General features: G+C 45.4%; 53 protein-coding genes (2 of these 53 cut by a window edge). 41 read left to right on the top strand and 12 right to left on the bottom strand.

Annotated elements, in window-relative coordinates:
• A protein-coding gene (locus BMX69_RS00205; protein WP_025231547.1) for a hypothetical protein crosses the window boundary here: on the top strand, positions 1 to 264 show its 3' portion. The gene continues 240 nt to the left of window position 1, outside the view; the window shows 264 of its 504 coding nt (coding positions 241–504); its start codon lies off the left edge, out of view; the stop codon is at positions 262 to 264.
• A gap of 94 nt (positions 265 to 358) precedes the next feature.
• On the opposite strand, the gene BMX69_RS00210 is transcribed toward BMX69_RS00205, so the two are convergent.
• Together BMX69_RS00210 and BMX69_RS00220 are read right to left on the bottom strand one after the other, a co-directional pair.
• Positions 359 to 1,081 (bottom strand): 3D domain-containing protein, encoded by a 723-nt coding sequence (locus BMX69_RS00210; RefSeq protein ID WP_054790621.1) that lies wholly within the window; start codon positions 1,079 to 1,081, stop codon positions 359 to 361.
• Positions 1,082 to 1,276: 195 nt separating this feature from the next.
• The gene (locus BMX69_RS00220; protein ID WP_100041207.1) at positions 1,277 to 1,846 is read right to left on the bottom strand and encodes a 3D domain-containing protein; all 570 of its coding nucleotides are present in this window, start codon (positions 1,844 to 1,846) and stop codon (positions 1,277 to 1,279) included.
• Between the two features lie 351 nt (positions 1,847 to 2,197).
• Between BMX69_RS00220 and hrcA the strand changes: the two genes are divergently transcribed.
• The 10 genes from hrcA to thiI all read left to right on the top strand — a co-directional run bounded on the left by hrcA (position 2,198) and on the right by thiI (position 13,384).
• Positions 2,198 to 3,247, top strand: a complete 1,050-nt coding sequence (gene hrcA, locus BMX69_RS00225; protein ID WP_100041208.1) for a heat-inducible transcriptional repressor HrcA — start codon at positions 2,198 to 2,200, stop codon at positions 3,245 to 3,247.
• 17 nt (positions 3,248 to 3,264) lie between these two features.
• Entirely contained in the window at positions 3,265 to 3,909 is a 645-nt protein-coding gene (gene grpE / locus BMX69_RS00230) for a nucleotide exchange factor GrpE (RefSeq protein WP_100041209.1), read from the top strand.
• A gap of 110 nt (positions 3,910 to 4,019) precedes the next feature.
• Positions 4,020 to 5,876 (top strand): molecular chaperone DnaK, encoded by a 1,857-nt coding sequence (gene dnaK, locus BMX69_RS00235; protein WP_054790624.1) that lies wholly within the window; start codon positions 4,020 to 4,022, stop codon positions 5,874 to 5,876.
• Between the two features lie 203 nt (positions 5,877 to 6,079).
• Complete coding sequence (gene dnaJ / locus BMX69_RS00240; RefSeq protein WP_054790625.1) at positions 6,080 to 7,213, top strand: molecular chaperone DnaJ; 1,134 nt, start codon at positions 6,080 to 6,082, stop codon at positions 7,211 to 7,213.
• 40 nt (positions 7,214 to 7,253) lie between these two features.
• Positions 7,254 to 7,817 (top strand): glucan-binding protein, encoded by a 564-nt coding sequence (locus BMX69_RS00245; protein ID WP_100041210.1) that lies wholly within the window; start codon positions 7,254 to 7,256, stop codon positions 7,815 to 7,817.
• Positions 7,818 to 8,351: 534 nt separating this feature from the next.
• Positions 8,352 to 9,098 carry a sulfite exporter TauE/SafE family protein gene (locus BMX69_RS00250; protein WP_100041211.1) on the top strand — a complete coding sequence of 249 codons (747 nt, stop codon included), beginning with the start codon at positions 8,352 to 8,354 and terminating at the stop codon, positions 9,096 to 9,098.
• Between the two features lie 9 nt (positions 9,099 to 9,107).
• On the top strand, positions 9,108 to 10,064 hold the full coding sequence (prmA, locus tag BMX69_RS00255) for a 50S ribosomal protein L11 methyltransferase (RefSeq protein ID WP_100041212.1): 957 nt from the start codon (positions 9,108 to 9,110) through the stop codon (positions 10,062 to 10,064).
• Between the two features lie 20 nt (positions 10,065 to 10,084).
• Positions 10,085 to 10,822, top strand: a complete 738-nt coding sequence (locus BMX69_RS00260; protein WP_100043729.1) for a 16S rRNA (uracil(1498)-N(3))-methyltransferase — start codon at positions 10,085 to 10,087, stop codon at positions 10,820 to 10,822.
• Positions 10,823 to 10,975: 153 nt separating this feature from the next.
• Positions 10,976 to 12,130, top strand: a complete 1,155-nt coding sequence (locus BMX69_RS00265; RefSeq protein WP_100043730.1) for a cysteine desulfurase family protein — start codon at positions 10,976 to 10,978, stop codon at positions 12,128 to 12,130.
• Positions 12,131 to 12,205: 75 nt separating this feature from the next.
• Positions 12,206 to 13,384: a tRNA uracil 4-sulfurtransferase ThiI gene (thiI, locus tag BMX69_RS00270; protein WP_100041213.1), complete on the top strand. Its 1,179-nt coding sequence runs from the start codon at positions 12,206 to 12,208 to the stop codon at positions 13,382 to 13,384.
• A gap of 99 nt (positions 13,385 to 13,483) precedes the next feature.
• On the opposite strand, the gene BMX69_RS00275 is transcribed toward thiI, so the two are convergent.
• Positions 13,484 to 13,717 (bottom strand): HPr family phosphocarrier protein, encoded by a 234-nt coding sequence (locus BMX69_RS00275; protein WP_013271604.1) that lies wholly within the window; start codon positions 13,715 to 13,717, stop codon positions 13,484 to 13,486.
• Between the two features lie 160 nt (positions 13,718 to 13,877).
• Between BMX69_RS00275 and mtaB the strand changes: the two genes are divergently transcribed.
• The 9 genes from mtaB (at position 13,878) to BMX69_RS00320 (ending at position 21,151) form a co-directional block, all read left to right on the top strand.
• The gene (gene mtaB / locus BMX69_RS00280) at positions 13,878 to 15,236 is read left to right on the top strand and encodes a tRNA (N(6)-L-threonylcarbamoyladenosine(37)-C(2))-methylthiotransferase MtaB (RefSeq protein WP_054790627.1); all 1,359 of its coding nucleotides are present in this window, start codon (positions 13,878 to 13,880) and stop codon (positions 15,234 to 15,236) included.
• A gap of 80 nt (positions 15,237 to 15,316) precedes the next feature.
• Positions 15,317 to 15,577, top strand: coding sequence for an IreB family regulatory phosphoprotein (locus BMX69_RS00285; RefSeq protein ID WP_054790628.1), 261 nt, complete (start codon positions 15,317 to 15,319; stop codon positions 15,575 to 15,577).
• Positions 15,578 to 15,719: 142 nt separating this feature from the next.
• Positions 15,720 to 16,160 (top strand): Holliday junction resolvase RuvX, encoded by a 441-nt coding sequence (gene ruvX / locus BMX69_RS00290; RefSeq protein ID WP_242941332.1) that lies wholly within the window; start codon positions 15,720 to 15,722, stop codon positions 16,158 to 16,160.
• Positions 16,150 to 16,431, top strand: a complete 282-nt coding sequence (locus tag BMX69_RS00295) for a DUF1292 domain-containing protein (protein ID WP_054790629.1) — start codon at positions 16,150 to 16,152, stop codon at positions 16,429 to 16,431. Before ruvX ends, BMX69_RS00295 begins: the two co-directional genes overlap by 11 nt.
• A 52-nt stretch (positions 16,432 to 16,483) precedes the next feature.
• A complete protein-coding gene (locus BMX69_RS00300; protein WP_025231564.1) occupies positions 16,484 to 16,951 on the top strand; it encodes a Fur family transcriptional regulator in 468 nt (155 codons plus the stop codon).
• A 15-nt stretch (positions 16,952 to 16,966) separates the two neighbouring features.
• On the top strand, positions 16,967 to 18,634 hold the full coding sequence (locus BMX69_RS00305) for a ribonuclease J (protein ID WP_100041215.1): 1,668 nt from the start codon (positions 16,967 to 16,969) through the stop codon (positions 18,632 to 18,634).
• Between the two features lie 65 nt (positions 18,635 to 18,699).
• On the top strand, positions 18,700 to 19,137 hold the full coding sequence (locus tag BMX69_RS00310) for an endolytic transglycosylase MltG (RefSeq protein ID WP_242941333.1): 438 nt from the start codon (positions 18,700 to 18,702) through the stop codon (positions 19,135 to 19,137).
• Positions 19,134 to 19,775, top strand: a complete 642-nt coding sequence (locus BMX69_RS00315; protein WP_100041216.1) for an O-methyltransferase — start codon at positions 19,134 to 19,136, stop codon at positions 19,773 to 19,775. The genes BMX69_RS00310 and BMX69_RS00315 overlap by 4 nt, the downstream gene beginning before the upstream one ends.
• Positions 19,776 to 19,924: 149 nt before the next feature.
• Positions 19,925 to 21,151, top strand: coding sequence for a peptidase U32 family protein (locus BMX69_RS00320; protein WP_054790630.1), 1,227 nt, complete (start codon positions 19,925 to 19,927; stop codon positions 21,149 to 21,151).
• Here BMX69_RS00320 and BMX69_RS25175 read toward each other — a convergent pair whose 3' ends face one another.
• Entirely contained in the window at positions 21,152 to 21,412 is a 261-nt protein-coding gene (locus tag BMX69_RS25175; RefSeq protein WP_100041217.1) for a helix-turn-helix transcriptional regulator, read from the bottom strand. It lies immediately after the preceding gene.
• A gap of 5 nt (positions 21,413 to 21,417) precedes the next feature.
• On the bottom strand, positions 21,418 to 21,636 hold the full coding sequence (locus BMX69_RS00330; protein WP_100041218.1) for a hypothetical protein: 219 nt from the start codon (positions 21,634 to 21,636) through the stop codon (positions 21,418 to 21,420).
• Positions 21,637 to 22,079: 443 nt separating this feature from the next.
• On the opposite strand from BMX69_RS00330, the gene BMX69_RS00335 reads away from it, so the two are divergent.
• From BMX69_RS00335 to BMX69_RS00385, 11 genes are all read left to right on the top strand, one after another.
• On the top strand, positions 22,080 to 23,381 hold the full coding sequence (locus tag BMX69_RS00335) for a citrate transporter (RefSeq protein ID WP_054790631.1): 1,302 nt from the start codon (positions 22,080 to 22,082) through the stop codon (positions 23,379 to 23,381).
• 89 nt (positions 23,382 to 23,470) lie between these two features.
• Complete coding sequence (locus tag BMX69_RS00340; RefSeq protein ID WP_100041219.1) at positions 23,471 to 25,597, top strand: hydantoinase/oxoprolinase family protein; 2,127 nt, start codon at positions 23,471 to 23,473, stop codon at positions 25,595 to 25,597.
• 12 nt (positions 25,598 to 25,609) lie between these two features.
• The gene (locus BMX69_RS00345; protein WP_100041220.1) at positions 25,610 to 26,245 is read left to right on the top strand and encodes a hypothetical protein; all 636 of its coding nucleotides are present in this window, start codon (positions 25,610 to 25,612) and stop codon (positions 26,243 to 26,245) included.
• Positions 26,246 to 26,320: 75 nt separating this feature from the next.
• Complete coding sequence (locus BMX69_RS00350) at positions 26,321 to 27,115, top strand: GntR family transcriptional regulator (protein WP_160117901.1); 795 nt, start codon at positions 26,321 to 26,323, stop codon at positions 27,113 to 27,115.
• 510 nt (positions 27,116 to 27,625) lie between these two features.
• Positions 27,626 to 29,011, top strand: a complete 1,386-nt coding sequence (locus BMX69_RS00355; RefSeq protein WP_100043731.1) for a TrpB-like pyridoxal phosphate-dependent enzyme — start codon at positions 27,626 to 27,628, stop codon at positions 29,009 to 29,011.
• Between the two features lie 226 nt (positions 29,012 to 29,237).
• A complete protein-coding gene (locus BMX69_RS00360; protein ID WP_100041222.1) occupies positions 29,238 to 30,062 on the top strand; it encodes a YdcF family protein in 825 nt (274 codons plus the stop codon).
• A gap of 187 nt (positions 30,063 to 30,249) precedes the next feature.
• Positions 30,250 to 33,174: an insulinase family protein gene (locus BMX69_RS00365; protein WP_100041223.1), complete on the top strand. Its 2,925-nt coding sequence runs from the start codon at positions 30,250 to 30,252 to the stop codon at positions 33,172 to 33,174.
• A gap of 69 nt (positions 33,175 to 33,243) precedes the next feature.
• Complete coding sequence (era, locus tag BMX69_RS00370; protein ID WP_100041224.1) at positions 33,244 to 34,149, top strand: GTPase Era; 906 nt, start codon at positions 33,244 to 33,246, stop codon at positions 34,147 to 34,149.
• 15 nt (positions 34,150 to 34,164) lie between these two features.
• Positions 34,165 to 34,830, top strand: coding sequence for a DNA repair protein RecO (gene recO / locus BMX69_RS00375; protein WP_054790633.1), 666 nt, complete (start codon positions 34,165 to 34,167; stop codon positions 34,828 to 34,830).
• A 303-nt stretch (positions 34,831 to 35,133) separates the two neighbouring features.
• Positions 35,134 to 35,763, top strand: a complete 630-nt coding sequence (locus BMX69_RS00380; RefSeq protein WP_054790634.1) for a hypothetical protein — start codon at positions 35,134 to 35,136, stop codon at positions 35,761 to 35,763.
• 14 nt (positions 35,764 to 35,777) lie between these two features.
• On the top strand, positions 35,778 to 37,166 hold the full coding sequence (locus BMX69_RS00385; RefSeq protein ID WP_025231588.1) for a glycine--tRNA ligase: 1,389 nt from the start codon (positions 35,778 to 35,780) through the stop codon (positions 37,164 to 37,166).
• Between the two features lie 168 nt (positions 37,167 to 37,334).
• On the opposite strand, the gene BMX69_RS00390 is transcribed toward BMX69_RS00385, so the two are convergent.
• From BMX69_RS00390 to BMX69_RS00405, 5 genes are all read right to left on the bottom strand, one after another.
• Complete coding sequence (locus tag BMX69_RS00390) at positions 37,335 to 38,288, bottom strand: ABC transporter permease (RefSeq protein ID WP_100041225.1); 954 nt, start codon at positions 38,286 to 38,288, stop codon at positions 37,335 to 37,337.
• On the bottom strand, positions 38,285 to 39,394 hold the full coding sequence (locus tag BMX69_RS00395) for an ABC transporter permease (RefSeq protein WP_092240233.1): 1,110 nt from the start codon (positions 39,392 to 39,394) through the stop codon (positions 38,285 to 38,287). The genes BMX69_RS00390 and BMX69_RS00395 overlap by 4 nt, the downstream gene beginning before the upstream one ends.
• Positions 39,391 to 40,926, bottom strand: a complete 1,536-nt coding sequence (locus BMX69_RS00400; RefSeq protein WP_100041226.1) for an ABC transporter ATP-binding protein — start codon at positions 40,924 to 40,926, stop codon at positions 39,391 to 39,393. Before BMX69_RS00400 ends, BMX69_RS00395 begins: the two co-directional genes overlap by 4 nt.
• Before the next feature lie 26 nt (positions 40,927 to 40,952).
• On the bottom strand, positions 40,953 to 41,099 hold the full coding sequence (locus tag BMX69_RS24295; protein ID WP_166433158.1) for a hypothetical protein: 147 nt from the start codon (positions 41,097 to 41,099) through the stop codon (positions 40,953 to 40,955).
• A gap of 84 nt (positions 41,100 to 41,183) precedes the next feature.
• The gene (locus BMX69_RS00405; protein WP_054790635.1) at positions 41,184 to 42,347 is read right to left on the bottom strand and encodes a BMP family lipoprotein; all 1,164 of its coding nucleotides are present in this window, start codon (positions 42,345 to 42,347) and stop codon (positions 41,184 to 41,186) included.
• 235 nt (positions 42,348 to 42,582) lie between these two features.
• Between BMX69_RS00405 and BMX69_RS00410 the strand changes: the two genes are divergently transcribed.
• Positions 42,583 to 43,914, top strand: coding sequence for an MATE family efflux transporter (locus tag BMX69_RS00410; RefSeq protein ID WP_100041227.1), 1,332 nt, complete (start codon positions 42,583 to 42,585; stop codon positions 43,912 to 43,914).
• Between the two features lie 267 nt (positions 43,915 to 44,181).
• The gene (gene ppdK, locus BMX69_RS00415) at positions 44,182 to 46,806 is read left to right on the top strand and encodes a pyruvate, phosphate dikinase (protein ID WP_054790636.1); all 2,625 of its coding nucleotides are present in this window, start codon (positions 44,182 to 44,184) and stop codon (positions 46,804 to 46,806) included.
• A gap of 181 nt (positions 46,807 to 46,987) precedes the next feature.
• Here the strand turns inward: ppdK and BMX69_RS00420 are convergent, their stop codons facing one another.
• A complete protein-coding gene (locus tag BMX69_RS00420; RefSeq protein ID WP_054790637.1) occupies positions 46,988 to 47,470 on the bottom strand; it encodes a MarR family winged helix-turn-helix transcriptional regulator in 483 nt (160 codons plus the stop codon).
• Between the two features lie 277 nt (positions 47,471 to 47,747).
• Here BMX69_RS00420 and BMX69_RS00425 point away from each other — a divergent pair, with 277 nt between their 5' ends.
• The 5 genes from BMX69_RS00425 (at position 47,748) to cooS (ending at position 54,925) form a co-directional block, all read left to right on the top strand.
• Entirely contained in the window at positions 47,748 to 48,941 is a 1,194-nt protein-coding gene (locus BMX69_RS00425; protein ID WP_100041228.1) for a MalY/PatB family protein, read from the top strand.
• Complete coding sequence (locus tag BMX69_RS00430; protein WP_100041229.1) at positions 48,942 to 50,330, top strand: cation:dicarboxylate symporter family transporter; 1,389 nt, start codon at positions 48,942 to 48,944, stop codon at positions 50,328 to 50,330. It begins immediately after the preceding gene.
• Positions 50,331 to 50,357: 27 nt separating this feature from the next.
• A complete protein-coding gene (locus tag BMX69_RS00435; RefSeq protein ID WP_100041230.1) occupies positions 50,358 to 52,055 on the top strand; it encodes an FAD-dependent oxidoreductase in 1,698 nt (565 codons plus the stop codon).
• Between the two features lie 235 nt (positions 52,056 to 52,290).
• Positions 52,291 to 52,914, top strand: a complete 624-nt coding sequence (locus BMX69_RS00440) for an undecaprenyl diphosphate synthase family protein (RefSeq protein ID WP_025231599.1) — start codon at positions 52,291 to 52,293, stop codon at positions 52,912 to 52,914.
• 97 nt (positions 52,915 to 53,011) lie between these two features.
• Positions 53,012 to 54,925, top strand: coding sequence for an anaerobic carbon-monoxide dehydrogenase catalytic subunit (cooS, locus tag BMX69_RS00445; RefSeq protein ID WP_100041231.1), 1,914 nt, complete (start codon positions 53,012 to 53,014; stop codon positions 54,923 to 54,925).
• Here cooS and BMX69_RS24010 read toward each other — a convergent pair.
• Complete coding sequence (locus tag BMX69_RS24010; protein ID WP_147297044.1) at positions 54,891 to 55,139, bottom strand: hypothetical protein; 249 nt, start codon at positions 55,137 to 55,139, stop codon at positions 54,891 to 54,893. The genes cooS and BMX69_RS24010 overlap by 35 nt on opposite strands.
• 71 nt (positions 55,140 to 55,210) lie before the next feature.
• Between BMX69_RS24010 and BMX69_RS00450 the strand changes: the two genes are divergently transcribed.
• The 3 genes in view from BMX69_RS00450 to BMX69_RS00460 are tightly spaced (at most 51 nt apart) and all read left to right on the top strand, a layout consistent with a single transcriptional unit that may run on beyond the window.
• Positions 55,211 to 55,897: a Crp/Fnr family transcriptional regulator gene (locus tag BMX69_RS00450; RefSeq protein ID WP_054790638.1), complete on the top strand. Its 687-nt coding sequence runs from the start codon at positions 55,211 to 55,213 to the stop codon at positions 55,895 to 55,897.
• 51 nt (positions 55,898 to 55,948) lie between these two features.
• Positions 55,949 to 56,710, top strand: a complete 762-nt coding sequence (locus tag BMX69_RS00455) for a nucleotide-binding protein (RefSeq protein ID WP_054790639.1) — start codon at positions 55,949 to 55,951, stop codon at positions 56,708 to 56,710.
• On the top strand, positions 56,700 to 57,671 hold the 5' portion of the coding sequence (locus BMX69_RS00460; RefSeq protein ID WP_100041232.1) for a nitrogenase component 1. It continues 288 nt past the right edge of the window; 972 of the gene's 1,260 nt are visible here — the first part of the coding sequence; its start codon is at positions 56,700 to 56,702; its stop codon lies off the right edge, out of view. Before BMX69_RS00455 ends, BMX69_RS00460 begins: the two co-directional genes overlap by 11 nt.

The raw sequence follows: 57,671 nt of genomic DNA on the forward strand, positions 1-57,671 counted from the left end.
AAAAAAATGTCAGAAGAATATGCACACAGAACTAAGGGAAAAAACAAAATACCAGTAAAGGCAAAAATTCAGCTGCAGGATAGTTTGACCCTAAGTACCCGTGCGGTTCATGCAAAAGAAACATTGATTGTCAAAATAGAACATCGCCAGAACGCGAGTTTGCAGGGAATAGTGGCCGGCAGACTGACATCCAGAAATTATGTAGCGTTCCGAAGCGCTTTAGAACTGATGCGCATGATAAAAGAGATTGCCGTAAGAACGTAAAATACGGAAATGGACCATTGGCCCTATAAAATAAATATGATAAAAAGCCCGGAGAAAAGAAAATCTTCACCGGGCTTTCCTGCTGGGATTTGTATTACTGAACGAGATAGATTTCTGCACTCCTGGTGCCATAAGCACGGGTTTCACCATGAGTATTGAAGAATATATCAATGTGGTTCCCTTTGACTCCGCCTCCGCAATCCTCCGCTGTATAGACAACTCCGTTTATCATGATGCGGCTGCCGTAAGGAATGACCCTTGGATCAACAGATATGGTATGGTTTGCGGCCGCAATGGTTCCAGTGCTGGTACGTCCTCCCCAGCCTCCGGAACATTTGCGGCAAGGGCAGTAGGCCGTAGTTTTAAAAGCTCCCAGGGAACGAAGATTGGAGGTGCTGTTTTGAAGACTTGCTGCAGCGGCAGCACCTACTCCATGTACTCTGGTGCCGGAAAGCTTCTGACCTCCTGTATAGGCCTCTATCAAATAGGTGCCGTCTCCGTAGGAACTCCAGGGAACCGGCATTTCAAAACCGTAATTACCGGTTCCGTTTGATACAAGATCCTCCCGGTACTTGGAGGCGGTGGTGGTTAGTTCTGCTACGACCTGTCCGTTAGACTGATTGGTAATGACAATCTTTACTTCTGCCGCAGAGTTTGGATCAGAACAGTTTAGGGCCCAGCCCCTGACGTTGTTCTCATCAGCATTGTCAATAATACCTGCCGTTTGGGCCGCTAAAACGTTCCATGCACTTATCAAGATAAATGTCATCATTAGTAAGGTTCCGAGGAACCAGTGAATTCGGTTTGTTTTACTCATATTACAAATACTTCCTTTCTTTTTTACAATCTGTAACAAGTTTTAATATATTTATAATTATATGTAACAGATTTGTAATAAATGAGGTACAAGTAAACATTTTACACATTTTTCCAATTTTGTCAAGGTTAAGACGAAAAAAACCGCAGAAGCAGTGAAGTAATTCACTGTTCTGCGGCGTCATATGGGCATTTCCTACTGTTCAATGACTGCAAATAATTCTTTTGTCTGTCTTCCAAAATCCAGCGCTTCTCTGCGGCTTCCAAAGAAAATATCGATTTTATTTCCCTTTACGCCGCTTCCGATATCTTCAACGGTATAAACGATGTCGTCGATCATGACCTTTGTTCCAAGCGGAAGAAGTGTGATATCTGCGGATATGGTATGCTGCGGCTGCGGTATCGTACCGGAATAGGTACGGCTCTGTTTGCAGGTGCTTTCGCCGGGACAATATGCAGTGGCGGAGAAGAGTCCCAGGGATTCTCCCTTTTGATAAACCGGTTTTGCCGGTTCTTCCGGCTTTACAGGTTCGGTTTCTTTTTTCTTAATGCCAGGTCCGATTTCCTCAGTACTGGCTGATGCCGTCTGATTTTCCGTGCTGGTTTGTATGGTTTGGTGATCCGTTCCAGAGTTTTCAGACTGTACTTGATTCACGGTTTGGCCATTTCCTGTAGTCTCGGCTGCCAGTGCAGTTGTAGACAACAGCAGGATACAAAGAAGTGTCAGGAATCCGGTGATCCTCTTTTTCCCTGAAAAACTATTCATAATTTACCTCCAAATGGATCAATCGGATATGCAGGCATATCCAGTTGATTCACAAGCTCAAGGTTGTAAGACATCTTTCCTTCAACCTTACCTCGCAATTGTGTTGTTGTGGTGTCATAATTACCATTATATTACAAAAGTGTTAAAAGTCAAGAAGATAATGTCAACAGCTTTGTAATATTTCATTTAGAATTGAGGAAAAATGTACAAACAGGACATAAAAACTTCATCAAAAAGTTTTTAGGAATGTATTGACAAAAGTAGAAAAAAAGAATATATTATGAAAAGAAGATGTTAGCACTCCCAAACGTTGAGTGCTAACAAAAAGACTCAGAAAGGAAGTGGGGCAGTTTGAGTGACAGAGATCAGCTAGATGAGCGGAAAGTAACTATATTAAAAGCCATCATCAAAACTTATCTGGAAACCGGAGAACCGGTAGGTTCCCGTACCATATCAAAGTATACGGATTTGAACTTAAGTTCTGCTACCATCCGGAATGAGATGTCTGATCTGGAGGAGCTGGGATATATCATGCAGCCTCACACCTCCGCCGGAAGGATTCCTTCAGACAGAGGATACCGCTTTTATGTGGACCAGATCATGCAGGAAAAAGAAGAGGAAGTCACTGAGATCAAGGATATGATGTTAAAGCGGGTGGACCGGGTAGAACTTTTGCTAAAACAGATGGCAAAGCTTCTTGCCCAGAACACCAATTACGCTGCAATGATCAGCGCGCCCCAATACCATCGGAACAAACTGAAGTTTATCCAGCTCTCTAAGGTTGATGAAGAAAAGCTTCTTGTAGTTATCGTGGTGGAGGGAAATATCATTAAGAATACCATGATTCCCATTCATACGGAATTAGATGACGAAGGACTTCTGAATCTTAACATTCTTCTTAACAATGCCCTTAACGGGCTGACCATAGAGGAGATCAATCTTGAAGTGATCAGCAGGATGAAGGTTCAGGCGGGCCCCCACTGTGATGTGGTGGACCGGGTTCTAAGCGAGGTGGCTGCCGCTATCCGGGGTGATGATGAAGACCTTCAGATTTATACCAGCGGGGCCACGAACATTTTCAAGTATCCGGAGTTAAGTGACGGAGAAAGGGCCAGTAAGCTTATCGGTACGCTGGAACAGAAGGATCTTTTGCAGGGGCTGATTGATGATATGAACAGCTCGGAGAGCGGATCCGGAATCCAGGTATACATCGGCGATGAGGCACCTGTTAAGGCAATGAAGGATTGCAGCATTGTAACCGCCAACTATGAACTGGGCGAAGGCTTAAGAGGTACCATTGGAATCATTGGTCCGAAACGGATGGATTATGAAAAGGTTCTCAGCACATTGCGTAATCTCATGACGCAGCTGGATACCATTTTGAAAAAAGATGAAAGGTAAAGGGTAGAGCATTGAGCATGGAAGATGTGAAAACAGATGAGAATCTGGCAGACGAGACTGTTCATACAGAGGATGCAGTTTTCGCTGAAAAAGAAATAGAAGGTGCAGAAGCCTGCGGGGACGATGGAACCCAGGAACATGTTCCGGAAGAAGAAATGGCTGAAGAGGGTTCCAAAGAAGAATCCGGAAAAAAGGGCCTTTTCGGAAAAAAGAAAGAGAAGAAAGACCCAAGGGATGAAAAAATAGAGGATCTGACAGACCGCCTTCAGAGGTCCATGGCTGAATTTGATAATTACCGCAAGAGAACAGAAAAAGAAAAGTCAGCCATGTTTGAAATCGGAGCAAAGGATATCGTTGAACGGATCCTTCCGGTAGTTGATAATTTTGAAAGAGGCCTTGCAGCCATATCTGAGGAGGAAAGAAACGCTCCTTTTGCAGATGGAATGGAAAAGATATATAAACAGCTTATGAAAACGCTGGAAGAAGCCGGCGTAAAACCCATTGAAGCGGTTGGAATGCCTTTTGATCCCAATTTCCATAATGCAGTAATGCATATTGAAGATGAGTCATTGGGTGAAAATGTAATTTCCCAGGAGCTTCAGAAGGGTTACACTTACCGTGACAGCGTGGTAAGGCATTCCATGGTGCAGGTGGCTAATTAGTAATATAGCATCAGGAAGCAGATAATACATTCCAGGTATACCTTAAGCCTGCTATGGGCAGGAAAAAGGTAATCATTTATATTTTGTTTATTAAATAGGAGGAAAAAACTATGGGCAAGATCATTGGTATTGACTTAGGTACAACAAATAGCTGCGTGGCCGTTATGGAAGGCGGTAAACCAGTTGTTATTCCAAACAGCGAAGGCGTAAGAACCACACCATCCGTTGTAGCATTTACAAAGAACGGAGAGAGGCTTGTAGGCGAGCCTGCTAAGCGTCAGGCAGTAACTAACTCTGACCGTACCATCTCTTCCATCAAAAGACATATTGGTACAGACTATAAGGTAGCGATTGACGGAAAAAATTACAGTCCTCAGGAAATTTCTGCTATGATCCTTCAGAAATTAAAAGCAGATGCAGAGGCTTATTTAGGAGAAAAAGTAACCGAAGCGGTTATTACCGTACCGGCATATTTTAACGATGCACAGCGTCAGGCAACCAAGGATGCCGGTAAGATTGCAGGTCTTGATGTAAAGCGTATCATCAACGAGCCGACAGCTGCAGCTCTGGCTTATGGACTTGACAATGAAAAAGAGCAGAAGATCATGGTATATGACTTAGGCGGCGGTACCTTCGACGTTTCCATCATTGAAATCGGCGACGGTGTCATCGAAGTTCTTTCCACCAACGGCGATACCCGTCTGGGCGGTGATGATTTTGATAACCGCGTCACCCAGTGGATGGTAGATGAATTTAAGAAGGCAGAGGGCGTTGACTTATCCGGCGATAAGATGGCTATGCAGAGATTAAGAGAAGCTGCTGAGAAGGCAAAGAAGGAATTATCCTCTGCAACGACTACCAACATCAACCTTCCGTTTATCACTGCTACTTCAGAAGGACCAAAGCATCTGGATATGAACCTGACCAGAGCAAAATTTGATGAGCTGACATTAGATCTCATCGAGCGCACTGCGGTTCCGGTACAGAATGCATTAAGAGATGCGGGCATTACTGCATCAGAATTAGGAAAAGTATTGTTAGTAGGCGGATCTACCCGTATGCTGTCTGCACAGGAGAAAGTAAAACAGCTGACAGGCAAGGAGCCTTCCAAGTCCTTAAACCCGGATGAATGTGTTGCCATCGGCGCCAGCATCCAGGGCGGTAAGCTTGCAGGTGATGCAGGTGCAGGCGATATCCTGCTTCTGGACGTAACTCCCCTTTCCTTATCCATAGAGACCATGGGCGGTGTTGCTACCAGGCTGATTGAAAGAAATACGACGATCCCCACAAAGAAGAGCCAGATCTTCTCCACAGCGGCAGACAACCAGACAGCGGTTGATATCCACGTGGTACAGGGTGAGAGACAGTTTGCAAGAGACAATAAGACATTAGGCCAGTTCCGTCTGGATGGAATTCCACCTGCAAGAAGAGGCGTTCCTCAGATCGAAGTCACCTTTGATATTGATGCCAACGGTATCGTAAATGTTTCCGCTAAGGACTTAGGAACAGGCAAGGAACAGCATATTACCATTACTTCCGGCTCCAACATGTCTGATTCTGATATTGATAAGGCAGTTAAGGAAGCAGCTGAATATGAGGCTCAGGATAAGAAGCGTAAGGAAGGCATTGACGCAAGAAACGATGCAGACTCCATGGTATTCCAGACAGAGAAGGCTCTGCAGGAAGTAGGAGACAAGATCGATGCAAACGATAAGGCAACTGTGGAAGCGGACTTAAATGCATTAAAAGAAGCAGTTAACAGAGCTCCAATCGATGATATGACGGATGCTCAGATTGAAGATATCAAGGCAGGCAGAGAAAGACTGATGAACAGTGCACAGGCTTTATTTGCAAAGGTTTATGAGCAGGCTCAGGGCGGAGCCCAGGGCGCGGGCCCTGACATGGGAGCAGATAATGCAACCTATCAGGAAAGCGATGTAGTTGACGGCGATTACAAAGAGGTGTAAACTAGTCTGGTCAGCAGACAGGACTTTTGGAAAAGTGTTGTAGCGATACAGCACTTTTTCCGAATTTCTTCAGGCAAGAGTTCCTCAGCAAAGACGAGAGAAAACAAAGGCTTTCAGTTACCCTGATGGGTATTTGGGAACTTAGCCGTTCGGTGAGCCGAAGGTGAATCGAATTTTCTTAATCTATGAAAGGTAGACCTAAGATGGCAGAGAGTAAGAAAGATTATTATGAGACCCTGGGCATTCCAAAAGATGCGGATGATGCAGCGATTAAGAAGGCTTACAGGGCATTAGCTAAGAAATACCATCCTGACACAAATCCCGGAGATGCTGCGGCTGCTGAGAAGTTCAAGCAGGCTTCCGAGGCCTACAGTGTCCTTAGCGATCCTGATAAGAGACGTCAGTACGACCAGTTCGGTTCTGCTGCCTTTGACGGAAGCGGGGGAGCAGGCGGCTTTGGCGGCTTTGATTTTAGCGGAGCGGACATGGGAGATATATTCGGAGATATATTCGGAGATATCTTTGGCGGAGGACGTAGCAGCGCCCGTTACAATGGGCCATCTAGGGGAGCCAATGTCAGAACCAGCATCCGCATCACCTTTGAGGATGCGATTTTTGGCTGCGAGAAGGAGATTGAGATCAATTTCAAGGAAGAGTGTTCCTCTTGCCACGGAAGCGGCGCAAAAGCGGGAACCTCACCTGTTACATGTCCTAAATGTAATGGAAAAGGAAAGATCATGTATACCCAGCAATCCTTCTTCGGACAGATACAGAATGTTCAGACGTGTCCGGACTGCGGAGGCAGCGGGAAAATCGTTAAGGATAAATGCCCGGATTGCTATGGCGGCGGATACATTACAAAAAGAAAGAAATTTAAAGTCACCATTCCGGCAGGAATTGACAACGGACAGTCCGTGCGTCTTGCAGGTGCAGGTGAACCCGGAACCAATGGCGGTGAGAGAGGTGATCTGCTGGTAGAGGCAGTGGTATCCAACCATCCGATTTTCAAACGCCAGGATACCAGCATTTTCTCAACGGTACCGGTTTCCTTTGCAAATGCTGCCTTAGGCGGAAACATCCGGATCAAGACCGTGGATGGAGAAGTGGAATACGAAGTGAAGCCAGGTACCCAGACGGACACCAAGGTACGCTTAAAAGGAAAAGGTGTTCCTTCCCTGCGCAACCGGGCCATTCGGGGCGACCATTTTGTCACTTTGGTGGTTTCAGTGCCGGAGCGTATGACAGAAGTTCAAAAAGAGGCGCTTCGTAAGTTTGACGAAGCCATGAACGGCACAGTAGAAGGTGACAAACATAAAAAGAAGGGAATCTTTAAATAAGGATTCCGGAAGGTACATGGTTTTAAATGGAGGGGAAGGTATGGGAAGGTTTGCAAAAAAACTGGCCCTGACAGCCGTTGTGATATGGATAGCAGCTTTATTTCCCGCGGCAGTCATGGCCGCAGACGGGCAGTCTGTCCGGGATTTTCCAGGATGGAACGGCACGGGTACAAAAAACAAAGGGCCGATTGAAGGAAGTGCATCCTTTGACTGCTGGGATGACGACGATGACGATGATGATGATGGTCCGGGGGTCTACAGCTATCAGAGAGGCTGGCGTTACAGTCCTTCCGGCTGGTGGTTTCAGTACAGTGACGGAAGCTGGCCCTCTAACTGCTGGAAGTATATCGATGGCAGATGGTACCAGTTTAACCGGGAAGGCCATATGCTGACCGGCTGGTATACAGATGAGGGAGGCCTCCGGTATTACTTGAATCCGGTGGATGACGGTACTTTGGGTACGATGAGGATAGGCTGGCAGATTGTAGATGGAAAGGCTTATTACTTTAATACCATGTCCGATGGTTATAAGGGAAGGTTGCTTATCAATACGACCACTCCTGACGGATATAAGGTGGGTGCTGACGGTGCCTGGATTCAGTAAACTTGATTGAATGGTTTTTAAGAGGTATGGCGGAGATTTACTGCTGTACCTTTTTCTCATTATGGAGAACTGAGAAAGCTTTTCACATAAAAAACAAAGGACGCACCACACGGCTGAAATGCATCGGCCATAAGGTGCGTCCCCTGTTTTCATTACAAAAATTTTTGCTTTGTAATTTGTGAAAATAGTTCCTGTTCCAATTCCAATCGCTCAGGCGGGTGTGATGGGGTGTAATGCATCAAGGAATTTCGTTTACTTGATATTTTTTTGCCCTTGCGATCGGAACGAAACAAAAGTTATTTTCATCCGTTCAATTAGTTAATGCAACAGCATCAGTTTTTATTGCATCTTTTTTTAAAAAAATATTTTTTTTTATAAATTACGAAATAACCCTTCAAATTTCGTACATGTTAGACGCTTGCAAGCGATTTCATTGTATGTTATGATATCTTGTGATTTAAAACTGAGAGCAAAACGTTCATATACTATAATGAGAAAGTCCGGTTCCCGGATGCCAAGGAAAGGAAACAGCCTATGTACCAATACTTGATCGTGTGCCCTCTTGTTTTTCTTGCGGGTTTTGTGGATTCTATTGCAGGGGGCGGAGGACTTATATCCCTTCCGGCATATCTGGCAGCAGGGGTACCTCCTCATTTTGCCATTGGTACCAATAAACTGGGTTCCACCATGGGAACTGTGATTTCTACGGCCAGATACGCAAAGGGCGGCTATATTAAAGTAAAGCTGTCTCTGCTTGCCGCACTTTTTGCTGTGGTTGGTTCTGTGATCGGAGCGCACTTATCCATGCTTGCCAGTGAGCGGCTATTAAAGGGCATGATGCTGGCGGTGCTTCCGGTTGTTGCCTTTTATGTTCTTAAGAATAAAAACCTGGGAGATCAGGAGGAGATCAGCAGCCTGCCTGAAAAAAAGATGCTTTTGATCAGCATATGTGCAGCACTGGTCATCGGATGCTATGACGGCTTTTACGGACCAGGTACGGGAACCTTTTTACTGCTGATTTTAACCGGATTTGCCAAAATGGATGTCAGGAGCGCATCAGGCACTACGAAAGTGATTAACCTGTCCTCCAATATTGCAGCATTGGCGACTTTTTTAATAAATGGAAAGGTTTTGATCCCCTTAGGACTGGCATCAGGACTTTTCTGCATAGCAGGCCATTATATCGGATCGGGCCTTGTAGTAAAAAATGGATTAAAGATTGTGCGCCCGGTGGTTTTAGTGGTGCTTTTGTGTCTGTTTATCAAAATTATAAAAGGATAGGGAATTGCTATGAAATGGAAAAAATTTACACTGACCACCACGACAGAAGCCGTGGATTTAGTCAGCAGCATGTTTGATGAAATCGGAATAGAAGGTATTGAAATAGAAGATAACATCCCTCTTACGGAGGCGGAGACAAAAGGAATGTTTATCGATATTCTGCCGGAGCTTCCGCCCGATGAGGGTGTTGCAAAGGTCAGCTTCTATCTGGAGCCGGATTCTGACATCGACGGCATGTTAAAACGTGTGGAAGAAGGGCTTTTGGAACTTTCCATGTTCACGGATTTAGGGGAATGCACCATTGCGTCCGGTGAGACCGAGGATAAGGATTGGATCAATAACTGGAAACAGTATTTTAAGCCGTTTACCGTGGATGATATCCTGATCAAACCTACCTGGGAGGAAATCCCGGAGGAGCACAAGGACAAGCTTTTGATCGAGATCGATCCGGGAACTGCTTTTGGAACCGGACAGCATGAGACGACCCAGCTTTGTATCCGTCAGCTGCAAAAATATATTACTCCGGAGACAACCCTCCTTGACGTGGGAACCGGAAGCGGCATTCTGGGAATCACTGCCTTAAAACTGGGTGCCAAAGAAGTATTTGGAACAGACCTTGATGAAAATGCCATCATTGCTGTTAAGGAAAATATGGAAGCCAATGATATCCCTATGGACAAGTTTTTAGTATTACAGGGCAATATTATTGATGACAGGGCGGTACAGGAGAAAGCAGGCTTTGAAAAATACGATGTAGTGGTAGCTAATATTCTGGCAGACATCATCATCCTTCTTCAGAAGGAAATTTCAGTCCACATGAAAAAAGACGCTATTTTCATAACTTCCGGTATCATTAACATGAAGGAAGAGGCTGTGAAGAAAGCATTTGAGGAAAATGAAGCCTTTGAGCTTGTGGAAACCACCTATCAGGGCGAATGGGTTTCTATAACAGTCAGGAAGAAATAGGAAGAGGAACGGGGAAAAGGATGTATCACTTTTTTGTTAATCCGGATCAAATCGGAGCAGAGATAATCCGAATCACGGGGCCGGATGTGAATCATATTAAGAATGTCCTGCGGATGGGCGCCGGAGAACAGGTTTTAATCAGCAATGGCATAGACAAAGATTATCTGTGTGAGATTCTGGAAGTGGCTTCTCTGGAAGTTACGGCCAAAATCCTGTCTGTAGATGAGGGAGGCGCTGAGCTTCCTGCCAGGCTCTACCTGTTTCAGGGACTGCCAAAGGGTGATAAAATGGAGTTAATTATCCAAAAGGCTGTAGAACTTGGCGTATACCAGATCATTCCGGTGCAGACCAAACGGGCCGTGGTACGGTTGGATAAAAAGAAGGAAGAATCAAAGCTTCGCCGCTGGATGGCGGTATCAGAAAGCGCAGCCAAGCAGTCCAAGCGGCTTATCATACCGGAAATCACCGGTGTCATGACCTTTCAGGAGGCTCTTACCTTTGCAAAGGATCTTGATATAACGGTCATCCCGTTTGAACACGCAAAGGATATGGCGGAGACGAAGGATATCCTGTCATCCATTAAGCCGGGAATGAGCGCGGGGATATTTATCGGACCGGAGGGAGGCTTTGAGGATTCTGAAATGGAGCTTGCTAAGAATTTCGGAGCAAAACTGATTACCCTTGGAAAACGGATCCTGAGGACCGAAACCGCCGGCCTTGCCATTGTATCCGTGCTGGCCTTCCAGCTGGAAGACTGACAGGGGCTGGAGAAACAACTTACGGATATCCCTTTTGCCCGGAAATACGGGCAGCAAGAGGAACGCCTTTCAGGCATACCTTTACACCCGATAAAGCGGGGTGGGCACTGTCCAAAAAGCATGGACAGGGAAGAAGAAAGGAACGAGCCATATATGGAAGCTTATTTTGATAATTCGGCGACAACCAGAGTGTTGGAACCGGTAAGAGATATTGTTGTAAAAATCATGACGGAGGACTACGGGAATCCTTCCGCCAAGCATAAAAAGGGAATGGAAGCGGAACAGTATATTAAGGAAGCAGCGGAGATCATAGCCGGGACCTTAAAAGTTGCCCCAAAGGAGATTGTTTTCACCTCCGGCGGTTCAGAATCTAACAATATGGCCCTGATTGAGACTGCTATGGCCAATAAAAGGGCGGGTAACCACATCATCAGCACCGGCATAGAACATGCCTCAGTGTATAATCCTCTGGCATTTTTAGAGGAACAGGGCTTTACGGTGACTTACCTTCCTGTAGATGCCCATGGACATATCCGCCTGGAAGAGCTGGAGGCGGCAATCCGTCCGGAAACCATTCTGGTTTCCATCATGTATGTAAATAATGAAATCGGTGCGGTGGAACCCATCGAAGCCATTTCAAAGATCATAAAAAAGAAGAATCCGTCCATCCTGTTTCATGTGGATGCCATTCAGGCTTACGGAAAGTTTGTCATCCGTCCAAAGCGCCAGGGGATTGATCTTTTATCCGTCAGCGCCCATAAGATACATGGTCCAAAAGGCGTTGGATTTTTATACATTGACCAGAGGGTGAAAATAAGGCCTTTGATTTATGGAGGCGGCCAGCAGAGAGGTATGCGTTCCGGTACGGAAAATGTTCCTGGAATTGCAGGCATGGGAGTGGCGGCTAACATGATGTACACGGATCATGGAGAGAAGATGCAGTCCATGATCGCTCTTAAAGATTATATGATAGGCAGGCTTTCGGAGATCGACGGCGTTACGGTAAACACCCTGCCCGGCGATTTGTCAGCGCCTCAGATCGTCAGCGCAAGCTTTTTAGGAGTCCGAAGCGAAGTGCTTTTGCATGCTCTGGAAGATAAGGACATTTACGTGTCCTCCGGGTCTGCCTGCTCTTCCAACCATCCGGCTGTCAGCGGAACATTAAAGGGAATCGGTGTTAAACCTGAGCTTTTGGATTCCACGCTGCGGTTCAGCTTCGGGGTTTATAATAACAAAGAGGAAGTGGATTACTGCATTGATGTACTTAAGGAGCTTTTGCCTGTTTTAAGACGGTATCAGAGAGGCTGAGATTACAGAAAGAAATACCCTTCGGGTATACCTTTATGCCCCAAAATCACGGGCAGGAAAGAGGAAGGATAACAGATGCAATATCAATCATTTTTAATTAAATATGCAGAAATCGGGGTTAAAGGAAAGAACCGTTATCTGTTCGAGGATGCCCTGGTGACTCAGATCCGCCACTCCTTAAAGAGGGTGGAAGGCGATTTTATAGTTTCCAAGGAATCAGGACGTATTTATGTAAATGCAGAGTCAGAATATGATTTTGATGAGGTCATAGAAGCGTTTAAATGTATCTTCGGCATTGCCGCTATCTGCCCTATGGTTCAGGTGGATGACAATGGATACGAGGATTTAAAGAAGCAGGTGCAGTCTTATGTAGATGAATTCTACGAGGATAAGAATTTCACCTTTAAGGTCAATGCCCGCAGAGGAAATAAGAAATATCCGGTGAATTCTGAACAGATCAACCGGGATTTGGGAGAATTGATTCTTAACGCGTTTCCCGGGACAAAGGTAGATGTCCATAAGCCGGATGTGATGCTTCATGTGGAAGTCCGCAATAAGATCAATATCTATTCCCATGTCATTCCAGGTCCTGGCGGCATGCCGGTGGGAACCAATGGAAAAGCCATGCTTCTTTTATCCGGCGGTATTGACAGCCCGGTGGCCGGGTATATGATCGCAAAGCGCGGGGTTAAGATCGACGCTGTCTACTTCCATGCTCCGCCATATACCAGTGAGCGTGCCAAACAGAAGGTAATCGATTTAGCTAAGCTGGTTTCTAAATATTCCGGGCCGATTCGCCTTCATATTGTGAATTTTACGGACATCCAGCTGTACATTTATGACAAATGCCCTCATGAGGAGCTTACCATCATCATGAGACGTTATATGATGAAAATTGCGGAGCGGCTGGCAGAGGAGAGTGGATCCATGGCTCTCATAACAGGAGAGAGCATCGGACAGGTGGCTTCCCAGACCATGCAGTCTCTGGCTGCTACGGATGCAGCCACCACTATGCCGGTATTCCGCCCTGTCATCGGTTTTGACAAGCAGGAAATTGTGGATGTATCGGAAAAGATCGGTACCTATGAGACTTCCGTGCTTCCTTTTGAGGATTGCTGTACCATTTTTGTGGCAAAGCATCCGGTGACAAAACCGAGTTTGAAGATGATCGAACGGTCAGAGGAAAAGTTAGAGGAAAAGATCGGCGAACTGGTTGAAACGGCCATAAGCACGGTGGAAAAGGTTTGGTGTTAAAAAAATAAAATCGGGGTCCGGCTCCTTTTGGAAAAGGCCGGGCCCCGAAAGTCATGAAAGAAGTTCGATTCACCTGACGGCTGATCGAACGGCTGATTCTTAATCTACAATGTATGGAGATAAAACGTTTAAGATTTCATCAGCATTATTTTCAGAGTGGATATTTAAATCAATGGGTTTGGAAAGATCCAGGCTGAAGATGCCCATAATAGACTTTGCGTCAATTACGTATCTGCCGGAAACAAGATCAAAATCAGTATCAAACTTTGTTAAATCATTTACAAAAGATTTTACTTTATCGATGGAATTTAAAGATATACGAACTGTTTTCATGTGAAAAACCTCCTTGAGTGAGCTCTTTTATTTAATGAGGGACCGCTCTGGAACCGACCCTTAATCACTTCAATACTACTGATATATTGTACAAAAGTCAATGGTAATTTTACATGAAAATACTGAAAATAAAAGGATTATTTAGATAGGAGAAAACAAGATGAAAAAGGCAGCCCTGCATAATCTAGGATGCAAGGTTAATTCCTATGAAACAGAAGCCATGCAGCAGCTTCTTGAAAACGCCGGATATGAGATCGTTCCTTTTGCGGAAGGGGCAGATGTTTATATCATTAATACATGCTCCGTAACGAATATCGCGGACCGTAAATCCAGGCAGATGCTTCACAGGGCAAAGAAGATGAATCCGGAGGCAGTGGTCGTGGCAGCAGGATGCTACGTCCAGGCAGCGGGAGAAGAACTTAAAAAGGATGAAGCGGTGGATCTGGTCGTTGGCAACAATAAAAAAACCGAGCTGGTTTCTATTCTGGAAGACTACTTTGCCCAAAAGAAGAAGCCGGAAGAAATAGCCTTCGGTCAGACTGCTGCGCCTGATGAAGCGGTGGAAACGGTTATTGATATCAATGACACGATGGAGTACGAGAATCTGTCCATTGATAAGATCTCTGACCATACCAGAGCATTTATCAAGGTCCAGGATGGCTGCAACCAGTTTTGCAGCTACTGCATCATACCATATACCAGGGGACGAGTGAGAAGCCGGAAGCCCGATGAGGTGGTGGAAGAAGTAAAACGTCTGACCACTTCCGGTTATCAGGAAATCGTGCTAACAGGAATTCACTTAAGCTCCTATGGAAAGGATTTCCCTGAGGAAGAACGGCTTACTCTTCTGGATCTGATTAAAAGCATTCACGATGTGGAAGGCTTAAAGCGGATCCGTCTAGGTTCCTTAGAGCCCAGGATCGTGACTGAGGAGTTTGCGTCAGAACTTGCAGGACTTCATAAAATATGCCCTCATTTCCACTTATCCCTGCAAAGCGGATGTGATAATACCTTAAAGCGGATGAACCGCCATTACACTACTGAGGACTATTTAAACCGCTGTCAGATTTTGCGGAAGGCATTTAAAAATCCTGCCATTACCACAGATGTGATCGTAGGATTCCCGGGAGAACGCTCCGAAGATTTCCAGGTGACAAAAGAATATTTGAAAAATGTTCAGTTCTATGAGATGCATGTTTTTAAATATTCCAAAAGAAACGGCACCAGGGCGGCAGTGATGCCGGACCAGGTACCGGAATCCATAAAGGCGGAGCGCAGCAATGACCTCCTTTGCCTGGAAAAGGAAATGTCCTTGGAGTATCGGAAGTCATGGTTAGGGTCCAGGGTCGAGGTGCTCATGGAAGAGGAATACTGGTGGAATGACGTTCATTACATGATCGGCCACACCAGAGAATATGTGAAGGCCGCAGTACCCTTTGAAGAAGGCTTAAAGGGCGTAGTGATAGAGGGAACTCTGATGGAACTTATGAACGATGAGGTGGCATTTTTAAAGTATTGAGAGACAAAATTTATTTTTGGCTTGCCGAATCCAAACTTTTGGTTTAGAATATAGTAGAACAGTTAAAGGACGTGAGAAACATGGGCGATATTCATAATACGCAATTTTTCAAGGCAGTGCAGGAAAATAAACTGAATGTAAGCCAGGTGCTGGAACAGGTTTATATTGCCCTTAATGAAAAGGGCTATAATCCTGTTAACCAGATCGTGGGCTATATTATGTCAGGAGATCCTACTTATATTACCAGCCATAAGAACGCAAGAAGTCTTATCATGAAAGTTGAGCGGGATGAGATTCTGGAAGAACTTATGGGAGTATATATTGATACGAAGTTGAAATAAGGCTGTGGATAATCATAAGTCTAGCTGTCAGATGAAGTGGAAGTAGGCGGAGTCTGACAGTTTGTTTTTATACGGTTGGCTTTGGACCAGCTTTCTTTTGCTGCATAAAGATTGGAAAAAAAGAGCAACCTTGGAGGAAAATATGAGGATTATGGGGCTTGATTACGGTTCTAAAACTGTAGGAGTTGCAGTTTCCGACTTACTTGGTATAACCGCCCATGGAGTGGAGACAATTACGAGAGAAGACGAAAATAAACTGAGAAAGACCTGTGCCCGGATTGAGGAACTGATTCGGGAATATGAGATTGAAGCCATAGTCCTTGGCTATCCGAAAAATATGAATAATACGGCCGGTGACCGGGCCGAGAAAACGGAACAGTTTAAAGAGATGCTGGAGAGGCGGACTGGACTTACCGTCATTCTATGGGATGAACGGCTTACAACCGTTGCATCGGAGAGAATATTACAGGAAAGCGGTGTAAGACGAGAACACCGCAAGGCAGTCATTGATAAGGTGGCGGCAGGGCTGATCCTGCAGGGCTATCTGGACAGCTTAAAGCAGGAGACAGGAAATGAACAGTGATGAGAAGAAGATTACCCTGACAACGGATTCAGGGGAACACGTGGAGTTTTACGTTCTGGAGGAAACCAGAATTAATGGGATGAATTATCTGCTGGTAACTGATGCGGCAGATGACGATGACGAAGGGGAATGTTACATCTTAAAGGATTTGTCAAAGCAGGAAGACAGCCAGGCTTTGTATGAATTTGTAGAGGATGATAACGAAATAGATTATTTATTTAAGATATTTTCCGAACTGCTTGACGGAGCAGATGTGGATATCCAAATTTGAAAGAAAAGCATCTTTCACACAAAAATGATGGTGAGTAATTGAGGGACTGTTAATGAAACAGGAAATATTTAAAAATATGCTTCGAGAGAAAGGACTCAAGGTGACCAACCAGCGCATGCTGGTACTGGAACTCATGGCAGAGCGCCCCGGGCAGCATCTGACTGCGGAAGAGATCTATGATCTGGCCAGGCAGGAGTGCCCGGAGATTGGGCTTGCCACGATTTACAGGACCGTGCAGGTACTTGTGGATCTATCTGTGATTGACAAGGTCAGTTTTGATGATGGATTCGCCCGCTATGAATTAGGGGGCTTGGATCGTGAGTCCAGACATCACCACCACCACGCAATTTGCAACCGATGCGGAAACGTATTTTCCTTCCAAGGCGATTTACTGGATACGCTGGAGCAGGCCCTTCTTGACAGGACAGGTTTTCTTGTGACCGATCATGAAGTGAAGCTGCACGGGTATTGCAGGGAATGCCGGGAAGCAATGGAAGAAGAACAGGACGGAAAATCATAAGATGGAGGTAAAATATTGAAAAAACAAGACAGTAACGCGAAAGTTAAAATCATTCCTTTAGGCGGAATGGAGCAGATCGGTATGAATATCACTGCTTTTGAATGTGAAGACAGCATCATCATTGTGGACTGCGGACTTGCATTCCCAACCGATGATATGTTAGGAATCGATCTGGTGATACCGGATGTCTCTTACTTAAAACAGAACATTGATAAAGTAAAGGGATTTGTTATCACCCATGGCCACGAGGACCATATCGGCGCTCTTCCCTACATTTTAAGGGATGTCAATGTGCCGGTATATGGAACAAAGCTTACCATTGCCCTGATCGAGAACAAGCTGAAAGAACATAATTTATTAAAAAACACCAAGAGAAAGGTGATCAAGCACGGACAATCCGTTAATTTAGGCTGTTTCCGTATCGAATTTATCAAGACCAACCACAGCATCGCCGATGCCTCCGCCCTTGCCATTTTTTCTCCGGCCGGCGTGATTCTGCATACAGGCGATTTTAAGATTGACTATACTCCCGTATTCGGGGAACCGGCTGATTTGGAGCGTTTTGCCGAGCTGGGCAAAAAGGGCGTTCTGGCCCTGATGTGTGACAGCACCAATGCGACGAGAGCAGGGTTTACTCCCTCGGAAAAGACCGTGGGAAAAACCTTTGATAACATTTTTGCAGACCATAAGAATAACCGCATCATTGTAGCCACCTTTGCTTCAAACGTGGACAGGGTACAGCAGGTCATCAATTCCGCAGCCAAGTATGGCCGCAAAGTAGTGGTTGAGGGCCGCAGCATGGTCAATGTGATTGGCACGGCCAGTGAGCTTGGCTATATTAATATTCCGGATGGAACTCTCATTGAAATTGACCAGTTAAAGAATTATCCCGATGAGCAGACGGTGCTCATCACCACCGGAAGTCAGGGAGAATCCATGGCAGCACTTTCCCGAATGGCAAGCAGCACCCATAAAAAGATTTCCATTAAGCCAACCGATGTAATAATTTTAAGTTCCCATCCGATCCCTGGCAATGAAAAGGCTGTTTCCAAGGTTATAAACGAGCTTTCCATGAAGGGAGCAGAGGTCATCAGCGATGACACTCATGTATCAGGACATGCATGCCAGGAGGAAATCAAGCTGATGTATGCTCTGGTCCGTCCCAAATACGCCATCCCGGTTCACGGTGAATACCGTCATATCATGGCCCAGAAGAATCTGGTTCAGGCGATGGGAACCCCTAAGGAGAATGTGATTATCATGTCCTCCGGTGATGTGGTGGAGCTGGGACAGGAATCCTGGAAGATCGTGGACCATGTGCAGGCAGGAGGAATCCTGGTAGATGGTCTTGGCGTCGGAGATGTAGGAAATATCGTTTTAAGAGACAGGCAGAACCTGGCACAGAACGGAATTATCGTGGTGGTTCTGACCCTGGAGAAATATTCCAATCAGCTTTTGGCAGGTCCGGATATTGTATCCAGAGGATTTGTTTATGTGCGTGAGTCTGAGGATTTAATGGAGGAGGCAAGGAACATTGTCAATGACGCTGTTGCTGACTGCCTGGACCGCCATGTCAATGACTGGGGTAAGATTAAGAATGTGATACGGGATAGCTTAAGCGACTTTTTATGGAAGCGGATGAAACGGAATCCTATGATTCTGCCAATCATTATGGAAGTATAGAACAGGGTATCCCTTTATGCCTGTAAAGCGTGCAATAAGATGAAACACCCTGCGGGTATCCCTTTATGCCCTGCAAGGCGGGCGAAAACAATGAAAGGAAGCAGGATATGAGCCGTGCGACGAAAGAGATTAATAAAATAACTGGAGCAGTCATTGCGATTTCAAGCAGGCTTATTATCCTTGCCCTGGTGATCCTTCTCCTTTATGAGGGAGTTACAAGAGGATATGAGTTCGGTCATGAGATATTCTATGCCTCTGCAATGGAAGCAGAGCCGGGACGTGACAAGGAGATAACCATTAACAAAGGAACTTCCGTGTCCCAGGCGGCAAAGATTTTAAAGGACAGTGGTTTGATATCCAATGAATATTCCTTTATCATACAGGCGGAGTTTTTTGATTATAAGGTAAAACCGGGAGACTATACCTTTAACACTTCCATGACCTCAAAGGAAATCCTTCAGATAATGAATGAGAATACAGAGGAAAAGGAAGTAAAAAAATGATTGTAAACGACAGGATAACGGATTATATAAAGTCTCTGGAAACAGACAGAAGCCCGCTCCTTATAAAGATCGGAAAAAAGGCGAGACAGGAAGGTGTCCCGATCATCAGGGAAGAAACTGCCGCTTTTCTGCAGACAATGACTACCGCCATGAGGCCAAAGGCCATACTGGAGGTGGGGACGGCGGTGGGTTACTCTACTCTTTTAATGGCCGAGGCTATGCCGCCTGACTGCCATATCACCACCATAGAAAAATATGAAAAAAGGATTCCAGAGGCCAAAGAAAATTTTATAGAGGCCGGAGAGACAAAGCGGATCACCTTGCTAGAAGGAGATGCGCAGGAGATATTAAAGGGGCTTGACCGCCCCTTTGACCTTGTTTTCATGGATGCGGCCAAGGGGCAGTATCTTTTGTGGCTGCCAAGGATTTTAGAGCTTATGGCTCCAGGAGGGATGTTGATTTCCGATAATGTCCTTCAGGATGGGGATATCATAGAATCCCGCTATGCGGTGGAGCGCCGGAACCGGACCATTCACGGGCGGATGCGGGAATACTTATATGAGCTTAAGCATTCTGAACGGCTTACAACGACCATTGTACCAATCGGCGATGGGATTACCGTCAGCATTCTGATCTAATTTACTTAATGAAGGAAGCAAATGGCGGCATGAATATAACCGAATTGCGAATATCCGCTTGACCCTATAAAACACTTAGCAAATTAGACGTTCGATGAGCCGTAAGGCGAGTCGGACTTCTTTAAATATGGACATAAGAAAGGATTTTCATGAGAAAGACCGAACTTTTGATTCCGGCAGGCAGCCTGGAAGTACTTAAAACTGCGGTAGTTTACGGCGCAGACGCTGTCTACATCGGGGGAGAAGCCTTTGGCCTCCGCGCCAAGGCAAAGAATTTTACAATGGAAGAGATCCGGGAAGGAATTGTCTTTGCCCACGAAAGAGGGGTAAAGGTCTACGTCACGGCCAACATTCTGGCCCATAATGATGACTTGACCGGAGTTGAGGAATATTTTAAAGAATTAAAAGAAACAGGCCTTGATGCCTTGATCATCTCCGATCCGGGAGTATTTGCTATTGCAAAGCGAATCATGCCGGATCTGGAAATTCATATCAGCACTCAGGCAAACAACACCAATTACGGGACCTATCTGTTCTGGCACCAGCTTGGAGCCAAACGGGTCGTTTCCGCCAGGGAGCTTTCTTTGGCAGAGATTAAAGAAATACGCAGCCAGATTCCGGAAGACATGGAAATTGAAAGCTTCATCCATGGAGCGATGTGCATTTCCTATTCCGGGCGTTGTCTTTTAAGCAATTTTATGACAGGAAGAGATGCCAATCAGGGAGCCTGTACCCATCCATGCCGCTGGAAGTATTCCATCGTTGAGGAACAACGTCCCGGAGAATACATGCCAGTCTATGAAAATGAGCGGGGAACCTATATCTTCAATTCCAAGGATTTATGCATGATCGAACATATCCCGGAGATGATGGATGCAGGGATTGACAGCTTTAAGATCGAGGGCCGCATGAAAACCGCCCTTTATGTAGCCACTGTGGCCAGAACCTACCGGAAGGCCATTGATGATTATAACAAGGATCCTGAAATCTACCGGGCCAATATGGAGTGGTACCGCTCCGAAATCGGTAAATGCACTTACCGGGAATTTACCACCGGCTTTTATTTTAGCAAGCCTGATTCCACCACCCAGATCTATGACAACAATACTTATGTAAAAAACTATACGTATCTGGGAACCATTGACGCAGTGGATGAGAGAGGATTTGCCCGTACCACGCAGAAGAACAAGTTTTCCGTAGGAGACACCATTGAGGTGATGAAGCCTGATGGCAGGAACTTAGAAGTCCTTGTAAAAGCCATTTATGATGAAGAAGGAAATTCCCAGGAAAGCGCCCCTCATTCCAAGCAGGTGCTGTACTTAGAGCTTGAAGGGGACGTACCGCAGGAATACGATATTTTGCGCTGCAAAGCCTGATCAGGCCGGAAAATAGTCGAACATTTTCCGAAACTGGGAAGGAGTGCAGTTGTTTCTCTGCTTAAAGATCCGGTTAAAGGATGATAAGCTTAAAAATCCAGACTGGAGGGCAACGTCCATAATGGATAAATCCGGATTTTCCAACAGCTCCTTGGCCTTGGAAATACGGACGGAAGTGATGTACTCCGGCAGGGAGGTCTGGTAGTGGGCCTTAAAGATTCTGGAAAAATGGTATTTGCTGAAGCCTGCAAAGGCAGCTATGTCCTCTAAGCTGACCGGCTCTTATAGCGCTGCCCGATATATTCCGTCACCAGATCGAACTTTTTATCATAAGCCTTTTGCTGCGGCGTTTTCTGGGCGGAAAGCTTGTGTTCGATCTGACAGTTGTGTTCTCCAATAACAATAAAAAAATGTAGAAGCTCTTCATACATGCGCATTTCTTTAAAGGAAATGCTGCTGTAGTAGAGCTTTTTTATTTTTAACAAATATCTATAGGGTTCTCCGTAAAAGAAGCGCTGCCGTTTACCTCCAGAATGGGCTGACAGAACAAAAGCTGCTTATGATGGATGAAATCCTGCAGCTGAGGTAAAAACAAGTCGGAGAACTGGACGACCAGGCAGGGGCTTAGACTGTTTTTGGTCAGAGAATGAAGGCTGCGGGGAGGGATTAGGACAAACTGGTTTGCTTTCAGCAGAAAGACTTCATTATCCAGGGTCTTTTTGTTTGCTGGCTGCTCTTTAAATGTGTATTATTAATAAAAAAATATAAATTTTTTATTAATAATGCATATAGTATCTCTATTTTTTATGTGATATATTATATCTTGAAACTGATATATCAGATGAAATTTTAGTTACGACGCGAAGAATCAAATCCGGAAACAGGTATGAAGCTGCAAAAAATTACAATTAAAAAGGAGAGAGAAACGATGCTTGACATTATTACTGGCATATTGCTGCTGCTGGTCTTTGTGGGGCTGGTAGTGTACTGCATGAAAGGCGGAAATCTTCTGATCGGGTTTATCGCCACAGCCGTTTTGTGGTGTATCATTGGACGTGTGCCGATCAATGAGGTGGTAAGCGATGTATTCCAAAAGCCGTTAGATGATTATGGGAAGACCATAGCAATCATTATCTTTGGTGCATGGTTTGGGCGTATCCTGGTCGATACGGGAATTGCCGGCTATATCATTAAAAAGACTGTAGAATTTGCGGGTGACAGGCCCCTTGTAACTACATTATTACTATGCATTACCTGTAATCTGCTTTTTACCAGCGTTTTTGGTGTAGGTTCCGTTATGGCAATCGGTATGATCGTACTTCCCATTCTGTTTTCCATGGGAGTGGAAAAAAGAGCGGCTTTAGGCGCCTATATGCTGTCTGTTGCAGGCGGAATGTACTTAAATATTGCTTATGTAAGCCAGTTTGAGAAAGTATTCGGTGAAGAAGTGGCTTCCTATAATGACAACTACATTCGTTTTGCCCTGATGGCAACTGCCATTCACATGGTCATTATGATTGCATTTGTCGTGTACCATCATTTTAAAAGCAGTAAAAGGGGAAGAAGACGGGCCTGGGAGGCCGGTGTCCAGGATAGCTACGAGGAAAGACCTCTTGGCTGGTACTGCTTTATCGTACCCTTTGTACCCATTGCAATGGTAGGTATTTTTAAATGGCAGCCAGTTCCCGCCTTCCTGTTAGGAAGCTTTGTAGGTCTTTTATTTACACGGAATTTAAGAACTTACAAAACTGCTGTGGATAAGACCCAGAAGACGTTATATGATGGCGTTGCAGACAGCGGACTTCTGATCGGTATGCTTTACAGCGTAAATATTTTCCAGGGAGCTGCTACTAAGGTTGTTCCTTATCTTCAGACCTTGCTTGGAGATGTTGTTCCAAGATCCGAGATTGTGGTTCTGGCTGCATTCTGTATCCTGGCGCCTCTGGCACTGTTCCGCGGACCGTTAATGATCTGGGGTTCCGGTATTGCCCTGTATTCCATTTTAAATGCAACGGGAGCATTTAATCCACATTTCCTGTATGCTATTTTCTTAATCCCTCCGGTTGCTATTGTAGCAAGTGCGTGTCCAACTCAGTCCTGGACCATGTGGGGCTTAAGCTATGCAAAGGTAGAACCGAAACAGTACATAAAGACCAACCTGCCGTGGGCCTGGGCAAGCCTTATTGCCATTGAAATTCTTATTTACTTTACGATAGGAAGAATGGTTTAATTCTTTGTTTTGGTAGATGAAAAAGTTTCACAGACAGGGGCATGCATAAAGTCTGTATGCCCTTGTCCGTTTTAGATGGAGGACAACGAATGAGCAACAGAGCAATAAGAATCGGCATTGATGTGGGCGGAACCCATACAAAGGCCGTAGCGATAGACAACAGCACAAACGAAATTGTAGGGAAAGGGTCGGTAATGACAACCCACCACGACGAAAACGGAGTGGCAACAGGTGTTGTGGAAGCATTTAAAAAATGTCTTTCTGAGAATGATATTAAACCGGAAGAAGTAATTTTTATTGCTCACAGCACCACTCAGGCTACCAATGCTTTGTTAGAAGGAGATGTGGCCAAAGTCGGAGTGATCGGAATGAGCGGCGGCGGTCTGGAGGCATTCTTTACAAAACGCCAGACAAAAATCAAGGATATTGATTTAGGCACCGGAAAGTGGATCAATATTGACCATAGTTTTATGAAAACCAAGGACATGACACCGGATAACGTATCTTCTGTGATCAAAAAGATGGCAGATCAGGGAGATAAGGTGATCGTAGCCAGCAAGGCATTTGGCGTAGATAATATGAAAGAAGAGCGCATGGTTGCAGAGATTGCGGAAGGCCAGGGAATCCCCTGTACCGTGGCTTCTGATATTACAAAACTCTATGGCCTGACAACCCGCACCCGCACCGCCTGCCTCAATGCATCGATCCTGCCGAAAATGCTGGACACTGCCAATTCCACAGAACGAAGTGTACGTGCCGCAAAGGTAACGGTTCCCCTTATGATCATGCGCGGTGACGGCGGAGTCATGGAAATCAATGAAATGAAAAAGCGCCCTATCCTTACCATGCTCTCAGGTCCTGCGGCCAGCGTGATCGGAGCCCTTATGTATCTGAGGGCTTCCAACGGTATTTATTTTGAGGTTGGCGGAACCTCTACCAACATCGGGGTGATCAAAAACGGCCGTCCGGCAGTGGATTATTCCATTATCGGAGGACACAGAACCTATGTAAACAGCTTGGATGTCCGGGTGCTGGGTGTTGCCGGCGGAAGTATGATCCGTGCAAAAAAGGGTGCCATCGTTGATGTGGGTCCCCGTTCCGCCCATATTGCAAATATGGGATATGCGTGTTTCACAGAGCCGGAGCTGTTTGAAGGGGCAGAATTATATTACATCAAGCCTCGTGAAAATGATCCCAGTGACTATGTGGCGATCCGCTTAAAGAACGGCGAAAGCGTAACCATCACAAATACCTGCGCTGCCAATGTACTTGGAATTCTGGAAGACGGGGATTACGCAATGGGTAATTACGAATCCAGCTGCAAAGCCATGCAGCTTCTGGCTGATGAAGTAGGCTTGTCCATTGAAGATACGGCAAGAGCAGTTCTTCAGAAGGCTTGTGATAAAATCAAACCAGTCATTGAGGACCTGATCGATAAATATAAAATCGAAAGAGAACAGATCGTATTAGTTGGCGCCGGAGGCGGTGCCGGAACACTGTTGACCTTTACAGCCAATGAAATGAATTTTAAATACCAGATACCGGTAAATGCCGAGGTTATTTCTTCTATCGGTGTGGCACTGGCCATGGTAAGGGAAATGGTAGAGCGGACCATTCCCAATCCCACTGCGGAAGATATAGCAGCCCTTAAGAAAGAAGCGAAAGCTTTGGCCATGAACAGCGGTGCAGTGGAAGACAGCATTGAAGTCTATGTGGAAATTGATGAGCAGGCCCAGAAGGTTACGGCAATTGCAATGGGTTCTACGGAAGTTAAGACCACAGACTTAATGAAGAATTGTGATGAGGAAGAAGCGCTTCAAATCGCAGCAGAATCCATTGGCCTGGAACAGTCAAAGATGAAGATGGCCGGAAGCAATGGTTCTATCTTTGTAGTAACTGCAGAAAAAGACGGGAAGACTCCCGTGAGAATGATAGATAAAAAAGGCTTTGTGAAAGTACAAAGATCCAATGGTACGGTACTGGTAACAACGAAATCCAGGCTCCGTGAGGATTTAAAACTGGCTTGGGATAAGGCCAGCAATTTTTCAAGTGAAGTAAGGATCAATCCGGATTGCTATATTGCCGCAGAATCCAGGGTAATCGATTATTCCGGAATTCCGGCCCTGGAACAGGTATCCGGATTGGCCGGGGTTGAGCTTATTGATATAAAGGAAGATGCAGAAATCATCCTGGTCCTGGCCCGCAACGAGCTGTAAGAGATGGAGCATATGCAGGAACTGATAGAAAAAATTGCTGCTGCTGAAGATGAAGTATGGTATAGCCGGGTGCTGAAGAATCACCCGGCTTCCTGTGAACTGTCAGAAGAGGAAGAAAAGGAAATTCTGTTTTATTCCATGGAAGCGGCAGAAACATACGCATCAGAGTTTAAGGAACGCTATGGAAATGTTTCCGGTGTTTCTCTTGCCGGTGCAATGGGATTATCCATAAAACGGACAACAGAAGAACTGAGAAGACCATTTTTATATATGGGAATATTTGAGCCGGAAGAAGGTACTGTCATGTTAAATGACAGTACCTTAAATGCAATAAAAGATTTTATAAAAGAAAATGATATATCGGAGATAATCCGGACTGAAGTACTGGAAGAGGTAGTCCTGTTCCATGAAATTTTCCACTGGATCGAAGAAAACACGCCGGGGATTTATACCCGAAGTAAAATGTTAAAAAGACCGGTATGGAATCTGTTTCCCAGGTCCAGAGGCCTTGACGGGGCAGGAGAGGTGGGAGCCATTCATTTTTCCAAAATAATGAGTGGGCTGCCCTATTCTCCCTGCCTGTATGAAATGTGTTTATTAATTAAGACGGGTGTTTGTTCTATTGATTTTTTCTCATCTATCCTATAAAATGAAATATGATTATTTTATTGTTGGAAAATGACGATTATAGAAAAAATATGGTCAATAATAAAAGGAGGTTCAATGTTGGAATTATATAAAGGAACCATAGCTTCCGCCAGTGGCCAGGAGGAGGCTTCCCGTCAGGGAGAAAGCACAGATAACAATGCGTATCAGCTTCTTCGTGAGAAAATCCTGGATCTTCATTTAAGGCCGGGAATTAACTTAAGTATCAGGGATATTTGTGATTTATTAAACATTGGGCGAACTCCGGTCAGAGATGCGCTCATCAGGCTTGAACAGGAAGATCTGGTGACCCTTCTCCCTCAGAGAGGAACAAGGGTGTCCAAGATAGATTTAGATAGAGTGGAACAGGAACGTTTTCTAAGGCTTGCCGTTGAAGAGGAGGTTATGAAGCTGTTTATGGCATGCCATACACCTACGGACTTAGTGGAATTACAGAACAACCTGATGGAACAGAAAGCCTTTGCCGAGATGGGCAATGGGGATGTTAGGAAGTTTTTGCATATGGATGATGAGTTCCATAAAATATTTTACCGGGTAACAGACCGACTTTTCAGTTTTCAGACCATCAATAACGTTGGAGGCCATTTCAGGAGAATACGGCTGCTTAGCTGCCGGGAAGCGCAAAACATAAAAGAGATCGTTGCCCAGCATGAGGAGATTATACTCGCTCTGCAGACAAGGGATACCAAAGAATTGCTGTACGTGCTGCAAAAGCACCTTTTTAAATTGGACAGGGACAAAAAAGAGTTGATTAAAAAGTACCCCAGCCTGTTTAAGAGAAACATCAATGAAGATTACGTGAATATTCCATGGACCGATGATTTCTTTGAAACATTTCAGTCCTTTCTATAGGGGAGAGATGGAAAACCGGCTTATGAACTAGAGGCTGGTAATAAAGTGTCTGAATCCGGGAAAAACTAAAGTAAAAATTATTGACAATTAACACTTCCCGTGTTAGAGTTTTTTTAAACCTATGAGGAAGAGCAAGTACCATTGTACTTACCACACAGAGAGCTGCAGGCGGTGGGATTGTGGCAGGGAAAGGCAGTTGGGAATGGGCTTCTGAGGGCGAACTGAATAGTAAGTAGGTGAGCCGGAGAGTAAACTCCGTTAAGAAAGTCAGCATATGTCAGTATGCGTGAGAGGATGCACCAGATGCATCAAGCCGGGTGGCACCGCAGGAGTTATGACGATTCATACTCTTGTCCCTGCAATAATTTATTGTGAGGGATAAGAGTATTTTTTATTTTAAAAATCTACTTATCCCGGAAGGAAGTATGCCCAAAGTCCATGGTCAGGAAAGAGGAGACATACCATTATGCCCATAAACCGTGGGCAGGAAAGAGGAAAGGAGATTTTTATATGAGTGAAAACAAGATTCCCTACAAAATTTATCTGGAAGAAAGCGAGATGCCCAAAGAGTGGTACAACGTACGTGCCGACATGAAGAATAAGCCGGCTCCCCTTTTAAATCCCGGAACCTTACAGCCAATGTCAGAAGAGGAACTTGGAACTGTATTTTGTAAGGAGCTGGTAAAACAAGAGCTGGATAATGATAATCGTTTTATAGAAATTCCGCAAAAAATACTTGACTTTTATAAAATGTACCGTCCGGCCCCATTGGTAAGAGCATACTGCCTGGAAGAGAAGCTTAAGACTCCGGCTAAGATTTATTACAAATTTGAAGGCAATAATACAAGCGGAAGCCATAAGCTGAACTCTGCTATTGCTCAGGCTTATTACGCAAAGGAGCAGGGGTTAAAGGGAGTGACCACTGAGACCGGGGCAGGGCAGTGGGGGACGGCTCTTTCCATGGCATGCTCTTACCTGGAGCTGGACTGCAAGGTCTATATGGTAAAGTGTTCCTACGAACAAAAACCCTTCCGCAGAGAAGTAATGCGCACGTATGGAGCAAGCGTGACCCCATCTCCGTCTGAGGAAACAGAGGTAGGGAGGAAGATCCTGGCTGAGCATCCCGGAACCACAGGAAGTCTGGGTTGTGCCATTTCTGAGGCGGTGGAAGTGGCAACGCACACAGAGGGGTATCGATATGTGCTGGGAAGCGTCTTGAACCAGGTGCTGCTGCATCAGTCGGTGATCGGAATGGAAGCCAAGATTGCAATGGATAAATACGGAATCAAGCCTGATATCATTATCGGATGTGCAGGCGGCGGCTCCAATCTGGGAGGACTCATATCTCCGTTTATGGGTGAAAAACTCAGGGGCGAAGCAGATTACCGGTTTATTGCAGTAGAACCCGCATCCTGCCCAAGCCTGACACGAGGCGTTTTTGCTTATGATTTTTGTGATACCGGAATGGTTTGTCCGCTGGCAAAAATGTATACTCTGGGAAGTGGGTTTATTCCGTCAGCAAACCATGCAGGAGGCCTGCGGTATCATGGGATGAGTTCCACCTTGTCACAGCTATATCATGACGGATACATGGAAGCGCGTTCTGTAGAGCAGACAGCAGTGTTTGAGGCAGCAGAACAGTTTGCAAGAGTAGAAGGAATCCTTCCGGCGCCGGAAAGCAGTCATGCGATTAAAGCGGCAATCGATGAGGCTTTGAAATGCAAAGAGACAGGAGAAGAAAAGACGATTCTCTTTGGCCTTACAGGTACAGGATATTTTGATATGATGGCATATGAAAAATTCCATGACGGAGTGATGACAGACTATATTCCAACGGATGATGATTTAAAGGTTGGATTTGACGGAATTCCAAGATTCCCGGGTAATATGGAATAAAACCCCGTTTGTGAGAGATAAAGGCGGCTGGCAGAAGAAGACATGTACTGTTTTTCTTTCGCCGGCCGCCTTTTACTGGATTCTCATAAAATCTTCTGGTACATCCATATCTGATTTCGCTATAATTTCAGTGACAGTTGTAGAAATCCCCATATTGTGGTATGCTATAAAGGAATTATGCCCAGAATTTACCTGGTTTTAAAAAGTTTAGAATGGAGGCTGGCATATGGCGTTAATTTTTTGGCTGGTGGCCGTTTCCTGCATTATTTATTATGTTGTGATCATTCTTTATTCAGGCCTGACCACATCTCTTTCTTTTATATGGCTTGTATTTGCTGCCATATGCATATTGCTGCCGATGGGATGGGAATCCTATGTAAAACATAAGGATAAGGTTCCCTTATGGATTCCGGTTTCGGTGATTACCATGTGCTGTACCGGAATTCTCATATTTCTGGTGGTGGAAATCCTGGTATTTACGGGAGTCGCTGCCCGGGATACTTCCAACCTGGACTATGTCATTGTATTAGGAGCCAGGGTAAAAGAAACAGGAATCAGTAATTCCCTGAAAAAACGGCTGGATAAAGCCATGGAGTACTTAGATGACAATCCATCTACGATTCTGGTGCTGTCCGGCGGCCAGGGTGATGACGAACCTGTCAGTGAAGCTGCAGCCATGCGGGATTATCTGGTCTTTAACGGAGTAAAAGAGGAACAGCTGATCTTAGAGACACGCTCCACCAGCACGGTTGAGAATATTGCATACAGCCGTGTGGCCATTGAAGCAGACCAGGCGGAGAGGAAAGCCCGCCGTCTGGATCAACCGATTTTCATGGAGCCAGGAACCTTTGAAGAGGTGCCGGATAAGCCCATTAAAATTGGAGTACTCACCAGTGATTTTCATGTATTTCGTGCGTTGCAGATTGGGAAAAAATGGGGAATACCGGATATCTATGGCATATCCTGCGGATCTGACCCCATTCTTTTCGTACACTTTTGCGTTAGAGAATGCGCAGCCATATTAAAAGACAAATTAGTGGGCAATATGTAATTACACGCTAGCAATGAGCAGTGCGAAATAGGACAGGAGAAGATTTACGTTGTGCTTGCACATAAGTAAATCTTGTCATGGCCTATTTCATAGGGCGAATGCCCGTGGGCAAGCGAATCTTCCAGATTCGCTTGCTGCACTGCGGACTTACGTATAATAAGAACATGCAGGAGGAAAAAGACACAGAATGAATCAGTTTAAAAACCTTGCAGCCTATGAGGTTGTAGAAGAAAAGGAAATAAAAGAGATCAATGCATCCGGATGTGTACTCCGCCATAAAAAAAGCGGAGCCAGGCTGTTCCTCGTATCCTGTGATGATGAGAACAAAGTATTTTCCATCGGATTCCGTACCCCTCCGTCAGACAGCACCGGTGTTGCCCACATTCTGGAGCACAGCGTGCTCTGCGGATCAGACAAATTTCCGGTGAAAGACCCATTTGTCGAACTGGTAAAGGGTTCCCTTAACACCTTCCTGAATGCAATGACCTACCCGGATAAAACGGTATACCCGGTAGCCAGCTGCAATGAAAAGGATTTCCAGAATTTGATGAACGTGTACCTGGATGCCGTACTGCATCCCAATATTTACAGGGAACCGAAGATCTTCATGCAAGAAGGCTGGCATTATGAACTGGAAAGCCCGGAATCTGCTCTGATTTACAATGGAGTAGTATATAACGAAATGAAGGGAGCATTTTCTTCCCCGGAAGAAGTTCTGGACCGCTATACCAGGAAAACTCTTTTCCCGGATAACTGCTACGGTCAGGAGTCAGGCGGAGATCCTGCATTTATTCCGGATCTGACCTATGAAGATTTTCTGGCTTTTCATAAGAGATATTATCATCCCTCCAACAGCTATATTTACCTGTATGGAGATATGAACATGGAAGAAAAACTCGTATGGCTTGATAAAGAATACCTAAGCCAATACGATGAAATATCAATCGATTCCAGTATTCCAAGACAAAAACCATTCTTAAATCCGGTAGAGGGAGAGACGTTCTATTCCATTACCGAAGGAGAGTCCGAAGAAAATGCCACTTATCTTTCCATCAGTACAGCCGTGGGAACAGACTTAGATCCCAGGCTTTATATTGCATTCCAGATTCTGGAATACACCCTTTTGGATGCGCCGGGTGCACCCTTAAAGCAGGCTTTAATTGATGCCGGGATCGGCCAGGACATTTTAGGCGGATACGACAGCGGCATATTACAGCCCTATTTTACCATCATTGCAAAAAATGCAAACAAGGAGCAGAGAGGAGAATTTCTCGCCGTTGTAAAAGGTACTTTAAGAAAGCTTGCAGATGAAGGCATCAACAGGAAGAGTCTGAAAGCAGGAATGAACTATTACGAATTCCGTTACCGGGAAGCGGATTACGGTTCAGCACCAAAGGGCCTGATGTATGGGCTTCAATGCATGGACAGCTGGCTCTATGACGGAGATCCGATGATGCACTTAGAATACCAGGATACCTTTGATTATCTGAAAAAGGTGGTAGATGACGGATATTTTGAACAGCTCATCAGAGAATACCTTCTGGACAATCCTTTTGAGGCCATCTTAACCGTAAGCCCCAAAAAGAACTTAACGGCAATGGAGGATGAGAAGGAAGCGAAGAAGCTGGCCGCATACAAAGCTTCCCTTTCAGAAGAAGAGCTTCGGGAACTTGCAGAACAGACCCGTGCTTTAAAAGAATACCAGGAAGCCCCATCTCCCCAGGAGATGCTGGAGATGATTCCCATGCTTACGAGAGAGGATATAAGCAGGGAAGCAGAGGAAATCATATGGGAAGAAAAATCAGCTCATGGCGTTAAGGTGATCCATCATGAGATGCCTACCTCCGGAATCGGGTATTTAAAGGTTCTGTTCGATACTTCCGCAGTTCCTGTCGAGGATCTGCCATACGTTGGATTTTTAAAATCCCTGCTTGGCTATGTAAATACAGAAAACTTCACCTATGGGGACTTAACCAGTGAGATCCATTTAAACAGCGGCGGTGTCAGCTTTAGCGTATCCTCTTATCCAGACTTAAAAAATAACGGAGAATTTAAAGGCTTTTTTATGGCAAGTGCCAGAGTGCTTTATGAGAAGCTGGACTTTGGCTTCTCGATTCTTGGCGAGATCCTGACCCGTTCTATTTTAGATGATGAAAAACGGGTAGGCGAAGTCATCAGTGAAACCAGGTCAAGAGCCAGAATGAAGCTGGAAGGTTCCTGCCATTCAGCAGCCGTGGCCAGGGCTACTTCTTACTATTCCGCCACTTCTTCATTTAACGATTTAACCGGCGGAATCGGATACTATGAATTTTTAGAGAATCTGGAAAAGGAATATCCTACCCGCAAGAAGGAGATCATTGCCCGCTTAAAAGCGGTCATGGAAAAGATCTTCACTTCCAAAAACATGCTGGTCAGCTATACGGCAGATGAAGAAGGATATAAGTTACTTCCCGAGGCTCTTAAAAAGCTCACAGACTTGCTGCCTGAAGGAGAAGGAACCCGCTATCCCTTTGCTTTTTCACCTGGAAACAGAAACGAAGGCTTCAGCACGGCTTCCCAGGTCAATTATGTGGCCAGATGCGGAACCTTTGCGGGCAGCGGCCAGGAATATACCGGTGCTCTTAAAATATTGAAAGTCATTTTAAGCTATGATTACCTGTGGATTAATTTAAGAGTCAAAGGAGGAGCCTATGGCTGCATGAGCGGATTCGGCCGTTCAGGAGAAGGGTACTTTACCTCCTACCGGGATCCAAACGTAAGAGAAACAAATCAGATCTATGACGGAGTCGTGGATTATTTAGAGAGCTTTCAGGCAACGGACCGTGATATGACAAAGTATGTCATCGGTACCATCAGCGACATGGATGTGCCGTACCCTCCGTCTACCAGAGGAAACCGCGGCCTTTCCGCCTATTTATCCGGAGTTGACCGGGAAATGATGGAAAAAGAACGGGAAGAAGTATTAAACGCCACTCAGGAAGATATCCGCAATCTGGCATCTCTTGTAAACGCCGTTTTAAATACAGGAAGTCTCTGCGTCATTGGAAATGAAGAAAAAATCGAAGCGGATAAGGATCTGTTTGGAGAAACCAAGAACCTGTTCCACTCATAATACAAAGCCTTACAGGCATACCTTAATGTCCAAAAAACGTGGACACGAAAGAGGAAAGGAAACCCCTATATGGAAAACAACTATAAATCAGGCTTTGTTACCCTGATCGGACGTCCCAATGTTGGAAAGTCCACCCTGATGAACCATCTCATCGGCCAGAAGATCGCTATAACTTCCGATAAGCCCCAGACAACCAGAAACCGGATCCAGACCGTGTATACGGATGAGAGAGGACAGATCATCTTCCTTGATACCCCCGGAATTCATAAGGCAAAAAACAAGCTGGGCGAATATATGGTAAGCGTAGCGGAGCGTACCTTAAAGGAAGTGGATGTAGTGCTTTGGCTGGTAGAACCGACTACCTACATCGGGGCCGGGGAGCAGCATATTGCAGAGCAGTTAAACCAGGTAAAAACGCCTGTGATCCTTGTCATTAATAAAATTGACACAGTGAAAAACCAGGAGGATATCTTAACCTTTATAAGCGCTTATAAAGATGTCTGCCAGTTTGCTGAGATCGTGCCTGTTTCCGCTCTAAAGGACAAAAATACAGACCTGATGCTGGAACTCATCTACAAATATCTTCCAAAGGGGCCTCAGTATTACGATGAGGATACGGTAACAGACCAGCCCATGCGTCAGATTTCAGCGGAGCTTATCAGGGAAAAAGCCCTTCGTCTTTTAAATGATGAGATTCCCCACGGGATCGCGGTTACGATTGAAAAGATGAAGGAGCGGGATAACGGCATCATGGATATTGAAGCCGAAATTATCTGCGAGCGGGAATCCCACAAGGGGATCATCATTGGAAAAGGCGGTTCCATGCTGAAAAAGATCGGAAGCTCTGCCCGCAGGGAAATAGAAGCTCTGATGGATACAAAAGTAAATTTACAGCTTTGGGTCAAGGTCCGGAAAGAATGGCGTGACAGCGAGCTGTATATGAAGAATTATGGATATAATGAAAAAGACATATAAAAGTGGTGGTGGGAATTGAGGGAAGTTGAAACCATGACGGGGATGGTAATAAAAGTGTCCCCGGTTGGAGAAATGGATAAGCGCCTTGTGATACTCACCAGGGAAAGAGGAAAGATCACCGCATTTGCCAGAGGGGCCAGAAGACCGGGGAGTCCATTCATGGGGGTAAGCCGCCCCTTTGCCTTCGGGCAGTTTTCCCTATATGAGGGCAGGGATTCCTATACCCTTCGGTCGGCGGAGATCACCAATTATTTTGAAGCATTATCCCTGGATGTAGAAGGAACCTGCTATGGATCTTATTTTCTGGAACTGGCTGATTATTACGCCAGGGAGAATATGGACGGAACAGGTCTTTTAAAGCTACTATACCAGTCCATACGGGCGCTTTTAAAACCAGCTCTGAAAAATGAGCTGGTACAAAGGATATTTGAACTGAAAGCAATGGTGTTAAACGGAGAATACACAGAAACCCCTCCCTGCCCTGTCAGTGATTCAGCAAGCTATGCATGGGAATATGTGATCGCCTCACCGGCAGAGCATCTATACACCTTTACTTTAACAGATCCGGTACTGGAGGAATTTGTCCGCTGTGTAGAGATCAATAAGAAGCGCTATGTGGACAGGGAATTTCATTCCCTGGAGATTTTACACACCATGACTGGATGGAAAGTATTGAAATGACGGGTGGGGTTTGGTATAATGTTCAGGAATGCTATGAGCAGTGCGAATCAGGGCACGAGAAAATTTTCGTTGTGCTTGCACATAAGAAAATTTTCTCGTGCCCTGATTCATAGGGCGAATGCCCGTGAGCCCGTGAAGCCTGCGGCTTCACGGGCTGCACTGCGGACTTACGTGCTGCACCGCGGCTACACGTGCTGCACTATTACGTGCACACCTACCCTCATACACCAATTCACACCAACACTTCAGTTTACTATGCACCCGAATCCGCGTAACAACGAATTCAATGCAGGAGGGAAATGGATGAAAAAAAAGAAAGCCTTTCTGGCTGCCATTCTAGCTGCCGGTATGCTGACAGGCTGCTTAGGCAGGAGCGGCGGCGGCACCTTGAATGCGGAGAGCAGCAGAATTTATGTAACGGAAGAAGGAACCCTTCAGACCGCCACGGTGGAGACCTATGCGGAACAGGATTATTATCATGCAGAAGAATTGAAAACCTATCTGGAAGAAGCTGTTTCCGGATATAACGAGACCCATGGTCAGGGATCGGTAACCCTGGATTCCTGCACAATGGAAAACGGAAATGCCAAGATGGTTTTCCGCTATGCATCAGGAAGTGACTTAGCAGGCTTTGCCTCACAATATGAGGACAAAGAAAACCAGGTGGATTCCATCACTGTGACCCGTTTGTCCGAAGTACTGGGGCAGATCGAGTCAGAAGGAGTGGCGTTTGTAAAAGCCTCTGATGGAAAACCGGCAGAAAAAAAAGCTTTGTCCAACAAAGGGGATAGCTTTGCCATCGTTGTGGAGACACCCAGCCCGGTGACAATACAAACCCAGGGAAGGCTTTTATTTGTTTCCAAGAATGCAGTTATAAAAGATCGCTATACCGTACAGACAGCAAAAGGGAAAAATTACATCATTTTTAAATAAGAGAGGTTAAGATCATGGAAAAGACAATGGAAAAGATTGTGGGACTTGCAAAATCAAGAGGATTTGTATATCCTGGCTCCGAAATTTACGGCGGCCTTGCAAATACCTGGGATTACGGCAACTTAGGCGTAGAACTGAAGAACAATGTAAAAAAAGCATGGTGGCAGAAATTTATTCAGGAAAGCCCATATAACGTAGGCGTAGACTGTGCCATCCTGATGAACTCCCAGACCTGGGTTGCTTCCGGACATTTAGGCGGCTTTTCCGACCCGCTGATGGACTGCAAGGCATGTAAGGAGCGTTTCCGTGCAGATAAACTGATAGAAGATTATATGGCTGAGAATAATATCACCATCGAAGGCTCTGTTGATGCCTGGTCCCAGGAAGAGATGAAGAGCTATATTGATGAGAAAAACATCTGCTGCCCAAGCTGCGGTAAGCATGATTTTACAGATATCCGTCAGTTTAACCTGATGTTCAAAACCTTCCAGGGAGTAACAGAAGATGCCAAAAATACCGTATACTTAAGACCAGAGACAGCACAGGGTATTTTCGTAAACTTCAAAAACGTACAGAGAACCTCCCGTAAGAAGATACCATTCGGTATCGGACAGGTAGGTAAATCCTTCCGTAACGAGATCACTCCAGGAAACTTCACTTTCCGTACCAGAGAATTTGAGCAGATGGAGCTGGAGTTTTTCTGTGAGCCGGATACAGATCTGGAATGGTTTGCATACTGGAAAGAATTCTGCATCAACTGGCTGCAGACCCTGGGAATCAAAGAAGACGAGATGCGTGTCAGGGATCATGAGAAGGAAGAACTTTCTTTCTACAGTAAGGCAACCTCTGATATTGAATTCCTGTTCCCATTCGGCTGGGGCGAGTTGTGGGGAATTGCAGACAGGACCGATTACGACTTAAACCAGCACCAGAATACGTCCGGACAGGATATGACATATTTTGACGACGAAAAGAAAGAGCGGTACATTCCCTATGTAGTAGAGCCGTCTTTAGGAGCTGACCGTGTGACCCTTGCATTCCTTTGTGCTGCATACGATGAAGAAGAGATCGCAGAAGGAGATGTACGTACAGTGCTTCATTTCCATCCTGCCATTGCACCTGTTAAGATCGGCGTTCTGCCTCTTTCCAAGAAGCTGAATGAAGGCGCAGAAAAGGTATATGAAGAGCTTTGCAAATATTATAACTGTGAATTCGATGACAGAGGCAACATCGGAAAGCGTTATAGAAGACAGGATGAGATCGGTACTCCATTCTGCGTTACTTATGATTTTGATTCAGAAGAAGATTTCGCCGTAACCGTCCGTGACCGTGATACCATGGAGCAGGTAAGAGTTCCCATTGCAGAGCTGAAGAGCTACTTTGAGGATAAGTTCCGTTTCTAAACATGGTCCTGTTTATTTAGCAGGCATCAGTTCATAAAATAAAAAAGAAGGAGAAAGAGGCATTTGCCTCTTTCTCCTTCTTTTTATCTCTGTCTCTTATTTCTGTCTTTTAACTCAGTCTCTTGCCTCTATCTTTCATCTCAGTCTCTTATCTCTACTTTCTACCTTCTACCTCTGCCCCTTATCATAAGGAATACCCTCTGCCTTAGGAGCCTGAGAGTTTCTGGAAGTGAAGATCAGCACGATCAAGGTAATAATATAAGGCACCATCTTATAGAAGTAACTTGGAATGCCCATTGCGCTTAAGAATGGGATTCCGGAATAGGCTGATGCGATAGCCTTCATGAGCCCGAAGAAAAGGGAGGCAAACATGATATTGACCGGCTTCCACTGGCCGAAGATCAATACAGCCAGAGCCAGGAAACCGTATCCGGCTACGTCTGCGTTAAAGTTGGTGGAGGTGGGAACTACAAAGACCAGTCCTCCAAGTCCGCCAAGGGCGCCGGAGATCATAACGCCTGCATACTGCATCCGGTATACATTAATACCGGCGGAATCGGCTGCCTGGGGATGCTCTCCGCAGGACCGGAGCCTTAAACCAAACCGGGTTTTATAAAGAACAATGGTTGAAAGCAAAAAGATTGCAATGCCTATATATGTGGTGATATAAGCGTTCTGGAACAGGAGAGGACCGAAAAACGGAACCTTTCCCAATATCGGAACGGATGAAATGCGGAAGGTGTTGTTAAACTGAACCTGCTGTACTCCCTGAATAACACGGGCCACGAAGATGGCAAAAGCGGGGGCGAACATGTTTAATGCCGTACCGCTGATTACCTGATTGGACTTCATGTTAATGGAAGCGTAGGCGTGGAACAGGGAAAATACCATACCGGTTGCCATGGAGATTAACACCGCAATAATGAGCTGGAGCTGTCCGTTCATGGAGCCGCCTGTAAAATGAATGAACAGGATTCCTGTAAAGGCACCCATGGTCATGATTCCTTCCAAAGCAATGTTGATGATTCCGCTTCGCTCAGAGAACATGGCTCCCAAAGCTACGATCATGAGAGGAATCATGAAATACATGGTCTGCTGAAAAATAAAATAAATTACGCTCATGATTTCGTTCCTCCTTCCTTAGCTGCTTCTGCTTTTTCGCCTTTCTGCCTGTGAATTTTAGAAAGAATGATCTTTACCATAAGAGCAAAGGCGCTGAAATATATGATAACTGCAACGATAATATCAATGATTTCCGTTGAAAATTCAAACAGCTGCAAGTAAAATCCCCCGGCCGTTAAGTATGCGATAAAGATGCCGGAGAAGAGTACTCCGATGGGGTTGCTTAAGCCCAGCAAAGCAACGGAAATGCCGGTAAAGCCTTCCGATGCCAGCACATCTTTGATTTCAATGTGCTTTCCGGTACCTGCCAGATACAAGAGTCCGCCTGCAAGTCCTGCAATGGCTCCTGCGATTACCATGGATAAAATAATGCTCTTTTTTTCATTGATACCTGCGTATTTGCTGGCATCCCGGTTAAAGCCCACAGCCTTTAATTCATAGCCGAAGGTTGTCTTGTTAAGAAGGAGCCAGATTACGATCACCGTAAGGATTGCAATGAGGATACCGCCGTTAACGCTGGAACCTGGGAATATCTTATCAAGTCCCATCTTTGGAATGTTGGCTGTTGCTGCCACATTCCGGGATTCATTTCGCAGGTTATTAAATAAGGGCTTATAACTCTTCACGATCCAGTTAACCAGATACATGCCGATGTAGTTCATCATAATAGAAGCAATTACTTCGTTTACGTTAAAATATGCCTTTAAAAGTCCAGGTACAAGGCCCCACACAGCGCCTAAGATGACGCTAGCAAGAAGGGCGACGATCCAGTGAGCCGGCCCTAAGGATGTCCAGAGGATTCCCACATAGACAGCGCCAAACCCTCCCATGATAAACTGGCCGGGAGTTCCGATGTTGAAAAGCCCTGTCTTGAAGGCAAACCCCACAGAAAGACCGGTGAGGATAATGGGAGTTGCATAATAAAATACCTGTCCGACACCCTTGGCTCCATGGGTAAAAGCTCCTGATAAAATCGTTGCAAATCCAGGAAGAGCCTGCTTCGGATTGCAGAGGAACAGAATGATCAGGCCTACGATCAATCCAAGCACAATGGCAAAAATGGAAGAAAGAATTCCTGTATGGTCCTTTATTTGTTTCGGTTTCATGATTTGCCACCTTCTTTCTTTGCGCCTGCCATATAAAGACCCAATTCCTGAACCGTAACGTTCTTAGGGTTTAGGTCGGCTACGATTCCGCCTTCAAACATGACCAGAATCCGGTCGCTTAAATTCATGACTTCGTCTAATTCCAGGGATACTAAGAGAATGGCGGCACCCGCATCTCTTTGCTTTATCAACTGGCGGTGAATGTATTCAATGGCTCCTACGTCTAAGCCACGGGTGGGCTGAACTGCCAGAAGGATATCGGGAGCCTTGGAGATCTCTCTTGCTACAATAGCCTTTTGCTGGTTTCCGCCGGACATGCTGCGGGCTGTGGTAAAGGAGCCTTCACTGCTTCTTATATCATAATCCTGGATCAGCTTTTCCGCATATTCATAGATCTTGTCATTTTTTAAGAAAGTATTGCTTTGGAAGTCCTTTTCAAAATACTGCTGAAGAACCAGGTTGTAGGCCAGGTTATAATCCAGGACAAGGCCGTGTTTGTGCCGGTCCTCCGGTATGTGGGACAAACCATGGGTATTTTTGTAACGGATGCTCTTTTTCGTCACGTCTTCCCCATTGATGGTAACGGTACCGGTGCTCATATCGGAAATGCCGGTAATGGCATGGATAAGCTCTGTCTGGCCATTGCCGTCGATGCCGGCGATACAGACGATCTCACCTCTTTTTACCTTGAAAGAGACATCATGGACCATCTTTTTTGTCTGGCCCTCTCTTTTGGCCTCCACTGAAAGATCCTTTACTTCCAGCACAACTTCTCCGGGCTTGGAAGGATTCTTGTCAACGGTCAGATTTACCTTTCGGCCAACCATCATCTCTGACATCTCTTCAGGTGTTGTTTCTGCTACCTCTACCGTTCCAATATATTTACCGCGGCGCAGGACAGAACAGCGGTCCGCAACCGCCTTGATTTCATTGAGCTTGTGGGTGATAAACAGGATGGACTTTCCTTCCTTTACCAGATCTTTCATGATCTGCATCAGTTCCTCAATTTCCTGAGGAGTAAGAACCGCAGTGGGTTCGTCAAAAATCATGATTTCGTTGTCGCGATAAAGCATTTTTAAAATCTCGACCCTTTGCTGCATGCCAACGGTAATGTCCGATATGATCGCATCCGGGTCCACGAATAATTTGTATTTCTCGCTTAAATCCATAACCTTTTTACGGGCATCATCCATCTTTAAAAACCCGCGTTTCGTCGTTTCAATGCCCAGAACAATATTCTGAAGTACGGTAAAATTCTCTACCAGCTTAAAATGCTGATGAACCATGCCAATACCCAGAGCATTGGCATCCAGCGGCCCTGTTATCTTTTCTTCATTGCCTCTGACCTTAATGACGCCTTTTTCCGGCTGGTACAGGCCGAATAAGACACTCATGAGCGTGGATTTTCCCGCGCCGTTCTCACCAAGCAGAGCAAGTATCTCGCCTTTCTTTAATTGCAGAGTGATGTCATCATTGGCGATGATACCAGGAAATTCTTTCGTGATGTGAAGCATCTCAATAATGTAGTCCATAAAATCCCCCTTAATTCGGTACCTATCTATGGGACCTGGTTAATAAAATACACCTTGGTATTTTTCTGTTTTATGAGAAATAAAAAAGAGATGCCGTAAGAGACCAGGTCTGTTCTGACTGGTGAATCAAACGGCATCTCCTTTCCTCTTTCCCGCCCATGCTTTCTGGGCATATAGGTATGCCTGGAAGGTATTCCTCTTTCTAGCCCGTGCTATCTGGGCTTAAAGATATGCCCGAAGGGCGCTTCCTTTGCAGGTTATTCTACAAAGTTAATTTTTGTCTTTTCAAGCTTTAAGTCAACCGTAGGATTGTTATTATCCTGGGAAGGCTGTACAAGTTCGATCTTACCTTCTTTTAACTGAGTAAAGATTGCATCATAATCCTGCTGTGTGAACTTGGTGAATTTGGAAGTTTCCATTGGAAGTCCGATACCATTGTTCTTTGCTGAGAAGATGCTGGTTTTTCCGCCTGGGAAAGAATTGTCATAGAATGCCTTTACTCCATCGTAAACGGAAACGGACAGTTCTTTCATTGCTGAGGTAATAACAGTATTGGATTCATAGCTCTGGTCAACGTCAACGCCGATAACCTTTGTGCCTTTTTCTTCAGCAGCAGCCATAACGGAGTTACCAACTGCGCCTCCGCATCCAAAGATCACTTCGGTTCCGTTCTGGTACCAGGAAGCAGCCATTGACTGAGCTTCCGGTGTAGCGGCAAATGCTCCTGTGTAGTTGTACATGATTTCTATGTTGTCGATTCCCAATTCCTTAGCTGCAACGTCAGCACCTTCTGCAAATCCGTAGCCGTAACGGATAACTGCAGGAACTGCCATACCGCCTAAGAAGCCAAGCTTTGTATGGCCGTCTTTCACTGCTGCATAGCCTGCTAAGAATCCAGGCTCGTCTTCCTGGAAGAGGATCGGCATTACATTAGCCTCTGTTCTGAATTCTGAATAATCACCATTGTGAGGTTCGCCATCCAGAAGGATGAAATGAACATCTTTGTGCTGATCCTGGGCAAGGAATACAGGCTCTTCAAATAAGAATCCGGGGCAAACAACTAACTTGGCGCCGCCTTCGATGGCAAGGCCGATGGTCTCAAGATAGGAATCAGTGGTACCTTCCTGGGGCTGGTAGTACTTGTAGGAAATATTGTTTTCCTCCGCATACTTCTTCATGCCTTCCCAAGCGCCCTGGTTAAAGGACTTATCATCAATGGTTCCTAGGTCTGTAACCAATGCAAGCTCATACCCGTTGTCAGATTTTTCTGAAGCTGCGGCTGTTGTCTCTGCCGTTTTTTCAGCAGCAGTTGTGGTTTCCGGTGCAGCTGTGGTAGCGCCGCCTTGATTGGAAGATCCACATCCACTTAATGCTGCAGTCATCATGACTGCCATTGCTAATGCTAATGCTCTCTTTTTCATAATCTTTTTTTTCCTCCTGTTTTTGATTAATTTTCAGAGATACCACTAATGTATCACATTTTCGTTCTGGAAACAATCTCATTTGGTGTTATTTTACAGAAAAAATCAAAAAACAATCGAGCATTTTATGGAATATATTCCTAAACCTTTTACTATGGACGGATATTCTCTGATTTTACTTGTTATTTAAAAGAAAAATGATAGAATGTTTAAAGAATTGAAAAGGAGGATTTTTATGAAAAAGACAAATTTACTGGAAGAACCGGTGAAGAAGTTATTTTTAAGGTATCTGATGCCATCCATCAGTGCCACTCTGGTTACTTCTCTATATATATTGGCGGACACTCTGATGATCGGACGGGGAGTAGGAGCCATCGGCATTGCTGCCTTAAACCTTCTTCTGCCCTTATATAGTCTGTTTTTCGGAACCGGCATGCTGTTTGGCGTAGGCGGAGGCGTGCTTTTGTCTATTTCCAAGGGAAAAGGAGATGAGCATGGGGCCAGGGAATATTTTACGGCTGCACTCTGCTTGGCGGCAGCTGCCGGTGTGGTCTATGTGGCGGCTGGGCAACTGCTGTTTGATCCTGTGACAAAGTTTCTGGGGAGAAACGAAACCATGGACCTTTATGTCAGGGAATACGGAAGGATACTGGTATGGGGGGCGCCCGTATTCCTTCTTTCTTCTTTCCTGCAGGCCTTTGTCAGAAATGACAGAGCTCCTAAAATGGCCATGATTGCCGTGATCTCCGGCGGTGTCACCAATGTGATCCTGGATTATGTTTTCATCTTTCCTATGAAGATGGGAATGGCAGGAGCGGCGGCTGCCACTGTGATCGGCTCCTGCCTGACCCTTGGCATCCTGCTTACCCATTTATTTTCCAAGGGAAGTTCCTTAAGAATTGTCCTTGGCTTCAAATGGAGAAAAGCAGGGGAAATCGTGGTAAACGGCCTTTCCAGCTTCTTATTAGAAACATGCAGCGGAATCGTCATGTTTTTATTTAACCGCCAGCTTTTGGCTTACGTTGGTGATCTTGGAGTGGTGGTGTACGGCATCATATCCAACAGTGCTTTGATCGTTGCTTCTATTAATAATGGTATCTCACAGGCCTCCCAACCCATTCTGGCCATGAATTACGGGGCAGGAAAAATGGAGAGGTTAAAGGAAACACGCCGAATGGGAGAACTGGCCGTATGCGTTGCCGGAGCGCTGTTTGTGGGAGTGGGTATGCTTTTCCCGGTTATGGTAACAGAAGCCTTTGTAAAGCCTGCAGATGAGATTTTAGCCATGTCGGTTCCCGCTGTCAGGATTTACTTCCTGTCATTTCTTCCCATGGGATTTAATATTTTGTTCAGCACCTGGTTCCAGTCGGTATTAAGGCCGGGAAAGGCCTTGTTCATCTGCCTGATGCGGGGACTTGTCTTAAGCAGCGTTCTTGTATTTCATCTTCCAATGGCATTTGGGGTAAACGGGATCTGGTCCGTCATGCCGGCGGCAGAATTTTTGACGCTGGGGATCTGCCTGGTATTGCTGAAAGAAAAAAGACCTGTTTTGTCTGAAAATTCTTAAATTTGTTTTGTGAAATTTTGGGGGTAAAACATGGATTCCCAGGTATAAAATTCGCATATGCGAACTAAAATCGCATATCGGAAAATGACTGAATATGGAAGTACTTTCATGGTAATTGTATCGAAAAAAGAGCTAATTTTTGGGAATAATTAAAGAAACCCCCTTTACTAGCGTATGAATTATGCTATAATATTTGCAGGGCTTTTTTGCAAATGTATCCGGCAGAAAAGCTGGACAACCAACACAATTTGAGGAGGAAATTTACTTATGGCAAGAAAATGGGTTTATTTGTTTACCGAAGGTAATACAAGCATGAAAAACCTGTTAGGAGGAAAAGGCGCCAACTTGGCAGAGATGACAAACTTAGGCCTTCCGGTTCCCCAGGGATTTACCATAACAACAGAGGCTTGTACTCAGTATTATGATGACGGCGAGAAGATTAACGATGAGATCATGGACCAGATCATGGAACACATCACTAAGATGGAAGAGATCACCGGAAAGAAGTTCGGCGATAAGGAAAATCCTCTTCTGGTTTCTGTTCGTTCCGGTGCAAGAGCATCCATGCCAGGTATGATGGACACCATCTTAAACCTTGGTTTGAATGAAGAAGTAGTGGAAGTTCTGGCAGCAAAATCCGGTAATCCCCGTTGGGCATGGGATTGTTACCGCAGATTTATCCAGATGTTCTCCGACGTCGTTATGGAAGTGGGCAAAAAGTTCTTTGAAGAGCTCATCGATAAGATGAAGGAAGAAAAAGGAATCACAGAGGACGTAGATTTAACAGCTGAGGATTTAAAGGAACTTGCAAGACAGTTCAAGGCTGAGTATAAGGAAAAAATCGGTGCTGATTTCCCGGCAGATCCAAAGCTACAGCTGATGGAAGCGATCAAGGCTGTTTTCCGTTCCTGGAACAACCCGAGAGCAAACGTTTACCGCCGCGACAACGATATCCCATATTCCTGGGGTACTGCTGTTAACGTTCAGATGATGGCGTTCGGAAACATGGGCGAGACCTCCGGTACCGGTGTTGCATTTACCCGTGACCCAGCAACCGGTGAACGGCACCTTATGGGTGAGTTCTTAATGAACGCACAGGGTGAGGACGTAGTTGCCGGTATCCGTACACCGCAGAAGATTGACCAGTTGAAGGAAGTTATGCCGGAAGCCTATGAGCAGTTCGTTGGAATCTGCAATAAGCTGGAAGATCACTACAGAGATATGCAGGATATGGAATTTACCATTGAAGATAGAACCCTTTACATGCTTCAGACCCGTAACGGCAAGAGAACAGCTAAGGCAGCTTTAAAGATTGCTTGTGATCTGGTTGATGAAGGCATGATTACAGAGGAAAAGGCAGTTAAGATGATCGATCCAAGAAACTTGGATACCTTACTCCATCCTCAGTTTGATACAGATGCATTAAAGAAGACAGAACCGATCGGAAAGGCTCTGGCAGCATCTCCGGGAGCTGCATGCGGTAAGATCGTATTTACAGCTGACGATGCAAAAGCATGGCATGAAAGAGGCGAGAAGGTTGTTCTGGTTCGTCTTGAGACCTCTCCGGAAGATATTGAAGGAATGAAGGCCGCTCAGGGTATCTTAACCGTACGCGGTGGTATGACTTCTCATGCAGCAGTTGTAGCACGTGGAATGGGTACATGCTGTGTATCCGGCTGTTCCGAAATCATTATGGATGAAGAGAACAAGAAATTCGTCCTGTCAGGCAAGGAATATCATGAAGGAGACTTCTTATCCCTTGATGGATCTACCGGAAAGATCTATGACGGAATCATTCCTACAGTAGATGCAGCCATTATCGGTGAATTCGGAAGAATCATGGCATGGGCAGACAAGTACAGAAGGCTGAAAGTAAGAACCAATGCTGATACACCAGCTGATGCAAGAAAAGCAAGAGAACTGGGCGCAGAAGGAATCGGCCTTTGCCGTACCGAGCATATGTTCTTTGAAGGAGACAGAATCGACGCATTCCGCGAGATGATCTGCTCCGATACCGTTGAGGAAAGAGAAGCAGCTCTTGAAAAGATCCTTCCTGTACAGCAGGATGACTTTGAAAAGCTTTACGAAGCATTGGAAGGCAATCCTGTTACCATCCGTTTCTTAGATCCACCTCTGCATGAGTTCGTTCCAACAGAGGAAGATGACATTAAGAAACTGGCTGATACCCAGGGCAAGACTGTTGCTCAGATCAAGAGCATCATCGATTCCTTACACGAGTTCAACCCAATGATGGGACATCGTGGATGCCGTCTGACCGTTACCTATCCTGAGATCGCAAAAATGCAGACAAAGGCAGTGATCCGTGCAGCCATCAACGTTCAGAAGGCACATTCTGACTGGAACGTTTGCCCGGAAATCATGATTCCGCTGATCTGTGATGAGAAGGAATTAAAGTTTGTTAAGAAGATCGTAGTTGAAACTGCTGACGCAGAGATCGCCGCAGCAGGAAGCAACTTAAAATATGAAGTAGGTACCATGATCGAGATCCCAAGAGCATGCCTGACCGCTGATGACATTGCCAAAGAGGCTGAATTCTTCTGCTTCGGAACCAATGACTTAACTCAGATGACCTATGGCTTCTCCCGTGACGATGCAGGCAAGTTCTTAAATGCTTACTATGACACCAAGATCTTCGAGAATGACCCATTTGCAAAACTGGATCAGACCGGTGTAGGCAAGCTTATGGAAACAGCAATCAAGTTAGGCAAGGGCGTTCGTCCGGAGATGCATGTTGGTATCTGCGGCGAGCACGGCGGAGATCCTTCTTCCGTAGAGTTCTGCCATAAGATTGGTCTGGATTATGTATCCTGTTCTCCATTCCGTGTGCCGATTGCTAAACTGGCAGCAGCACAGGCAGCACTTAACAATTAAAGAAAACAACTATATAGGATAGTCAAAGGGGGTCGTGGTATCGGCAGTTTCGTACACGGCCCCTTTTGATGTTTAAAATACTATAAAGAGTGCAACATATCAGAAAAGCTGCTCAATCTGGCCATACGGTATAGATCTTGCAGCTTTTTTGATGTTCTTATATAATTGACAGTTGATATGCCTATGATTCCAGATCAGATTTCAGAAGTTCATTATACTTCTCAATAATCCGGTAAAAGGCGTCTAAGTCTGACTCACCGCACTGTTCGATCAGATAGGAGGTGGTCTGTGTGATGTCTGCTACATCGTAAGCTTTGTGAACCGAGGAAAGTCTCTGACCCTTTTCTGTCACGTATAAGCATACGGATTTTTCATTATTCTCCTTGTAGCGTTTTTCTATATATCCGGAGTCGACTAGCTTCTTGATGACCTGGGAAATGGCACTTTTGCTTTTGTGCCATATCTTTGACAGCTCAGTGGCGGTAATCCCGGGGGAGTCGTCAATGTAGGTAAGGGTGTGTATCTCCATCATGTTAAAGTTTTCATTCTCATATGTATGATGGGCATAGATGTAATTGTGATATAAGATGACAAATTCATACAAGGTATCTGCCCGTGCATTCAACTTTTGATATGCGCTGTTTATATCTGAAATATGACTCATATAAATGCTCCTGTTCCAATTGATGATGTTTGTACATGTAATAGTACCATATATAGTATAGGGCTTCAATATATTATTTCAAACAAAGCGGGAAATATAGTTAAGTGAATAAACCATAAAAATAAGAAAGTAAACAATTTATGTGAAAACTGCCCTAATTATTAAAAATGTATTAAAAATATATTGACAATATATACTATGTATTTTATAATATAGTTCAGTTGGTGAACTATATTTTGCAACAACTTGCTTATACTACGAAAAGGATGGTATTTTCATGGACATTGAGAAGTTCTGTAGGGAAAATTGTGTGGAACGACGGGGAACAGGTACATTAAAGTGGGACTCACTTCAGGAAATTTTTGGAGATGCAGACCTGCTTCCCCTATGGGTTGCCGATATGGAGATCCAGTCGCCGGCAGCAGTAAGGGAGGCTCTGGTGAAGCGCGTGGAGCACGGCGTGTTTGGCTATGGCACAGTGGAGGAAGCGTTTTTTGATTCTTTCTTTGCATGGCAGAAGAAGCATCATAATGTAGAACTTGCCAGGGAAGATATAAGGTTTGCTACCGGGGTGGTGGGATCCTTATATGCGGCTGTAAGGGCATATACCAAAGAGGAAGCGTCCGTTATTATCTGCCCTCCTGTATATTACCCATTTTATGATGCCATACTGAACACTGGAAGAAAGCTTGTAACCTGTGAACTTGATAACAACAACGGTTATTATACCCTGGATTTTGAAAAGTTTGAAAAGGAAATCATGGACAACAAGGCAGAGATGTTCATCCTGTGTTCCCCCCATAACCCTGTAAGCCGGGTATGGTCAGAGGAGGAGCTGGATACCATGTTCAATATCTGCCGCAGACATGGGGTGCTGGTGGTTTCCGATGAGATTCATCAGGATTTTACCTATGAGGGGAAGAAGTTCGTATCATCCGCCCTGGTCGGGGACGGTAAGTATAAGGATATTCTGATTACCTTAAATGCAGGTTCCAAGACATTTAACTTAGCCGGGTTGATTCACTCCCATGTAATCATATTTGACAAACCGTTGATGGAAACCTATGATGCATACATCAAAAGCATTGGTTCACCGGAAGTCAACCTCATGGGTATTGCAGGAGTGGAGGCCGCTTTCCGGGGAGGAGAAGAATGGCTGGAGAATGTGAAGGCACTGATTATTCATAATTACAATTATATGAGACAAGAGTTTTTAAGAGAGCTTCCAGAGATTGTGGTTACACCTCTTGAAGGAACCTATCTGTCCTGGATTGATTTAAGAGGCTATCTAACAGGGGAAGAGACTGCCGGCTTTATCCAGAACAAGTGCCGTCTTGCCTGCGACGTCGGTGAATGGTTCAGCCTCATGGCACACGGATTTATCCGGATTAACCTGGCTACTGATACAAAGCATGTTGTTACTGCTGTTGAGAGCATTATTAAAAACATTAAAGAAAAGGTGGGGGAATAAATGGCTGTTTATATAAGTGTAATCTGTTTTTTAATCTATCTGGGTGTTCTGTTTGTATTACAGAAAAAAGGCAAATCTTTTAATGTACGTGTAATAGCCGGTCTGTTCGGCGGTATTATATTTGGTGCGATCTTAAAGACGGTGGCAGATGATGCAGCGGTTTCTGAGAGTCTGCGCTGGATCAGCCTGGTGGGTACTGCATATACCAAGCTTTTAAAGATGATGGTGATCCCGTTGATTTTTGTATCCATTGTGTGTGCTATCATAAACCAGAAGTCAGGCAAGAACCTTGGTAAGATTACAGCTCTTGTACTGGTAATTCTCCTTTCAACGGCAGCAATTTCAGCAGTGGTAGGCGGTGTTACAGCTGCGGCATTTGGTGTCAGCGCGGAGGGACTGGAGATTGGCGAGGCTGAGAGTAAGAAGACTTCCCAGCTGGAAGAGAAGGCTAAGGAGGGCCTTTCCATTGAAGATACCATTATTGATATCATTCCATCCAACCCGATCTATGCCCTGACCGGACAGGGTAGCAATGCAACTCTTTCCGTGGTGCTCTTTGCAGCATTCCTGGGAATCGGAGTGATCGGGGTACGGACCTATGCCCCGGAACAGGCAGAATTTTTCGGGAAACTAATGAATTCGCTGAATACCTTGGTGGTGGAAGTGGTCATGATGATAATTATGCTGACGCCATTCGGCATCTTTTCATTGATGACCAAGACCATTGCAGGAAGTGACTATACCAGTATCCTGCGGCTTGTAACCTTTGTTCTTGCTTCCTATACAGCTATATTTATCATGTTCATCATTCACGGACTGATACTGGCTGCAGTGGGAGTCAGCCCTCTTACATATTTTAAGAAGGCCATGACAACCCTTGTATTTGCTTTTACCTCCCGTACCAGTGCAGGAACCCTGCCGCTGACCATCAGGACCTTAACAGATGAGATGGGTGTGGATAACGGAGTTTCCAACTTGGCAGGTTCCCTCAGTACCTCCATCGGACAGAACGGCTGCGCAGCTATTTATCCTGCCATGCTGGTAGTCATGGTGGCTCCTGCTGTGGGCCAGCAAATTACTCCTTCTTTCTTTATTCTGATGGTAGTCATCATCACGTTTGCTTCCATTGGTATCGCCGGTGTAGGCGGCGGCGCAACCTTTGCAGGTATCACCGTGTTATCCGCACTTGGACTCCCGGTTGGCCTCGCAGGTCTGCTGGTAGGAATTGAGCCTGTCATCGACATGGCCAGGACTGCCCTGAATGTCAGCGATGGTATGGTGACCGGTTTAGTAGCTGCAAAACTGACCAATAATATAGATATGACAGTATATAATGACAAGTCGCTGAACCTGGAAAAGAAGCCGGCTTCAGCAAAGGGAAATTCATAAGAAAATAAATACAAAGGATGTGTGATCATGGGTAAACGTGTTCTTATTGTGGGAGGTGTTGCCGGCGGTGCTTCCGCCGCAGCCAGAATCAGGCGTCTGGATGCAGATGCGTCCATAACCATATTTGAACGGGGAGAGCATGTATCCTTTTCCAACTGCTCACTTCCCTATTATTTAAGCAGGACCGTGGAGGATAAGGAATATCTGGTGCTGATGACTCCGGAGGGATTTGAGAATTCCTATGATATCGAGGTGCGTGTTAACAGTGAGGTGTGCGGCATTGACCGCACCCTTAAGAAAATACGTATTAAAGACAGTGTATCCGGCCGGGAATATGAAGAATCATATGATGAGCTGGTGCTTTCGCCAGGATCATATCCTATCCGTCCTAAGTCAATCGTGGGAGTGTCACTCCCTCATGTATTCACAGTGCGCAATGTGAATGATATTGCAGATCTGGACCAATATGTTGCCAGAGAAGAAATACGCAGTGTGGTTGTAATCGGAGGCGGCTTTATCGGCCTTGAGGTGGCAGAAAATCTGAAATCTGCAGGAAAGCAGGTAGCTGTGGCAGAGGCTGCCAGCCAGATCATGGCTCCTTTTGATCATGATATGAGCCAGATTCTGCAGAAAGAGCTCTATGATCAGGGTGTGGAACTGGCTGTGGGTGACGGTGTTAAGGCTATCACAGAGGATACGGTAATCTTAAACTCTGGCAGGGAGCTGCCCTGCGATGCAGTGGTGCTCTCCATTGGTGTACTGCCGGAGACAGAGCTGGCGAAGCAGGCAGGCCTGGAAATCGGTGAGACCGGTGCAATCAAGGTCACACCGGATTACCGCACCAGTGACCCGCATATCTATGCAGTGGGCGATGCCATCGAAGTATACCAGCGTCTGACCCACAGACCAACCAGGCTCCCTCTGGCTGGTCCGGCTCTGCGCCAGGCAAGGGCAGCCGCTGATGCCATGTATGGCATGTCCACCAGGAATAACGGAGTCATTGGTTCCTGTGCTGTCAGGCTGTTCGAGTTGAACGCTGCTGCCACAGGTTTGAATGAGAGAACCGCAAAAGCAAATAATATACCATGTGATTCTGTCTACACCATGGCCATGGATAAGGTAGGCCTGATGCCCGGCAGTTCTCCCATGCACTTTAAGCTTGTTTTCGAGGTACCCACAGGAAGGGTCCTGGGAGCCCAGGCCATCGGCAAGGGCAATGTAGACAAACGGATCGACGTTATCGCAACCCTTATTGCCATGAACGGAACACTGGAGGACTTAAAAGAACTGGAACTCTGCTACTCACCGGTGTTCGGCACAGCAAGGGATGTGGTTAATCTGTCTGCACTGGTGGCACTCAATGTCCTGCACGGTGTCTCGAAACAGGTTCATGTAAGTGAAGTGCGGGAACTGGTGGAGAGCAAAGCATGCATCATCGATGTGAGAGGCCGTGATGAGTTTGAGATGGGACATCTCATTGGAGCCGTGAATATCCCCTTAGGTGAACTCAGGCAGCGTGTATCGGAAATTCCTCATGACAGGCCGGTATACTTACACTGCAGAACCAGCCAGAGAAGCTATAATGCATCCATGGCGTTAAAGGGCCGTGGTTTTGACAATATCATTAATATTTCCGGTTCCTTCCTGGGAATCAGTTATTATGAATACTTTACGGATATGACTACGGGACGGGAGAAGATACTAACGGAATATAATTTTTTATAAAAGTCGTATATAAAAACAGACGGTATGCCTGAGATGAGGGGCATACCGTCTGTTTTTATGGGTCGTGATCAGCAGCTTGCAGCTTGTTAAGTTTACTTAAAGCCCTGCCCGCCTCCGTAAAGAAGATTGTATGGTTTTCCTGCCTATAAAGATATTAAGGAGAATTATGGAAGAGAAAAAATTGGCTATACTTTCTATATAATTCAAATATAGCAGGAAAAATGGAGGAACGTATATGAGAATTCCAAAGCACATTGGGATCATACCAGACGGCAACCGCCGCTGGGCCCTTGGAAAAGGAATGGGAAAAGAGGCAGGCTATGACAATGGAATATCCCCTGGAATGGTCCTTTACCACCTTTGCAGAAAACTTGGGATTAATGAAATGACCTTTTATGGCTTTACCGTGGACAATACAAAGCGTCCCTCAATTCAGAGGGAAGCCTTTTCAAAGGCATGCGTAAAAGCCGTAGAGGAATTGTCAAAGGAAGATGCCGAGCTTTTGGTTCTGGGAAAAACAACGTCAGCCATGTTTCCGGAGGAGCTGAAGCCATATACCAACAGGCATCAGTTCGGCAATGGAGGAATGAAGATCAACTTTCTGGTCAACTACAGCTGGGAGTGGGATCTGGGACTTCATGACGGAGCAATAGGCCCTAAATTAAAAACCGCCGATGTTTCCAGGATCGATCTGGTGATCCGGTGGGGAGGCCGCAGAAGGCTGTCCGGTTTCTTGCCGGTACAGTCTGTTTACTCAGATATGTATGTAATTGATGATTACTGGCCGGATTTTACGCCTCAGCACGTATACGATGCGATAGAATGGTATTCCAGGCAGGACGTGACTCTGGGAGGGTGAAGATACACAGATCGGACTGTTCGATTTCATAGCAAAAGAATATGGTTACTAAAATTTGGCATACTACTTACGGAATAATATTTTGATGGAGGTAATTATGCCAGAGACGGTTTTAGAAAAAACAGAAGGTCGGGTAAGCTATCATGACTCCGTGGAAGAGATGCTGGTCAGGATAAGAGATGACGGATTATCAAGCGTATTTTCCAGATGGGACGAGCAGGAAAAAATACGATGCAAATTTTGCCTGCAGGGACTAAGCTGTCAATTATGTACCAATGGACCTTGCAGAATCAATGAACAAAAAGGACCGGAAAAAGGTGTTTGCGGAATTGGGGCCGATGCCATGGCCATGAGAAATCTTCTCATGAGAAATATTATGGGCGCGGCCACCTATGCCCATCATGCTTACGAGGCCTTCCGCACCTTAAAAGAAACAGGAAAAGGCAATACCGTTTTTCAGATTGCGGACGTTAACAAATTAAAATGGATGTGTGAAAAAACCGGGATCAATACAAACCAGGATGTGAACCAGATGGCTGTCTGCCTGGCAGAATTTCTTGACCGGGAGATGAAAATAAGCCCTGACGAGAAAAGTGTTATGGTGGAAGTCTTTTCACCAAAAAAACGAAAAAAGATCTGGGAAGACTTACACATTTATCCATCAGGCGTTGAACACGAAGTACAGAACAGCATTGCAAGCTGCCTTACCAATGTAGATGGCGACTACGTTTCCCTGGCTACAAAAGCCCTGCGCTTAGGTCTTTCCACGATTTATACTGCGCAGATTGGTCTTGAAATGACCCAGGATATATTATTTGGAACGCCGATGCCTCATGAAGTGGATGTGGATTTGGGAATTATGGACCCTGACTATGTAAATATTGCATTTAATGGACATCAGCCCTGGATTGGGGTTGCTGCTTTACAGATGGCAAGGATGCAGAAGTATCAGGATATGGCAAAGCAGGCCGGAGCAAAGGGAATTCACATCGTAGGTTCCATTGAGACCGGACAGGAATTGCTGCAACGGTTTGAAATGGATGATGTGTTCGTGGGCCTTATGGGAAACTGGTTATCCATTGAACCGTTTTTAGCAACAGGAACGGTGGATGCATTTGTAATGGAAGAAAACTGTTCTCCTCCTGCCATTGATCAATATGCGGAAAAGTATCAGGTAGCACTTGTAAGTGTCAGCACAATTATCGGTGTTCCCGGCACAGAGCATAAGATGCCATATTATCCGGGTAAGGCAGAGGAAATGGCGGAGACGTGCATTAACGTTGCCATTGAGAACTTTAAGAAAAGGCATGAAAAGATCAAGCCTATGGTGCCAAAATACAAGCAAAAAGCCATTGCCGGATTTTCCACGGAAGCAGTGTTAAATGCAATTGGAAATGATTTAAATAATCTGGTGGATGTCATCGCAAAAGGCCAGTTAAAAGGAATTGTTGCCCTGGCAAACTGTTCCACATTGAGAAACGGGCCTCAGGATTGGAATACGGTAAATTTAACAAAAGAACTGATTAAAAAAGACATCCTTGTAGTTGCAGGAGGCTGCGGAAACCATGGATTAGAGGTTGCAGGAATGTGCAATTTAGACGCCATCGATCAGGCAGGAGAAGGACTGCAGGGAGTGTGCAGGGCGTTGGGAATTCCCCCGGTGCTAAGCTTTGGAACCTGCACGGATACAGGAAGGATTTCCATGCTTGTAACGGCCCTGGCCGACCATCTGGATGCCGATATTTCTGACCTTCCTATTGCAGTGACAGCACCGGAATGGATGGAACAGAAGGCAACCATAGATGGCTTATTTGCCATAGCATACGGAGCCTATACCCATCTTTCTCCCACTCCCTTTATCACTGGCGCACCAAAGCTTGTAAAGCTGCTCACAGAAGATGTAGAGGGCCTGACCGGCGGAAAAGTTGCGTTAGGTGATGACCCGGTACAGGTAGCCAATGATATTGAAGATCATATCATGAAAAAAAGACGGAACATGGGCTTGAATTAGATTCCAAGCGGAAAATGAAATGACCCCGGAAAATGAAAAGACAAGAATCAATGGCTTTGCAGACAAAGAAGGCTTCGGCATTTTTGCTGAGGCCTTCTTTTTGTATTGGGCAGCCAGAATTGGTGTTTAGCCACTGTGCTTCCATATTTTTCTTGTTAGAAGCAGGGTGAAATAAGGCTGCTCCCCCGCTAATGAGAATTATTTCACTTTTCATTTTTCCTGTCTCCTTGTATAATTATTATATTTCCATCGTATAGCAGATATAGGAAGAAGGAGGAGTCTTACGTGACACAACGGAAAAAGGACCTGGAATTTTTAAAAACCACAGAATTATTCCAGGGAATGAATGTGGGAGGGATGGAGTATGGAATGTGCAATTTAAAAAAAGGCAGCCTGGTCAGCAACCGTTATCAGGGAGAGAAATCCATCGGTATTGTAGTAACCGGCGAGATTACCGTCTCTTCGTTCACCCCGGATGGAAAAGAATTAACCTTGAGACAGATTTACCCGAAAGACTGTTTTGGGATCTGCACGGTTCTTACTCAAGCCGAGATGCCCAACACACTGCAGTGCATGTGCCCCACTACCGTACTGTACATAAAGAAAAGTGAACTTTTAAAGGTGTTAAAGAGGGATCCGGAGCTGATGCTTCATATCATGACGATCTTTAATAAAAAGATACTATTTCTGCAGAAGAAAGTCGAAATGCTTAATACAACCTCTGCCAAAGCCCGGCTAGCTGATTATTTAGTGAGTCATGCCAACAGCAATGGAGTGGTTTCCCTGCGAACGGGAAAGACTGGATTATGTTCCTGTCTGGGAATCAGCCGTGCAACCTTGTATCGGGAACTGGACAACTTCCGCATTTCCCAGGCAATCGAGTATACGGAACAGAAGATTGTAATCAGGGATGTATCTCATTTGAGACAGTTTTCCCAGTGTCATCTTGACTCCAAGGCGGCTTCATGTTAGTATGCAGGAGTTAGCTATAACTAACTAAAGGCGAATGAAGGAGAGTCAAATATGTTAAAGATTGCAGTATATGGGAAGGGAGGAATTGGCAAAAGCACAACCACCTCAAACCTGACAGCAGCCTTGTCTGACATGGGATATCGGGTGATGCAGATCGGCTGTGATCCAAAAGCAGATTCCACTCAGAATCTGACATTGGGAAAACCGGTAAAGACAGTTTTGGATGCAATAAAGGAAAAGTCGGATCATGTGGAGCTTTCAGATATTGTATTTCCTGGTTATAACGGGGCGTTATGCGTGGAAGCAGGAGGACCGACTCCTGGAATTGGCTGCGCGGGGCGCGGTATTATTACCGCTTTTGAACGGTTGGAAGCATTAAATGCTTATGAGATCTACAAGCCGGATATCATACTTTATGATGTTCTTGGTGACGTGGTATGTGGAGGCTTTGCCATGCCCATTCGGGGCGGTTATGCGGAACATGTATTTGTTGTTACTTCGGGTGAGAAGATGTCCCTTTATGCTGCCGCTAATATAGTCAGTGCTGTTGGACAATTTTCAAAGCGGGGATATGCCCGGTATTCCGGTATCATTTTAAACTCAAGAAATATTGAAAAAGAACAGGAACTGGTATCTGAATTTGCAGAGGAAAGCGGCGGGAAGATCGTGCGGATTCTGCCTCGTGACGGAATTGTACAGGAGGCAGAGCATCAGAAGAAAACTGTTGTGGAAGCATTTCCGGACAGTGCCATGGCAGAAGAATACCGTACATTAGCCAAATCGATTCTGGAGGTGTGCGGTCATGAAAACTGATTGCAGTACGCTTCATTATACATCGCCTGCCCACGGCGGGTGGGGGGTGGTCCGTCTGGCTATGCTAGTTCCGGAAAGTTACCAGCTGTTTGTTTGTCCCTTTGCCTGTGGGAGGCATGGGGCGCTTGGAGCCATCGGACATGGCTTAAAAGACCGGCTCTCCTATTTATACATTGATGAAAGTGATATTGTAACGGGAGGATATGAGGATTTAATTCCAGAAGCGGTGGCAGAACTCCTGGAGACACTGGAGAAAAAACCGAAAGTTCTAATGATTTTTGTCAGCTGCCTGGATGACCTGCTGGGAACAGACCATGAGTCCATACTGGCTGTTTTGCGGGAACAGCATGAAGATGTTCGGTTTACTTTCTGCCATATGAACCCGATTACCCTGGATACGGACAATCCTCCTCCGGTCAATATCCGCCGGAAGATGTACGGTCTCTTGGAACCGTTGGAAGGAAAGATGCGGCAGGTCAATCTCATTGGGAATCCGGTGCAGATCCGGCCGGAATCTGAATTGTTTGCATTTTTGCAGGCGATGGGAATCCATCAGGTCAACCATATTGCACAGTTTGAAACCTTTGAAGCATACAAACAGATGGCGGCTGCCAAATGGAATCTGGTGACAGCCCCGCCGGGAGTGAAGGCGGCCATGGACATGAAGAAACGGCTGAATATTGACTTTGAGTTAGCTTATACTAACTACCGGGAGGAAGATATATTAAATACTTACGAACGGCTGATGGAAAAGCTGGCGGACAAAGAGAATGTCCGGTTTGATCTGGAGCCATACCAAAGAAAGGCAAGACAGGCAGTCGTGGAGGCAAAAGAGGCAGCCCGGAACAGACCGGTCTTTATCGATGATACGGCTGTGATATTTCCTTTTGCGGCAGCCAGGGCATTCATTGAGGCAGGTTTCCATGTGGCTGGAATTTTTGCCCGGACCGTTGGGGAAGCA

Origin of the sequence: Lacrimispora sphenoides JCM 1415, from assembly GCF_900105615.1 — a bacterium.
Classification (GTDB): Bacteria; Bacillota; Clostridia; order Lachnospirales; family Lachnospiraceae; genus Lacrimispora; species Lacrimispora sphenoides.

What these genes read in the sequence shown, in the direction of transcription:
- BMX69_RS00420 (WP_054790637.1), bottom strand. Translation starts at nt 47,470, where the DNA reads ATGAGTCATATTTCAGATATAAACAGCGCATATCAAAAGTTGAATGCA.
- BMX69_RS00360 (WP_100041222.1), top strand. Translation starts at nt 29,238, where the DNA reads ATGGCGTTAATTTTTTGGCTGGTGGCCGTTTCCTGCATTATTTATTAT.
- cooS (WP_100041231.1), top strand. Translation starts at nt 53,012, where the DNA reads ATGCCAGAGACGGTTTTAGAAAAAACAGAAGGTCGGGTAAGCTATCAT.
- prmA (WP_100041212.1), top strand. Translation starts at nt 9,108, where the DNA reads ATGAAATGGAAAAAATTTACACTGACCACCACGACAGAAGCCGTGGAT.
- BMX69_RS00310 (WP_242941333.1), top strand. Translation starts at nt 18,700, where the DNA reads ATGCCCTGCAAGGCGGGCGAAAACAATGAAAGGAAGCAGGATATGAGC.
- BMX69_RS00265 (WP_100043730.1), top strand. Translation starts at nt 10,976, where the DNA reads ATGGAAGCTTATTTTGATAATTCGGCGACAACCAGAGTGTTGGAACCG.
- BMX69_RS00320 (WP_054790630.1), top strand. Translation starts at nt 19,925, where the DNA reads ATGAGAAAGACCGAACTTTTGATTCCGGCAGGCAGCCTGGAAGTACTT.
- BMX69_RS00295 (WP_054790629.1), top strand. Translation starts at nt 16,150, where the DNA reads ATGAACAGTGATGAGAAGAAGATTACCCTGACAACGGATTCAGGGGAA.
- dnaK (WP_054790624.1), top strand. Translation starts at nt 4,020, where the DNA reads ATGGGCAAGATCATTGGTATTGACTTAGGTACAACAAATAGCTGCGTG.
- BMX69_RS00440 (WP_025231599.1), top strand. Translation starts at nt 52,291, where the DNA reads ATGAGAATTCCAAAGCACATTGGGATCATACCAGACGGCAACCGCCGC.
- BMX69_RS00315 (WP_100041216.1), top strand. Translation starts at nt 19,134, where the DNA reads ATGATTGTAAACGACAGGATAACGGATTATATAAAGTCTCTGGAAACA.
- BMX69_RS00350 (WP_160117901.1), top strand. Translation starts at nt 26,321, where the DNA reads ATGTTGGAATTATATAAAGGAACCATAGCTTCCGCCAGTGGCCAGGAG.
- mtaB (WP_054790627.1), top strand. Translation starts at nt 13,878, where the DNA reads ATGAAAAAGGCAGCCCTGCATAATCTAGGATGCAAGGTTAATTCCTAT.
- BMX69_RS00260 (WP_100043729.1), top strand. Translation starts at nt 10,085, where the DNA reads ATGTATCACTTTTTTGTTAATCCGGATCAAATCGGAGCAGAGATAATC.
- BMX69_RS00285 (WP_054790628.1), top strand. Translation starts at nt 15,317, where the DNA reads ATGGGCGATATTCATAATACGCAATTTTTCAAGGCAGTGCAGGAAAAT.
- BMX69_RS00380 (WP_054790634.1), top strand. Translation starts at nt 35,134, where the DNA reads ATGAAAAAAAAGAAAGCCTTTCTGGCTGCCATTCTAGCTGCCGGTATG.
- BMX69_RS00340 (WP_100041219.1), top strand. Translation starts at nt 23,471, where the DNA reads ATGAGCAACAGAGCAATAAGAATCGGCATTGATGTGGGCGGAACCCAT.
- BMX69_RS00245 (WP_100041210.1), top strand. Translation starts at nt 7,254, where the DNA reads ATGGGAAGGTTTGCAAAAAAACTGGCCCTGACAGCCGTTGTGATATGG.
- BMX69_RS00455 (WP_054790639.1), top strand. Translation starts at nt 55,949, where the DNA reads ATGTTAAAGATTGCAGTATATGGGAAGGGAGGAATTGGCAAAAGCACA.
- BMX69_RS24295 (WP_166433158.1), bottom strand. Translation starts at nt 41,099, where the DNA reads ATGCCCAGAAAGCATGGGCGGGAAAGAGGAAAGGAGATGCCGTTTGAT.
- BMX69_RS00435 (WP_100041230.1), top strand. Translation starts at nt 50,358, where the DNA reads ATGGGTAAACGTGTTCTTATTGTGGGAGGTGTTGCCGGCGGTGCTTCC.
- BMX69_RS00300 (WP_025231564.1), top strand. Translation starts at nt 16,484, where the DNA reads ATGAAACAGGAAATATTTAAAAATATGCTTCGAGAGAAAGGACTCAAG.
- BMX69_RS00250 (WP_100041211.1), top strand. Translation starts at nt 8,352, where the DNA reads ATGTACCAATACTTGATCGTGTGCCCTCTTGTTTTTCTTGCGGGTTTT.
- BMX69_RS00335 (WP_054790631.1), top strand. Translation starts at nt 22,080, where the DNA reads ATGCTTGACATTATTACTGGCATATTGCTGCTGCTGGTCTTTGTGGGG.
- BMX69_RS00355 (WP_100043731.1), top strand. Translation starts at nt 27,626, where the DNA reads ATGAGTGAAAACAAGATTCCCTACAAAATTTATCTGGAAGAAAGCGAG.
- BMX69_RS00390 (WP_100041225.1), bottom strand. Translation starts at nt 38,288, where the DNA reads ATGAGCGTAATTTATTTTATTTTTCAGCAGACCATGTATTTCATGATT.
- BMX69_RS24010 (WP_147297044.1), bottom strand. Translation starts at nt 55,139, where the DNA reads ATGAAAAGTGAAATAATTCTCATTAGCGGGGGAGCAGCCTTATTTCAC.
- BMX69_RS00210 (WP_054790621.1), bottom strand. Translation starts at nt 1,081, where the DNA reads ATGAGTAAAACAAACCGAATTCACTGGTTCCTCGGAACCTTACTAATG.
- BMX69_RS00405 (WP_054790635.1), bottom strand. Translation starts at nt 42,347, where the DNA reads ATGAAAAAGAGAGCATTAGCATTAGCAATGGCAGTCATGATGACTGCA.
- BMX69_RS00400 (WP_100041226.1), bottom strand. Translation starts at nt 40,926, where the DNA reads ATGGACTACATTATTGAGATGCTTCACATCACGAAAGAATTTCCTGGT.
- BMX69_RS00430 (WP_100041229.1), top strand. Translation starts at nt 48,942, where the DNA reads ATGGCTGTTTATATAAGTGTAATCTGTTTTTTAATCTATCTGGGTGTT.
- ruvX (WP_242941332.1), top strand. Translation starts at nt 15,720, where the DNA reads ATGAGGATTATGGGGCTTGATTACGGTTCTAAAACTGTAGGAGTTGCA.
- thiI (WP_100041213.1), top strand. Translation starts at nt 12,206, where the DNA reads ATGCAATATCAATCATTTTTAATTAAATATGCAGAAATCGGGGTTAAA.
- grpE (WP_100041209.1), top strand. Translation starts at nt 3,265, where the DNA reads ATGGAAGATGTGAAAACAGATGAGAATCTGGCAGACGAGACTGTTCAT.
- era (WP_100041224.1), top strand. Translation starts at nt 33,244, where the DNA reads ATGGAAAACAACTATAAATCAGGCTTTGTTACCCTGATCGGACGTCCC.
- BMX69_RS00410 (WP_100041227.1), top strand. Translation starts at nt 42,583, where the DNA reads ATGAAAAAGACAAATTTACTGGAAGAACCGGTGAAGAAGTTATTTTTA.
- BMX69_RS00365 (WP_100041223.1), top strand. Translation starts at nt 30,250, where the DNA reads ATGAATCAGTTTAAAAACCTTGCAGCCTATGAGGTTGTAGAAGAAAAG.
- BMX69_RS00395 (WP_092240233.1), bottom strand. Translation starts at nt 39,394, where the DNA reads ATGAAACCGAAACAAATAAAGGACCATACAGGAATTCTTTCTTCCATT.
- BMX69_RS00345 (WP_100041220.1), top strand. Translation starts at nt 25,610, where the DNA reads ATGCAGGAACTGATAGAAAAAATTGCTGCTGCTGAAGATGAAGTATGG.
- dnaJ (WP_054790625.1), top strand. Translation starts at nt 6,080, where the DNA reads ATGGCAGAGAGTAAGAAAGATTATTATGAGACCCTGGGCATTCCAAAA.
- BMX69_RS00275 (WP_013271604.1), bottom strand. Translation starts at nt 13,717, where the DNA reads ATGAAAACAGTTCGTATATCTTTAAATTCCATCGATAAAGTAAAATCT.
- BMX69_RS00220 (WP_100041207.1), bottom strand. Translation starts at nt 1,846, where the DNA reads ATGAATAGTTTTTCAGGGAAAAAGAGGATCACCGGATTCCTGACACTT.
- BMX69_RS00425 (WP_100041228.1), top strand. Translation starts at nt 47,748, where the DNA reads ATGGACATTGAGAAGTTCTGTAGGGAAAATTGTGTGGAACGACGGGGA.
- ppdK (WP_054790636.1), top strand. Translation starts at nt 44,182, where the DNA reads ATGGCAAGAAAATGGGTTTATTTGTTTACCGAAGGTAATACAAGCATG.
- BMX69_RS00385 (WP_025231588.1), top strand. Translation starts at nt 35,778, where the DNA reads ATGGAAAAGACAATGGAAAAGATTGTGGGACTTGCAAAATCAAGAGGA.